Raw genomic sequence first — 43,351 nt, 5'->3', positions numbered from 1 at the left:
CGGACAGACGACGGTGCCATCGGGTCGGACTGTCTATTACACGGTGTATCAGCCGGACGGTTCGGCTTTTAATTCCGTCAGCGCGACATCGGCAGCAACACTGAATCTGTCTAGCCTGCCGGCAACGGGTACTTACACGATATATGTCGACCCGTACTACGGCGAGACGCTCAGCACGCAGCTGACGCTCACCTCATCGAAATGACTGTACTACGCGATTCCAAGGATGCCGAAATGGAAGCTGGCAACAAGACACTGAAGCATTGGCTCTGGAGCACCAGCCTGGGCATGCTTGCTGCTTTATCGAGCACTGGCTCGGCAAGCTGGGCTCAGTCACCGAACTTGGCGAGCACTCCCGCGACAAATGCGAATGCATCTGCGACAGGCTATGCATCAGTAGCTCAACGGATTTCGCTTAGCGGCGACCAGACGCTACGTCTAGAAGCGTCTGGTACCTCCATAGTCTTGACGACACAGGCCAAGCAACTGCGGGTTCGCTCCTGGACGCTTCCTGAGCAACGCATAGGCGCCAGTCTGACGCGGCTAGCCGATGGGCAGGTGCTGATCTGGGGCGGTGCAAGTGCACAAGGCGCACTGCGTGCTGGCGGATATTTGATCGATCCAGAGCAAGATCGGTTGCAGCCTATTGCACTGGCAGGTGTGAGTCCACGTGCGCATCATAGTGCGACGGTGTTGACAGATGGTCAGTTGCTGCTGGCGGGCGGTCTAGGGAATCCAGGTCAAGCTCAACTCTGGAATCCCCAGACCCAGCGTGTGGTGACCTTGGCCATGCCTGCCAGGACTGGTCAGGTCGCTACCCTGCAGGCCGATGGCCAGGTACGCCTGTCTGGAGGGACGGGAGCAAGTGCTGGTGCACGTACCGATCTATTGTTCGACCCGGTGACTCAGACGTTTGTTACAGCTCAACCACACTGGACAGCGTCGGCGGATACGTTACTGGCTGCATCGCTTCCAGCAAACAGGGACGCAAAGGCCGATCCTGGCACGCGTATCGCACTGCGTTTTACGCGACCGGTGCGAGGCGCTGATGTCAAAGACACCACAGTGTCGCTGATGGGACCGGGTGGGTTAGTGGACGCACGCTTGTCCACAGCAGAAGGCGGACGGCTTGTTTTCATCCAGCCCAAGACCACACTCTTTCCGGATACGAGTTACACGGTGCTGGCGCAGGGACTGCACGGTCTGGATGGGAAAGGTGTGCCGCTATCTGTCGTTGAGTTCAAGACCCGTGCGCTTGACAGTGCTGCCGATGCACCAATCGCGACCTCCAAGGACGCTGGCAACGGGACTGCAGATATCCCGAAAAACCCTGCTCTGTTGGGATGTGGCACTGACCATCCCTCACCTTGCAAGAAGTCGTCCTCGTTGATTGAAGGCGCCTGGCAGCCAGGCCAGGACAGCACCGATTCGCGTTGGCGTGTCCAGGGCGCGCAACCTGACGCTTTGCCGATCAGTGCGCTTGAAGTTGCCGCCATGGCCGGTGGGCTAACCAGCGTTAGCGGCCAAGTGCTGCTGGTCAATGGGCGGCCTCTTGCAGGCGTGGAGATCAGCGTCGGATTGAACAAGACACGCACGGATCCGACGGGACGGTTTGTGCTCACGGATATCGCCACTGGGCGGCAAGAGCTCTATGTCGACGGCACGTCCGCCAATATCGCTGGGCGGGAGTACGGCCAATTCGTCGTGGGTGTGGATCTCAAGGCCGGTCAGCTCACCCGGTTGCCCTACACCATGTACGTGCCGCAGATCAGTGCGCGGGATAAGACAAACATTGCCTCGCCATTGAAGCGAGACGTAGTGGTCACGCATCCGGACATCCCCGGTTTGCAGATCCATATCCCGGCCGGTACCGTGATTCGCGATCGCAAGGGTCATCTGGTTAATGAGTTGGCCATCGTACCCACGCCAGTCAATCGCGCTCCGTTCCCGGTGCCCGCCAATTACCCGATGTACTTCACGCTTGAGCCGGGTGGCGCGCTGATCCAGGGCTTGACGCCGCAAGCCGCGCAGGGCGTCAAGGTGCTGTACCCCAACTACGACAAATTACCCACAGGTACGCAAGCCAGCTTCTGGATCTATGAGCCAGCCGAGGGTTGGCGGGTGTATGGCAAGGGGCGTGTGACCTCCGATGGCACACGTATTGCGCCAGAAGCAGGCGTAGGCCTGTATCAGGCCATGGGGGCAAGTTATAGCGTCGACACGAATAACCCGCCTCCTGAGCCTGACAAGCCACCCGTCAGCGACGGTTGCAACTGTGATGCCGGTGGCGCGGGCGCTACTGCAGGTGACCCGATCGATCTTTACACGGGTGAGTTTTCCTATGAAGAAACCGATGCAGTGGTGGGTGGCCTCTCACCTATTGCGATCACCCGTTTCTACAGGCCGCGGGAAATTTTGAAGCGCGATTTTGGCATCGGCACCGCTGCGGGTTTTCGCTACACCTTGTATTCGCCCACCAATGACTACAACCAGTTTCAGTTGGTGTTGCCAAGCGGTGCGCCGATTATTTTCAGCCGGACATCGGGGAGTGGTCTCACCGGCCAATGGGCGCAGTCCGGCTCTCTTTCAGGGTATGCGGGTTCCACCATCACGCAAGGTACTCCGTCGGGGCACGGCTACCTGCTCGCGTTGCGCGACGGCAGCAAGATGTACTTCAATCAGTACTCTCCAAATCAGCTTGAGTGGACGACCGATCGGTTTGGTAACCGCGTCGATTATGTTTACGATGCCGGCCTGGTTTCGCGCATTGTGTCGGCGAACGGCCGTTATCTGGCGATCACCTACGACACCAGTAATCGCATCAGTACTGTTAAGGATCCCTTGGGTAGTAGTTGGTCCTACGCTTATAACTCCGACGGCTACCTCAGTAAAGTCACGCGGCCGGATGGTAGTGCGCGCAGTTTCAATTATAAAGTGCGCGATAAAACATTGATGATTCCGAGCCAGGTGCGCCTGCAAGCCATCTACGATGGTAAAAACAAGCGAGTGCTGTTCAATGAGTTTGAGCAGGCTAATTTTGAATGGACTGGTCGTGTCGTTAAACAGACACAGGCCGATGGCGGGATATTGACCATCGACTATGCACATGCCGATGGGAATACGTTTGGGAGGTTGATAACCAAGCCGGACGGTAGCAAGCGTCGCGTGACGTTCGATCCAGCCACCCTGTATCCCAAGACCGATACTGCCGCCTACGGCACGGACCTTGCCCAGACCATCACCTACGAACGCGGTGCCGGTGGGCAGATCGCTGCCCAAATCGATCCACTTGGGCGGCGTACCGAATATTCCTATGATGGAAGTGGTCGTAAGACGCAGATCAAGGTGATGGCAGGGACCACCGAAGCCCGCACCACCACATTGGGTTACAACGCCTATGGCGATCTGGCTTCGATCACTGACCCGCTCAACCACACGACCACCTTTGATTACACAGGCCGTTGTCTGACATCGGTTACCAATCCCCTTGGCAAAGTGACCAAGGCGACCTGCAATGCTGCGGGACAACGTCTCACGTTGACCGATGCCTTGAACCACACCACCAACTTCATCTGGACCGGCGAGGACCTGACTCAGATCAGCGATCCACTTGGTCGTAATGTGCATTTCCGCTATGACGTGCTGGGGCGGATGATTGCCGCCCAGGACGTGCAGGGGAACCTCTCGCGGATGGAGTACGACGGACTGGGTCGGGCCGTAAAGTCCATCGATCCGTTGGGGAATACCGTGCAGACGGGCTTCGACGCCAACGGTAACGTCGCCGCAATCTTGTTGCCGCATGGCAACGGCGTGACGTATACCTACGACGAACGCGATCGACGCGTGACACGTACCGACGCACTGGGTCAGGTGGAGCGCTGGACTTACGACAAGATGGACCGGGTAAAAACCTACACGGACCGGCGCAGCCGGGTGACTACCTACAGCTATGACACGCTGGGTCGGCCAGCCACGACCACCTACCCCAGCATGGGCGGCACGTTGACCGCCAGCTACGATGCCGGCAACCGGATGGTGGCGCTGACCGACAGCCTGTCTGGGACGTTGGGCTGGAGCTACGACAACTTCGATCAGGTTGCGACAGCCAATAGCCCGCAAGGGACGATCACCTATGGCTATGATGCAGCGGGCCGGCGCAAGAGCATGCAGGCGGCCACCCAGGCGGAAGTTGTCTATGGTTACGACAACGCCGACCGCTTGAAAGACATCGCCCAGGGCGCCGAGAAGGTGATCTTCGCCTATGACAACGCCAACCGCCTCACCACCCAGACCCTGCCCAACCAGGTACAGACGGTCTACACCTACAACAACGCCGATCAGGTCACGGGCATGGCCTGGGGCAAGGCTGGGCAACCTGCTTTGGGAAGCCTGGGCTACGGCTACAACACGGTGGGCCAATTGGTCGCGCAGACCGGCACGCATGCACCGCAGGCACTGCCGCAACCCAGTAGCGGCAACAGCTTCGACGATAACAACCGGCAGACTGCAGCCAATAACGTTGCGCTGAGCTACGATGAGAGCGGCAACCTGCTCTCGGACGGCAGCCTCACCTACGTGTGGGATGATCGCGACCGTCTTAGCCAGATCCAGCAAAGCGGCACGACGATTGCCAGCTTCAGCTATGACGCATTGGGACGGCGTACGGCCAAGACCGAGGGTGGCACGAGCACGCAGTACTTGTATGACGGTCTGGATACGGTGCAGGAGACGCAAGGCACCACCATCAATCCGATCCTGACCGGACTCGGCATCGACCAGCGCTATGCACGCAACGACACGGGCGGCAGGACGTACTTCCTGACCGACCAGCTGGGCAGCACGCGCTTGCTGACGAATGCGGCGGGTAACGCGGTGCAGCGGTATGAGTATGATCCGTACGGCACGACCACGCAGGGCAGTACGGCTTACACTAATCCGTATCAATACACAGGGCGGGAAAAAGACCTAAATGGGCTTTATTACTACCGAGCCAGGTACTACCGGCCGCAGTGGGGGCGGTTTGTTAGTGAAGATCCGATTGGGTTGGGTGGTGGTATGAATTCCTATGCTTATGTTGAAGGCAACCCCGTTTTGTACGTTGATCCGAGTGGGGAAATCGCATTTATTCCTATTTTGGCTGGTATTGGTTTAGGGTATGCCTTTGACTACTTGGTTGAGCAGTACAAGAAGGAGCACTGCACATGTAAAGGAACGCCGGCTGGTGCGGCAGGCAACGCTGCAGCAGGTGGCGCGATCGGAGGAACTGGCCCATTTGCGAATAAGCCAAGAGGCGGTATCGCGGGCGGAGGATCGGCAGGAACGGCTACATCGAGCTTCAGTCAGATGAATCATGCGGCAGCAAGTCGTGGTTGGTATTCAGTTGCAACGCGGAACGGGATTACCAAAGTTCTGCGTAGGGTGCCGTATGCAGGGGCTGCGTTAACTGCGTACGAGATCTACGATGCTGTCTCTTGCGATTGATGTCTATGGCGAGCGAACTTTCGATCGAGCTGCGCGAATACTTGAAGCGCTGTGGCCTCCCGGAAAGAGTAATTGCGCAATGCAATGGTGGTACGCGGATGTATCATGATCTTGGGCTTCACGGTGACATTGCGGAGGCCTACATGGAAGTGTTGGCCGAGCACTATTACGTTGATCTGGGTGGCTTCGAGTTCGAGAAGTTCTTTCCTCCCGAGTTTTCTGGTAGAAGCATATTCACTCGCACATTGCTTTGGATCGTTCCCTTCGCCGGCAAAGCAGCACGGCAAGGCGGCGAGTATTTGCCCTTGACCTTAGGAACGATCGAGAGGGTAATGCGGGCCAAGCAGTGGAGCGCTGGCGATATCCATATTTAGGGAAGTTCTGAAAAGTCCACCAAACATCTTACTTCCAGCCCATTGCGCGCCGATAACGCACAACATTGCAGTGTACGATGCGATCTTTTTGATTTCCTGGGGGTGTTGGCTGCCGCCAGGCAGCATTATCCCCTGGCCGGCAGTAGCTGCCGGCGCACCATCCACAGATTGGAGAGCGCAAACAAGATCGTCACCTGTGCTGTGTTTTTGGTCAGGCCGCGATAGCGGACCTTGGTGTAGCCAAACTGGCGCTTGATCACGCGAAACGGATGCTTCACCTTCGCGCGTACGCTGGCTTTGAAGTGTTCCCACAGTTCTTCCTGAGCACGTATGCGCTTGCTGCCAATGGCCTGAATCGCCGAACGCTTGGCGGCGATGAAAAATGTAGCATCGCAATCCTGTAGCTCTTCGCGTTTATCGGCCCCGGTATAGCCGCTGTCGCCGAACACGCTGTCTTCTTTGCCATGCAGCAAGGCGTGCGTCACCGTGACATCGGCGACATTGGCCGCTGTGCACTGGACGTGACGCACCAGCCCAGAAAAATTCATCCACGCCGATGTGCGCCTTCATCCCGAAGTACCACTGATTGCCTTTCTTGGTCTGATGCATTTCAGGGTCGCATCGACAATCGTGCCGGGCCGTAGGCTCTGGCTCTTGCGCGCCAGATGCGCGTTGACGACTTCCAACATCCGTGCGGCCAGGCGATGGGTCTCCAGCAGACGGCGAAAATTGAGAATCGTGGTCTCGTCGGTAATGTCGTCCAAGCCACCGAGCTGGGTAAAACGCCGCAGGGTCGGAATCTCGTGCAGCGCTTCTTCCATCGCCGGATCGCTCAACGCATACCACTGCTGTAGCAGATGAATCTGCAACATTGTCGCCAGTGCGTAAGAGCAGATCATCGGCTTCCTGCGCTAGGCTGAAGCGGGCGTGGCCATTCAAGGACCTTTGCCGGCGGCACGGCTTCAGCGAGGCCTCCTATTACCTGTGGCGCAGCAAGTTCGGCGGCATGAGCGTGCCCGATGCCAAGCGGCTCAAGGACCTTGAGGTCGAGAACACGCGACTGAAGAAGTTGATAGCCGAGCAGCTATTCGAGAACGACCTGATCAAGGATGCACTGCGAAAAAAGTGATGAGCGCACCGGCACGTCGTACGCTGGTGCGCGAGTGGATCGAGCGTGGTTCTAGCGAGCGTCATGCGTTGGCAGTGATCGGCATTAGCGCCAGTGCACTGCGTTATCGCCCGCGCGAAGATCACAACGTCGAACTGCGCGAACGCATCGGAGCGTTGGCGCATCACCATCGCCGTTATGGCGTGGAAATGATCTATCTCAAACTGCGACAGGAGGGACGCCTCGTGAACTACAAACGCGTGTTGCGGTTGTACCGCGAGCAGCAGCTGCTAGTCCGTCGCCGCAAGCGAAAAAAAGTACCGGTGGGCGAGCGCCAGCCGCTGCTTAGGCCGGCGCGGGCCAACCAGGTATGGTCGATGGACTTCGTCTTCGACCGCACAGCCGAAGGCCGGGTGATCAAGTGTCTGGTGATCGTGGACGACGCGACACACGAAGCAGTGACCATTGAGGTGGAGCGTGCAATCTCGGGCCATGGCGTGACGCGCGTGCTGGACCGGCTGGCCATCAGTCGCGGCTTGCCGCAGGTGATCCGTACCGACAACGGCAAAGAGTTTTGCGGCAAGGCCATGGTCGCCTGGGACATGCCCGTGGCGTGCAATTGCGGCTGATCCAACCAGGCAAACCAAACCAGAACGCCTACGTCGAATCCTTCAACGGCCGGCTACGCGAAAAATGCCTCAACGAACACTGGTTCCCAACACTGCTGCATGCGCGTACCGAGATCGAACGCTGGCGACGCGAATACAACGAGGAACGACCAAAGAAGGCAACCGGCGGCATGACGCCGGCTACTTATGCCCAACATTTAGCAAACACCGATATCATCAACCCGGACCCTAAACCCGACTGCTACTCAGAATGGGGGGGCATCGCTTCCAAACGGGCGAACTCTAGCTGGGACATTTTATAAGCTGTTTGCTTTTTGCTTATTTTGCAGGATAATTTAATTTATTGAGATTAGTGCATATATTAAATAATTGGCCTGCGAGCTATATAAATGTTGCTGGAGCTGAGTGGCATGGCGTGGCGGTTTATTATATAAGTGATTTTTATTTCAAATATATTGGCGAGTGGCTTCTGCATGCCTAGCATTTGAATCAGCATCTCACACCCCCAACGACTGCCCGCCATCCACCGCCAGCACCTGCCCGGTGATCCAACGCGCCTGCGGCGATGCGAGGAACAGCGCGGCATCGGCGATGTGCTGTACCTGCCCGAAGCCGCCAAACGGAATGCTGTCGCGGATGCGTGCGTAGAGTTCCGGTTCGTCGCGACTGCGCTTGTCCCAGAGTCCATCCGGGAACTCGATGGAGCCCGGTGCGATCGCATTGACGCGGATGCGGTCGCGCGCAAGTTCGGCGGCCAGTGTGGTGGTGTAGTAATTGAGCGCGGCCTTGGCGGTGGAATAGGCGATCGCACGCGGTGTGGGGCGCTGGGCGTTGATCGAGCTGATGTTGAGGATCACCGCTGCGTCGCTGGAGCGCAGATGCGGCAGCGCGGCGCGGTTGCAGCGCACTGCCGCCATCAGGTCGACATCCAGCCCCGCCTGCCAACTGGCGTCGTCGTTGCCATGACCGTAGCCGGAGGCATTGTTGATCACCACGTCCAGGCCGCCCAGCGCCTGCGCTGCGGCCTGCACATACGCTTCGATCTGCGCTGCATCGGCAAGATCGCAGGGCAGGGTATGTACCGGCGTGCCGTAGGCTGCCAGCGTCTGCGCCGCCTGGGTCAGGCCGTCTGCACTGCGCGCGCAGATCGATACGTGAGCGCCGCTGCGCACGAACGCCTCGGCGATTGCCAGGCCGATGCCGCGGCTACCACCGGCGATCAGCACGCGTTGCGCACGGTGTGCAGAAAGAGGCATGGCGTTACTCATTGCGGAAAACCCGCATTATCGAACAGCTTGGTGCTGACGTGGCCGCTGCGTGCGCTGGCTGTTGTGCTGTCCAGGCGTAGGCGTCATCGCATAAAGCGCTGCAACAGTCTGCATAGCGCTGCCCATGTCGATTGGAGAGTCGTGGGACAACACCTGATGCTGCGCTTAGAGCAGCTAACAGAAGGACTGCGCAGCCGTCAGGCGGGCGTAGCCGGTTCTCGGTGCCTGGTGCGGCATGTACCACTCGTCCACTCCGGTTCTTGTGCGCCTTCCGCACTCACCTGACGACTGCTCGCTACGTTTTGTCAGCCGCTCTTGGTTCGGATACAGACGCCCCGCCCTAAAACACGGTCGCCGGCGCGACATCAGCGCCGGCACAGAGTCTCCACCATCTCCAAAATCACACCAACACCAACACCAACACCAAGCTCCCAGCTCCCAGCTCCCAGCTCCCAACACCCAACACCCAACACCCAACACCAGCACCAGCACCAGCACCAGCACCAGCACCAAACCTCGAATCTTGACGCAGCTGCACCTCGACAAGGCACTTCGTCAGCCCGTAGGCGACCCGGCGTGCATTGCGCAGCGCAAGCCAAACCCACCACACGCATCCCTCATCGGCAGCACCAATTGCAGTGGCGGCCGCTGTCATCTCACTGCCATCTGCAACACGGGCAGCCTGCGCCATAAGCCTCATCACGGCTGGCGATCAGCTCATGCCTTTCAGGTTGCTCGCCGCTAACCATTTGTTTACACAACCACGCGGCGCTGCGGGCACAACGTGCGAGTCATTCAGTGGGAGTTGCACATGGAAACCCATATCACCGTCATCGGTGCCGGCTTTTGCGGCACCGCGCTGGTCCGTGCGCTGGCGCAGACGGCCGATGCGCAGGTGCGTATCACCCTGGTCGGCGTGGCCGAGACGTTCGGTAGCGGCATCGCGTATGGCGCGGCGCGACCGGAGCATCTGCTCAACGTGCGTGCCAAGGATTTGGGCATCGATGCGCAGGCGCCCGGCGCCTTCGCCGATACCTTGCATCTGGGCGATAGCGGGCGGCTGGAGTTCCTGCCGCGGTTGGCCTACGGCGATTACTTGCGCAGCGAGCTGGATGCGGCGGTGAGCGGTGCGCAGGCATCGGTGATGCGGCTGTCGCAGGAAGCGGTGGCGGTGGAGCGTGCGCGTCGCGGCTTTCGTGTTTTTCTTGCCAACGGCGATGCCTTCCATAGCGACCGTGTGGTGCTGGCGGTCGGTGCGCTGCAGCCGCAGGCGCTGGCCGGCATCGGCCCGCGGTTGAGCGTGCATGCGCGCTACATCGGCTGGCCGTGGCAGGGCGATGCATTGTCGCGGCTGGCACCCGACGATGACGTGCTGATCGTGGGCACCGGGCTGACCATGGTGGATGTGGCGTTGACCCTGCACGCGCGCGGACACCGCGGCCGCATGCTGGCGATCTCGCGGCGCGGATTGGCCCCGCAGGCGCATCTGCGTCAGCCCGGTGCGCCGTTGGACCTGCCGCCGCATCTGCAACGTGCGCTCAAGGATGTCGATCTGCGCGGCCTGCTGCGCGGTGTACGTCAGCTCAGCGCGGTGGTGGACGATTGGCGTCGCGTGGTGGACGCATTGCGCCCGCATCTGCAGCCGCTGTGGCAGCGGCTCACACTTGCGCAGCGTGCGCGTTTCCTGCGCCATCTGCGCCCCTACTGGGAAGTGGCGCGGCATCGCGTCGCGCCGGGCGCGGCGGAGCACTTGCAGCAGTTGCAGGCGTCCGGCCAGTTGCAGATCGTCGCAGCGCGGCTGCTGCGTGCGCGTTGGGTGCCCGATGGTGTGGAAGCGGTGATCCGCCCGCGTGCCGCTGCCGATGCGCAGACGCATCGCTTCGATGCGGTGATCCGCGCTACTGGCCTGGATACCGATATCGACCGCACCAGCGACCCGCTGATTGCCGGCATGCGCGAAGCCGGCCTGTTGCGCGCCGATCCGCTGGGCTTGGGTGTGGACACCGATGCGCAACTGCGCGTGCGCGACGGCGCCGGACAGATCGTGCAGGGGCTGTATTGCGTGGGGCCGCTGCTACGCGGGCGGTATTGGGAAATCACCGCAGTGCCCGAATTGCGCGTGGCGACGCGTGCGTTGGCAGAGCGCTTGCTGCTGGGCGCGACGCCGGCGTTACAGCCGGAGCGTGAGCCGGTATCGCGCGAGGTCAATGCGCGTTTGTAGAAGGGGATGCCTGATGGGCTGTTTGCATTAGGGAAGCTCTGAACAAGTCTTTCATAGGCTTTCGATCGATGCCTTGGACAGACTAAATCACGCGCAAGTGTTTGATTTTAAGCGCCGGCGATTGTCGTGATTAGGCTGGATTGCAACTCTCTCTCGCTGGGCCATGAGTTATTCAGAGGTTGCTTAGGCGCTTGATGTGTTTTTCTCGGGATCGCGGTGGTGTGGGGAGATAGTGTGCTTGCGGCGTTCGGTTTGAGTGGAGGCGTAGCTTTGCTTCGTACCCTCACCCCAATCCCTCTCGCGGCAGGAAACAGGCTCTGTCTTGATCGCAGGCTGGCTTCGTTGGAACTGTGAGAATCTGGTGTGTGCGTAGTGGGTGAGTTGTTGCGTCGTGCGCGCTGCTGCGCTGTTGGATCGTGATGTGACGCTCGTTCTATCGCGGTTCTACCGACGCGTTTCAGCCAATCTCCGCGCGTGCAGGCATCGCTCAAAACTGTGCACATGCGCACGTGCTGCGCCTAACAGCGCAAACATGCAGCGCGATGCGTAGCGCAGGATGCTCCCGCGGACAGGAGTGGGTCATGTTGTGCACCCTTGGCTCGTTATAGCCCAGGGCGCTGCATTCCCTTGTCTGCCTGGAGTTCGCCATGCCCCGTCTTGCTCCCATTGCTCTCGCCGCTGTGCTGTGTGCGTCCGCGCTACCCGCCTTCGCCAGCGAAACGCTCAATACGCGTGCCGATGTCATCGCTGCGCTGGATGCCGGTTACGACGTCAGTCTGTCCAGCGATCTCAGTCGTTGCACCCCCGAAGAGGGCACCCCGGTCAGTCGCACCCGCGGTGGCCGCCATATCGATGCCTACCGCATCACCGAAGATGGCACCGCAGCGTTTTCGGGTTCCCATTTCACCGTGGCCAACGATGGCAAGCCGATCCAGCAGTTCATGCGCTATCAGCTACGTCCGGATGGCAGTGTGCGCTTCACCACCTACATGTACGACCTGCCGGCGCTGCAACAGCGCGGGCCGATGCTGGCGTATCTGTGCACGATCAATCAGGGCATCCGCTTCCACGCCGATTGAGAGTCACTGACAAAAACGATTGCGCAGCTGCATGACGCGTGCGATGTGTCGCCTGGCCAGCTTGGGCCAGTGCAGCGCCAGCGTCATGCAGCTACACCTCTGCAACACGGTTGTGCCAGCCGCGCGGGGTTTGCAGCGCATGCGTTGAACACACCGTCAACCCATCATCCCGCGCGCACATGCCGATGATTGCAGGTATGTGGCGCTTGGCAAGGAGAACCATCATGTCGACGCGTCGTCTTGCAATTGTTGCCGTTGCCGCTATGTCTGCGACGATCTCACCGGCATTCGCCAAGCAGAGCATCACCTCGTCAGCCAATCTGATCGCCACGCTGGAGTCCGGCCATGACGTTGCAGTGTCGGTGGACCTGTCGCGCTGCACGCCGGAGGCCGGCACTGCGGCCAGCCGCAGCCGCGGCGGTGTGCGTCTCGGTGCCTACCGTCTGACCGACGATGGAACGCTGTCGTTTTCCGATACGCAGTTCATTGCCGCCAGCAGCGATGGCCGGCCGTTTCAGCAGTTTCAGCGCTACCAGGTGAGCCCGGACAATCGCGTGCGGCTGACCCCGTATATGTACGATTTGCCGAGCCTGCAGCAGCGCGGCCCACTGTTGGCGTATCAGTGCACGCTCGACCAGGGCATCCGTTTCCACGCCGATTAAGAGCAGCTTACAAACCGACTGTGCTCACCGCCAGGCGGGCGCGGCCGGTGCTCGATGGCATGGACCATTCGTAAACTCCTCCGCGCCGTCCACACCCAGATGGCGACTGCTCGCTGCGTTTTGTTAGTCGCTCTAAAGGCGTTGTTTGCAGGGCGCGATGTCACGCCGAAAGTGGCATTGCGCGGATCCTCGCATGGCATCGGATGCCGAATGGAACCGCGAAGCCAGGCCACTGCCTCATTGCGACACGCGCCGAGCGGAATCCAGCGCGACCGCCCGGTCAGGTGTGGAAGCAGCGTCTGATCCCGATCGCTGTAGGTCACCTGCAGCTGCAGCAGGCGTCAGCGTTGTTCCCCAGCAGCTATCGCTGCTGCACCGCCACCGCTGCGGTATCTCCGCTTTGCCAGCCGCCGCCCAGCGCCTTGAAGGTGGCCACCGCGCTGCGTGCGGCTTCGGTGCGCGCCTGTACCTGCGCATCGGAGGCACGCAGCAGGCTGTCGTCGGCATTGAGTACTTCGATCAGGCTGACGGTGCCTTTTTCATACGCCAGCGCCGATGCGCCGCGCGCCTTGCCCAACGCGTCCACGCCTTGCGTCAGCACGGCAGCTTGTTGTTCGCGTTTGACCAGCGCGGTGAATGCGTTTTCGACATCTTCGGTGGCGCGCAAGACCGCCAGGCGGTAGGCGGCCAACTGCTCTGCTTCCTGCCCCTTGGCCTGCGCGATCTGCGCATTGATGCGTCCGAAGTCGAATAGCCGCCAGCGCAGCCCCAGCACGCCGGACGCCTGCGCGGCATCGCCGGTAAACAGGTTGGCGCCGGAGAGGGCGGTGGCGCTGCCCAGCAGGCCGCTCAGCGAGAACTTGGGGTAGTACTCGGCCATCGCTACGCCGATGCGCGCATTGGAGGCAGCCAGCCGGCGCTCGGCGGCGATCAGGTCGGGCCGGCGCCGCAACAGGTCGGCCGGCGAGCCGCTGTCGGCGATCTGCGGCGCCAGCGGGATGGATTTGCTGGCGGCCAGTTCGGCCCGGTGGGCGCCGGGCGCTGCGCCCAGCATCACGTCCAGTGCGTTCATTGCCGCGAACAGGCCCGCTTCCAGGCCGGGCACGGTCGCCTGTGCCTGGGACAGCGCGCCCTGGGCTTGCTGCAGTTGCAGTTCGGCAGCCAGGCCCTTGTCGTGCAATAGCGTCACCATCGCCACCAGCCCTTGCTGGGCTGCGACCTGGCGCTGCGCCACGTCCAGCCGCGCCTGCAGGCCGCGGATGCTGATGTAGATGTCGGCGGTCTGCGCGGCCACCGCCAGCCGGGTGGCCGCGGCGCCGGCTTCGCTGGCCTGGTAGTCGGCCACTGCGGCCTGGCGCCCACGGCGCAGCCCGCCGAATAGATCCAGCTCCCAGCTGGCGCCCAGATTGGCCTCGTAGACGCTGGCGTAGCGGTCGAAGTCGGGGGTGCTGTTGAGGACCTGCCCCAGTGGGGTCTCCAGCGATTGATAGGCGCGGGTGGCGCTGCCGCTGAGGTTGCCGGACGGCAGCAGCGCAGCGGTGGCGGCGGTCAGCCCGGCGCGGGCCTGGGTGACCCGCGCGGTGGCCTGGGCCAGATCCAGGTTCTGTTCCAGCGCGGCGCCGACGTAGCGGCTCAGGTCCGGGTCGTTGAAGCCCGCCCACCAGGTGGCCAGCTCCGCCTGCGTGGTGGCCTGGCGATCAGCCAGCGCAGACTGACCCAGGTAGTGGTCGGGCAACGGTGCATCCGGACGGGCGTAGTTGGCGCCCACCGCGCAACCTGCGGCAAGGCTGGTGGCAATGAGCACGGCAAGGAGGCGGAGTGAGGGCATGACGGAACCAGAGTGGCGGGACGGTGAGTGACTATAATACGAAATAGTCACTTTTGTAAGTCGGAGGCGACAGCGTTAAGCTGTTGGAATGAACAAAGCATCCAGTTACCCCGTTTCGGGCCGCGGGCCGGCCGATCACGAGGTGCGCGACCAGATCGTGATCGCCGCCACCGAGCATTTCAGCCGCTATGGCTACGAGAAGACCGCCGTGTCCGACGTGGCCAAGGCGGTGGGTTTTTCCAAGGCGTATATCTACAAGTTCTTCGAGTCCAAGCAGGCCATCGGCGAGATGATCTGCACCCACTGCCTGCGCGAGATCGAGACCGAAGTGTTGGCGGCGGTGGCTGCCGCGGCGTCGCCGCCGGAGAAATTACGCAGTCTTTTCAAGGTGATTATCGAGGCCAGCCTGCGGCTGTACTCGCGCGATCGCAAGTTGTATGAGATTGCCACCTCCGCGGCGGCCGAGCGCTGGCCGCCGGTGATCGCCTATGAAACGCATGTCCAGGCGCTGCTGCAGGAGATCCTGCTGCAAGGGCGGCAAAACGGGGATTTCGAGCGCAAGACGCCGCTGGACGAGATGGTGCAGGCGGTCTTTCTGGTGATGCGGCCCTATATCAATCCGATGCTGCTGCAACACAGCCTGGAGCACGTCAGCGAGGTGCCGGCGCTGCTGTCTGGGCTGGTGCTCAGAAGTCTTGCGCCATAAATTTTGTAAGTGACTATTGACTGATATGGTCACAAGTCCCAAGATGTGAGCCTTCATCAGCTTGCTTCGGGATTCCCATGCTTCGGCACCGCCTTGTTACCTCTACCGTCCTGTGTGTCCTGCCGCTGGCACTGATTGCCTGCGGCGGCAAGGCCCAGCCCGATCCACGTACCGCCACGCCGCTGGTGCGGGCGGCCACGGTGGCCGACGCCAGCAGCGCGGCGCGCAGTTTTTCCGGCACCGTCGCGGCCCGGGTCCAGAGCGATCTGGGCTTCCGGGTCGCCGGCAAGGTGTCCGAGCGGCTGGTCGATGCCGGACAGAGCGTCAAGCGCGGGCAACCGCTGCTGCGGATCGACCCGATCGACCTGCAACTGGCTGCAAAGGCCCAGCAAGACGCGGTGGCCGCTGCCAGGGCCCGCGCCCAGCAGACCGCCGACGATGAAGCGCGTTACCGCGATCTGCGTGGCACCGGTGCCATCTCGGCTTCTGCATACGACCAGATCAAGGCCGCCGCCGACGCCGCCAAGGCGCAGCTGAGCGCTGCCCAGGCCCAGGCCGATGTGGCGCGCAACGCCAACCGCTACACCGATCTGCTGGCCGATGCCGACGGCGTGGTGATGGAGACGCTGGTCGAGCCCGGCCAGGTGGTCGCCGCCGGGCAGCCGGTGGTGCGCCTGGCGCATGCAGGCCCACGCGAAGCGGTGATCCAGTTGCCGGAAACGCTGCGCCCGCAGGTCGGTTCCGTCGCGCAGGCCACCTTGTTCGGAAATGCCGCCGTGAGCGTTCCCGCCACCTTGCGTCAGCTGTCCGAAAGCGCCGACCGGCTCACCCGCACCTTCGAGGCGCGTTACGTGCTCGACGGCGCGCTTGCGCAGGCGCCGCTGGGCACCACGGTCAGCATCCGCATTGCCGATGGCACGGCCACCGGCACACAAACCGGCCTGCAGGTGCCGCTGGCCGCCGTGTTCGATGCCGGCAAGGGGCCGGGCGTGTGGGTGATTGCCGGTCAACCGGCCAAGGTGAGTTGGCGGCCGGTGACGGTGCTGGGGTTGGACGACGACCACGCCAACGTCGCCGGCACGCTGGCACGTGGCGAGCGCATCGTGGCGCTGGGTGCGCACCTGTTGCGCGAAGGCGAGCAAGTGCGCATTGCCGACGCCAACGCTGCTGGCACCACCGCGACGACCGCGTCCAAGACCGCCACCGCGGCAGGAGCGCAGCCGTGAGCGAGGGCCGATTCAATCTCTCCGCGCTCGCCGTCCGCGAGCGCTCGATCACGCTGTTTCTGCTCGTGCTGATTTCGCTGGCCGGCTTGGTCGCGTTTCTCAAACTCGGCCGTGCGGAAGACCCGGCATTCACCGTCAAGGTGATGACGATCATCACCGCCTGGCCCGGCGCCACGCCGCAGGAAATGCAGGACCAGGTTGCCGAAAAACTCGAAAAGCGCATGCAGGAACTGCGCTGGTACGACCGCACCGAAACCTACACCCGCCCCGGTCTTGCATTCACCACCTTGACCTTGCTGGACAGCACGCCGCCCAACCAGGTGCAGGAGCAGTTCTATCAGGCACGCAAGAAAGCCGGCGATGAAGTGGGCAATCTGCCGGCCGGAGTGATCGGGCCGATGATCAACGACGAATATGCCGACGTCACCTTTGCGCTGTTCGCGCTCAAGGCAAAGGGCGAGCCGCAACGGTTGCTTGCACGCGATGCGGAAACGCTGCGCCAGCGCATCCTGCATGTGCCGGGCGTCAAGAAGGTCAACATCATCGGCGAGCAGCCCGAACGTATCTTTGTCGAGTTCTCGCACGAGCGTCTGGCCACCTTGGGCGTCAGCCCGCAGGACGTGTTTGCCGCGCTCAACACCCAGAACGCGTTGAATGCAGCCGGCTCTGTGGAAACGCGCGGCCCGCAGGTGTTCATACGCCTGGATGGCGCGCTGGATAACCTGCAGAAGATTCGCGAGACCCCGTTGGTGGTGCAGGGTCGCACGCTGAAGTTGTCGGATATCGCCACGGTCAAACGCGGTTACGAAGATCCGTCCACCTTCATCATCCGCAGCGGCGGCGAGCAGGCGTTGCTGCTCGGCATCATCATGCGCGACGGCTGGAACGGTCTGGATCTGGGTAAATCGCTGGACAGCGAAGTGAGCGCAATCAATACCGAATTGCCCCTGGGCATGCGCCTGAGCAAGGTCACCGACCAGGCGGTCAACATCGACGCGTCGGTGGGCGAATTCATGACCAAGTTCTTCGTCGCGCTGCTGGTGGTGATGCTGGTGTGCTTCGTCAGCATGGGCTGGCGCGTGGGCATCGTGGTGGCGGCAGCGGTGCCGCTAACGCTGGCTGCGGTGTTCGTGGTGATGCTGGCCACCGGCAAGAACTTCGACCGCATCACGCTGGGCTCGTTGATCCTGGCGCTGGGGTTGTTGGTGGACGACGCCATCATCGCGATCGAAATGATGGTGGTGAAAATGGAGGAAGGCTATAGCCGCGTCGCCGCCTCGGCGTATGCGTGGAGCCACACCGCCGCGCCAATGTTGTCAGGCACCCTGGTGACCGCGGTCGGCTTCATGCCCAACGGGTTTGCTGCCTCCACCGCCGGCGAATACACCAGCAACATGTTCTGGATTGTGGGCATCGCGTTGATCGTGTCGTGGGTGGTGGCGGTGGTGTTTACGCCTTACCTGGGCGTCAAGATGTTGCCGGACCTGAAGAAGGTCGAAGGCGGCCACGCCGCGATGTACGACACGCCACGCTACAACCGCTTCCGTGAGGCGCTGTCACGCGTGATTGCGCGCAAGTGGCTGGTGGCCGGCTCTGTGGTGGGGCTGTTCGTGGTGTCGATCCTGGGCATGGGCATCGTCAAGAAGCAGTTCTTCCCGATCTCCGATCGCCCAGAAGTGCTGGTCGAAGTGCAGCTGCCGTACGGCACCTCGATCAACCAGACCAGCGCCGCGGCGGCCAAAGTGGAAGCCTGGCTGGCCAAGCAGGACGAGGCGAAGATTGTCACCGCGTACATCGGCCAGGGCGCGCCGCGCTTCTACCTGGCGATGGGCCCTGAACTGCCGGACCCGTCCTTCGCCAAGATCGTGATCCGCACCGACGACCAGCAACAACGCGATGCATTGAAGCTGCGCTTGCGTCAGGCCGTCGCAGAAGGGCTGGCGCCGGAAGCGCGTGTGCGCGTGACCCAACTCACTTTCGGCCCGTACTCGCAATTTCCGGTGGCCTACCGGGTCAGCGGTGCCGACCCGCAGGTGCTGCGTGGCATCGCCGCGCAGGTCAAGCAGGTCATGCAGGACAGCCCGATGCTGCGGACCGTCAACAGCGACTGGGGCACGCGCACACCTACGCTGCATTTCAGTCTGGACCAGGACCGTCTGCAGGCAGTGGGGCTGACCTCCACCGCCGTCGCGCAACAGTTGCAGTTCCTGCTCAGTGGCGTGCCGATCACGCTGGTGCGCGAGGATATCCGCAGCGTGCAGGTGGTGGCCCGTTCGGCCGGCGACACGCGCTTTGATCCCGCACGCATTGCCGATTTCACCCTGGCAGGCGCCAACGGCCAGCGCGTGCCGCTGTCGCAGGTGGGCAAGGTGGATGTGCGCATGGAAGAGCCGATCATGCGCCGCCGCGATCGCGTGCCGACGATCACCGTCGGCGGCGATGTCGACGACAAACTGCAGCCGCCGGATGTCTCGGCCGCGATCACCAAACAGTTGCAGCCGATCATCGAAAAGCTACCGAGCGGCTATCGCATCATCGAAGCCGGTTCCATCGAAGAATCCGGCAAGGCCACCGCCGCGATGCTGCCGCTGTTCCCGATCATGCTGGCCGCCACCTTGCTGATCATCATCCTGCAGGTGCGTTCGATCTCGGCGATGGTGATGGTGTTTCTGACCAGCCCGCTCGGCTTGATCGGTGTGGTGCCGACGTTGATCGTGTTCCAGCAACCATTCGGCATCAATGCGTTGGTGGGGTTGATCGCGTTGTCGGGCATCCTGATGCGCAACACGCTGATCCTGATCGGGCAGATCCATCACAACGAAGCCGAAGGGCTGGACCCGTTCCACGCGCTGGTGGAAGCCACCGTGCAACGTGCGCGTCCGGTGATCCTGACCGCACTGGCCGCGATTTTGGCCTTCATTCCGCTGACCCATTCGGTGTTCTGGGGCACGCTGGCGTACACGCTGATCGGCGGCACCCTGGCCGGCACCATCCTGACCCTGGTGTTCCTGCCGGCGATGTATTCGATCTGGTTCAAGATCCGCCCGGAGAACAGCGGCGCACCGACGCCTACCAAGGACGCATGAGGTGGCTCTGCGACGGTGGCCAGAGCCCCGTCGCAGAGATCGCGTGGCAGTGTCGCTCGCTCGATTCCCACTCCACTTCCCTTGCAGCGTTGCAGCGGCGCGGTGTCTCAACGGATTGGGCGAGCTTCCGCCCGAAGGCCAGGACCGGCACGCGTTGGGAGGAGGTTCCCGGCTTCGGTCGCAGTGCAGGCCCGAATCCCGCCCGGACAGCCGCCGATTCACCCACAACGCCCGCATGGCCTCACAATAGGCGGCCAGTTCCGGAACGATGTCCCCATGCGCAAGACCTACCAGCTCAACCTCGAAGGCAAGAACCGCGACCGTCTGCTGGAAGCCAGCAAGAACGATATCCGCAAGTACATCCGCCGCGAGCGCCGCAAGGACCTGCCCGAAGGTGCGGACTATTGGGACTTCGACATGCGCTTTGGGGTGGACGAGGCCAGCGCCGCGCCGCTGCCGCCAGCCGAGTTGATCCGCGCGATCAATGCGCTGACCGGCGAAGGCGGCGACCAGTTCTTTGTGGAAATCCTGCGCAAGCCCGCCAAGCGTGTTCCGCGTGCCGATGGCGATGCGCTGGCCGGTGGCGAGCTGGATTTCGAGCAGGACTGAGGTCTTCGCTCTCCTCCCGTGGCGGCGCACCGCTGCGGGACGACCAATCCCTGTCGCGTTGTGACCGGCGCCGGATCGAATGCATTTCGCGTACCGTCTTGCGGATGCCAGTGGCACGGCTCACACGAAGGTTGTAGTGCTCCAGCGAGCGCTTTCAGGTGGCTGATGGACGATTGCCTGGCCTGCTGGTGATAAGCAGCGGCATCTGCCGCTCGCGCTAAGAGCGGCTAACAAAACAGCTGTGCAACCGCCAGGCGGGCGCGGCCGGTGTTAGGAATCGGACTCGTACACTAAGGTCCTGAGCGCGCCGTCCAGACCCAGCTGACGCCTGCTCGCTACGTTTGTTAGCCACTCTTAGCCATTCGAGTGGCTATGCACATCAGGTGACAACTGCTCGCTGCGCCGTGTCGGCCGCTCTCAGCCAGGCTTGTCGAGCTGCGCCTGTGCCACGGCGCGTAGTTTGTCTTTCTTGCTCGGCCGTTTGCCTTTGATGCCGCCGTTATCGTCCGCTGCGCGCGCGTCTGCGGCTGGCGTGTTTTGTGCGGCGGCCTCGGCGGGGGTCGGCTCGAAGCCTTCGACCACGCTGGTCGGTACGCGCAGGCCCTGACGTTTTTCGATCAGGCGCCATTGCTGCGCGTTGTCGGCAGTGATGAAGCTGATCGCCAGGCCACTGGCGCCGGCGCGCGCAGTGCGGCCGATGCGGTGGGTGTAGTCCACGGTGGAGCGGGGCAAGTCGTAGTTGAGCACTGCCGGCAAGGCGTCGATATCGATGCCGCGCCCGGCCAGATCGGTGGCCACCAGCACCTGTACCTCGTGCTGTTTGAATGCTTGCAAGGTGCGCTCGCGGCGGCCCTGACTCAATTCGCCGTGCAGCGGCTGGGCGTTGATGCCGGTCTTGGTGAGTTTTTCGGCGACCTTGTCGGCGGTGTGGCGGCTGGCCACGAACACCAGCACATGCGACCAGCCGTGCTCGGTCAGTAGGTGCCGCAGCAGTTGCGTGCGTTGGCCGGCATCCACCGCGATGGCGCGCTGTTCGATCGCCGGGGCCTGCTCGGGCGTGGCTTCGATGGTGATGCGCAGCGGGTCGCGCAGCCGGCGTTTGGCCAGCGCGGCGATGGCCGGCGGGTAGGTGGCAGAAAACAGCACGCTCTGCCGTTGCGCCGGCAGCAACGCCAGGATGCGATCAAGCTCGGCGCCGAAGCCCAGCTCCAGCAGGCGGTCGGCCTCGTCCAGCACCAGCGTGGCCACCTCGCCCAGGCGCAGCGCGTTGTGATCGACCAGATCCAGCAACCGGCCGGGCGTGGCCACCACGATGTCGGCACCGCCGCGCAGCGCCAATAGCTGCGGGTTGATCGAACTGCCGCCGGTGGCGACCACCGTCTTCAAGCGGCGCGGCAGATGCGCGGCCAGCTGACGTAGCGTGTCGTCCACCTGTGCGGCGAGTTCGCGCGTGGGCACCAGTACCAGCGCACCGAGCACGCGCGGCGCGGTGTCCGGGGCCAGGCAGCGCTGCTGCAGCAGCGGCAACGCATAGGCCAGCGTCTTGCCCGAGCCGGTCTGTGCCATCGCAATCAGGTCGCGCCCGGCCAGCATCGGCGGGATCGCCTGCTGCTGGATCGGCGTGGGCGTGCGATGACCGGCCTTGCTCAGCGCGGTATCGAAGAACGGCTGCAGCTGCGGCGACAGCGAGAGATGGGCAAATGACATGCCGCCGATTATCCAGGATTGGCGATGGCGCGTGCGCGCTGCGGGCTGCGCATTGGACTGGGCGCGCGATCGGCGTCGCGGCCGATCCGCGAACCAACCCGCGTGACCCGAAGACACTGCACGCGGTGCGCTCGGAAGCGCCGTGCACAAAATCGCGTTGCATACAGCTCACTGCAACGCTGTAAGCCCTCGTCACGTTGATGCGGACATTGCCCCAACATGATGGCGTCAGTCCACCTGCATGCTCACAAAAAAGCCGCCCATCTCGGGCGGCTTTGTGTGCTGTGCAGCCATCGCGTGCCCATTGCGGCTTTCGCTTCACCGGCAGCGTTGCAGGCGCAACGCCGCCGGTGGATGGGCCAGGGCGATTACTGCGCCAGTGCCAGATCGTCCAGCATGGCGCGCAGGAAGCGTGCGGCCTCACCGCCGGTGGCGGCGCGGTGATCGAAGGTCAGCGACAGCGGCATCACCTTGTGCGTTTCCACTCCGCCCATCACCGGGGTGAGCTGGTAGCGCGCGCGGCCGGCAGCGACGATGGCCACACACGGCGGCACCACCACCGGAGTGGCGTAGCGGCCGGCGAACATGCCGAAGTTGGACAGCGAGATGGTGTAACCGCTCAATTCGGAGGCGGCGATGCTGCGGGTTTCCACCTGCTGGCGCAGCCGGTTGACGCCTTCGCGGATGCCGTACGCATCCAGCATGTCGGCATTGCGCAGCGCCGGCACGAACAGGCCTTCTTCGGTATCCACCGCAATGCCGATATCGACTTGGTTGTGCAGGGTGCGGCTAAGCGCATCGCCGTCGAACCAGGCGTTGAGCGCGGGCACGGCCTGGCAGGCACGCACGATGGCGCGCACCAGACGCACGGTGACATCGTTGCCGGGCTGCCAGGCGTGCAGGTCGGCGTCGTCGTTGAGCGTGGTCGGCACCACCTTGCTGTGCGCATCGGCCATCACGCGCGCCATGTTGCGCCGGACGCCCTTGAGCTGTTCGGGCTGGCCCTTGGCGACCACGCCTGGCGGCTGGGTGCGCATGGGTTTGCCGCTGGTGGAGAGTGCGGAGCGGTGCTGGCCCTCATCCGCCCTGCGGGCACCTTCTCCCGCAGACGGGAGAAGGGTCGCCGTTGCCGGTCGATCGCTGCCTTGGTCAGCGATCCCATTGGCTCTGCCGCCTTCAGCGATCGAACCACCAGCGAACGAAGCCCCTCTCCCGCTGGCGGGAGAGGTCGGCGCGCCCTGCGCACCGGGTGAGGGCTGCGCGGTCCCGGCCGCGGCAGCCTGCTTCACGTCGGCCAGCGTCACCGTGCCGTCCGGGCCGGTGGCGCGCACCTGCGTCAGATCCACGCGCAGCTTGCGCGCGAGCGCGCGCACCACCGGCATGGCGCGGACGCCGCCGACTGCAATGGCCTGTTCGCTTTGCACGGTGTTGGAGCTCTGCATCGCACCGACCACGGTGCCGGCGTCATCGCGCTCGCCTGCCGCATCGGAAGCTGCATTTGCGTCGGCATCGGCAATTTCGCCACCGTTGTCGGAGGCCACCACGCGGTCGGTGGGGCCCGCCGCGCTCTGTCCGGTGCTCGGCGTGGCCGCCTGCGCGCTGCCGCCGTGACCATGCCCGTGACCGGTGTCCTGGCCATCGGCGCGTTGCGGTTGCGAGGCATCCAGTGCGAACTGCGCCAGCATGGAGCCGGTCACGATCACATCGCCGGCCGCACCGGCCAGCTTGACCACGGTGCCGGAAAACGGCGACGGCACCTCGACCACCGCCTTGGCGGTTTCCATCGACACCAGCGGGTCGTCCAGGCGCACCGTGTCGCCCTCCTTGACGAACCACTCGACGATGGTGGCATCGGGCAGGCCTTCGCCCAGATCGGGCAGATGAAAATTCTTGCTTTCGCTCATGGCAGATTCTCTTGCACCGCAGGCAGCTGCGGCGTGGTGTCGTCGAGGAGTTCCAGATCGGCTGCCGGCAGCCAGCCCTGCGCGCCATCGGCACGCTCGGACCACCACCAACCACCGTGTTCGTAGTGCAGCAACACGTCCTCGCCCTGGCGGGCATCGAGTTCGCGTGCGTCGTAATCGCGCAGGGCTTCGGCCCGGCCATCGCCCAGCGGGCGCAGCCACGCCACCGGCGCCCAGCCGGCATGGCCTTCGCCAGTGTTGACCCAGGCAAACGCCGGCCATTCTTCATCGCGTACGCCGATGCCGACCTGCTGGCCGGCACGGAAGCGGATCGGATTGGCGACTCTGGCGCGGTGATCGCAGAGCAGACGGGCGCGCATGTCAGCCGGCAGCCACCGCACGGCGCGCTGCCGTGACGATGCGCTCCACGCTCGGCAGATACTTCATTTCCAGCCGGAACAGCGGGATATGCGTGTCGTAACCGGTGACGCGTTCGACCGGCGCGAGCAGGTCGTACATCGATTTTTCGGCGAGCTGTGCGGCGATCTCGGCACCGAAGCCGGCGGTGCGCGGCGCCTCCTGCACGATCACGCAGCGGCCGGTCTTGGCCACCGATTCGGCAATGGTGTCGAAGTCCAGCGGACGTAGCGTGGCCACATCGATGACTTCGGCGCTGATGCCTTCGCCAGCGAGTTTGTCGGCCGCTTCCAGCGCCTCTTTGACCTGCGCGCCCCAGGTGACCAGGGTGACGTCGGTGCCGTCGCGCAGCACGAAGCACACATCCAGCGGCAAGGCTTCGCCATCGTTGGCGACCACTTCCTTGTACTGCCGATAGATGCGCTTGGGCTCCATGTAGATCACCGGATCCGGGTCGCGGATCGCCGCCAGCAACAGGCCGTACGCGCGCTGCGGCGAGGACGGCAGCACCACGCGCAAACCAGGCACGTTGGTGAAGATGGCTTCGTTGGCTTCGCTGTGATGTTCCGGCGCGCGGATGCCGCCGCCCCACGGCACGCGCAGCACCATCGGGCAATGCAGGCGGCCACGGGTGCGGTTGCGCAGGCGTGCGGCGTGGCAGATCAGGTGATCGACCATGGGATATACGAAGCCGTCGAACTGCGCTTCGGCCACTGGCTTCATGCCTTGTGCGGCCAGGCCGACGCTGAGGCCGGCGATGGTGGTTTCATCCAGCGGGGTATCGAGCACGCGCTCGCTGCCGAAGCGCTGCTGCAGGCCGGCGGTGGCGCGGAACACGCCGCCGTTGACGCCGACGTCCTCGCCCAGCACCAGCACTGCGGGGTCGTGCTCCAACTCCCAGGCCAGCGCCTGGGTGATGGCTTCGATCAAGGTGATGGGCGAACTCATGGCACTGTCTCCGCGCGTGGCTGCGGCGTTGTAGGGGGCACTGGCGTGGTGCGAGGTTTCCGCATGCACCTGCTTGAGCTCATCCATGACGCGCCTCCAGGGCCATCACTTCGGCGCGCTGCGCCAGCAACTGCGCCGGCGGGTCGCCATAGAGGTAATCGAACATGGCCTCCACCGGCTGCACCGGGGTATTGAGATAGGCGTTGACCTCTTCGTCGATACGCGCGCCGCATTCGGTCTTCCAGGCGTCTTCCTGCGCCTGGTCCCACAGACCTTGTGCGGTGAGATAGGTCCGCAGACGCAGCAGCGGTTCGCGCGTCCAGGCCTGTTTGACCTCGTCTTCGCCGCGATAGCGGCGCGCATCGTCGGCGGTGGTGTGGTCGGTGAGGCGATAGGTCATGAACTCGATGACCGTGCCGCCTTCGCCGGCCAGCGCACGCACGCGCGCCTGACGCATCGCTTCGAGCACCGCGATCAGATCGTTGCCGTCCACCTGCAGGCAATGCAGGCCGCCGGCCAGCCCCTTTTGCGCCAGCGTCTGCGCACCGGTCTGCGCCGAACGCGGCACCGAGATCGCCCAGCCGTTGTTGATCACGCACAGGATCAGCGGCAGCTTGTAGGCGCCGGCCGAATTGAGTGCGGCATAGAAGTCGGTCTTGGAGCTGCCGCCATCGCCGCAGCAGGCTACCGCCACCTGCGGCTTGTTCTGCAGTTTGAACGACAGCGCCGAGCCGGCCGCATGCAGGCACTGGGTGGAAATCGGCACGCAGATCGGGAAGTCGATGGCCGCATCGGCATCGCGCGGATAATCGCTGCCGCGCTCGTCGCCGCCCCAGTACAGCAGCACATCGCGCGGGCGTACGCCGCGCTCGAACATGGTGCCGTACTCGCGGTAGCTGGGCGCAAACACGTCGCCGCTGCGCATCGAGGCACCGATGCCCACATGCGTGGCCTCGTGGCCCAGGCTGGCGGCGTAGGTGCCGAGCTTGCCGGTGCGCTGCAGGGCCACCGACTTGCTGTCGAAGGTGCGCACGAACAGCATGCGCTTGAACAGGGCGAGCAGGGTTTGCGGATTGGCGGCGTCGGCCGGCAGGTCGTCGCGGACGAAGTTGCCGTCCGCGTCCATGTATTGCAGATAGTCGATCTGGAACTGCGCGGCTACGCTCATTGCGGCGACACCTTCATCAAGAAGTTTCAAATGATATGAGTTGCCATGTTAAGGACGGCGAAGCAAAACGCTGTCCTGCACCGCAACACATAATGATGCTGGCATGCACAAAAAAAAGGGCGCGGACCAGGCCGCGCCCTTTGTCGCAGTAAGAAACTGCGACGTGGTGCACTGCGATCAGCGGCGGCCGGCGCCTCCTCCGATCGGGGTGACGATCAGCGCCGAATCGTTGGCCGGGTCGGCATCCGGGGATGCCGATGTGGCACTTGCCTGCACGCGGATGGCACCGTCGGCCGGGATCGGCTTGGCCGCCACGGTCAGCTGGAAGGCCAGCTGCGCGCCCGGCAGCACGACTGCCGCACTGCTGCACACGAAGCGGGCACTGCGCAGCGATTGCACCTGCTTGTCGCAGCGCCAGCCCTGCGGCGGCACCAGCTGCGACAACGCAGACACCGTATTGCCTTCGATCACCAGGCCGGGACGCTGCGCCGGCGCGGCACCGACGTTGTCCAGCAGCACGCGGTAGCTGGCGTTGAACGCGGTGGTCGGCAGACTGGCCGGGCCATCGAACCGCACCGCCAGGTCGCTACGCGGCTGCGGCCGTGCCTGCACCACGACGGCCGCGGTGTCGGTGTTGTTGTCCGGCTGCGGGTCGGGCGATTGCGAGGCCACCGAGGCGGCCAGGGTGAGGGTGCGTCCGGCCAGTTGCGAGCTAGCTTCGATCTGCGCGGCGAAGCTTTGTGCGTTGCCGGATGCCAGCGAGGCGATGGTGCATGTGACCACAGTCTGGGTGCCGGTTTCCGGCGGTAGGCAGCTCCAACCCGGTGCCGCAGTTAGCCGTGGGCTGACCGCTGCATCGAAGGCAAATGCCACAGCTGCAAACGCTGCACTGTCGGGTCCACGGTTTTCCACATCCACACGGAAGTCGATGCGCTCGCCTTCGGTGACCTGCGCCTGTGCGGCACTGACTGCCACGCCCAGGTCCGCGTTGACTTGCGGAGTCATGCGCAACAGCACCACGGTGGGATCGTGATCGGAAAGACGCGTGGGCGTGTTGGCATCGTTGCGCGCGGTGCCGGGGAAATCGGCATTGATGCGGGCATGGCCCACCGACAGCGAGACGATGTTGGGTGCGCGCATCAGCGCCGCGTTGGCCAGGATGTGATCCAGTGACTGCACGTTGCCATCGAAGGCGTACGAGTAGCTCTGGTCGGGCGTGTTGAACCAGGTCAGATCGGTGTAGTCCGGGTCGACCAGATCCACGCCATCGCCGCCTACCACGGTCTGCTCATCCGGCGCCGGTTTGCCGGTGACGGTGCCCATCGCATCCACATAGCCGTCGTTGAACTCGAAGGCGTTGAAGTCGCCCATCACCAGCACGTTTTCCGCCGGATTGAGTTGCTGACGCGTCTGCAGCAGGCGCGCCAGATAGTCGGCCTGGGCCTGGCGCTTGGCGCGGATGCGGGTGCCGGCTGCGTCGTCGGTCTCGGCGCCGTTGAGCGAGCGCTGATGCACCACGATGGCGGACAGCGGCAGCGTGCGGCCGTCGGCCTGATGCACGTTGGCCGTGAGCACCAGCGGCGGGCGGTCGTTGAGCAGGCTGACAGCGCCGGCCGGCTCCGTCCACGTGGTGGTCTTGCCTTCCTGCGCGATGGAAAGCACTTCCACGCGTGGCACGCCGGCGGCAACGTCGGCGGTCTTGACCAGGAAGCCGACGTCGATACCGCCCACGTCGTTGCCTTCCTGCAGGTAGGCCACGTATTGCGGATTCGGTTGGCCGGAGCCTGCCGTATCGGCATTGATGCGTGCCGCCAATGCCTGCAACACGCTGAGGTTTTCCACTTCCACCGTACCCAGGATGTCGGGCAGATGCAGATAACGGCGGATCGCCAGCGAAGCCTTGTTGAGGCGCGCCTGGAACGCGGCCGGGGTGAGCACCGGTTCGCCGATGGCCGGGTCGTTCTGGTCGTCGAAGAAACGTTCCATGTTGTAAGTGGCCACGGACACATCGTCGGCCTGCGGCATCGGTGCCGGACGCGGTCTATCCGCATCGTTGCAACTCACCTGCGGGGTGCGCTCGGGATACAGCGTGTAGCGGCGGAAGCTGTAATCCAGCGGGCCGACCACATTGAGCAGCTGGCAGCCAGCGGCCAGATCCAGCCGCTCGGCGCCGACGCCGGCACTGCCGACGGCGATCACTTCCGGATTGGTGTTCCAGCGCGGCACGCCGACAGGCGCGGCGGCCGGCAGCGGGTCGGGCATTTGCACGCCGGGTTCGCGGAAGGCGCGCGGCACGCCGGTGACCACGGCATGGAACACGCCATTGCTGGTGGCCGTGGCGTTGGTCTCGTTGACGCTGCCGCCGGTGGGCGCATTGACGGTGAGGCTGGGCGCGATCACGCGCATGCCTTCCAGCGCTTCGAGCTGATCGAAGGCGCCTTTGGGGTTGGGGAAGTCCGGGCGCAACAGCACCGGCGACGGCAGCGGGTTGCCGGTGGAATCGGCCAGCACGGTGACGCTGCCGCCGATTTCGGTCAGTGGCGGCTGGGTCGGGTCGGCGGTGGGCACGTATTCGATCACCGTGCCCTGCACGCGCACCCGGTTGCCGATGGCGGCCGCTTCCGGCGGGGCGCTGCCGGTATAGACGTAGACGCCTTCGGAGGTGGCCGGGTCGGCGTCGGCCTCGATATCCGGGGCCTGCAGGAAGAAGCCGGCGCTGCGGCGTGCGGTCACGATGCCGGAGGTGGCCACCACCTGGCCGTCCAGCGGCGAGCGTGTGCCCTTGCCCTGGATACTGTGGATTGGCAGCAGATTGAAGTCGTCGTTGACGATGGTGCCGGTGGCACTGAGCGTGGCCGGCAGCGCGCCGGTGAGGCCGCTGATCTGCAGGCTGAAACGCTCGTCCGGCTCAGAGAGGGTGTCGCCGAGCACATCCACCGAAATGGTAGCCGTGCGGTCGCCTGCGGCAATGCGCACGGTGGTCGCGGGCAGGGCGATGTAGTCGCTGCCAGCGGTGGCCGTGCCATCGCGCGTGGCGGCGGTGAAGCTCACCCCGCCCGCACCGGCCGGCTGGCTCAGGCTCAGCGTGAATACGACGCTGCGGCTGCCGCTATTGCCTTCGGCCTGGCTGACATCGGCCAGCGTGGCGATCGGCTGGCCGCCGCCGCTGCACAGACGCGCAGCGCTGGCGCTATTGCGCGGCGTTGGTGCGCCGGTGGCGAAATCGGCCGCGTTGTTGTCCGTATCGGTGCAGCCATCGCCACCGCGCAGCACCGCCAGCGTGTTGCTGGGGGCCGGCGTGGGCGCATTGCCTTCGGCGCAGCTGGCATTGCTGCCATAGCCGACCAGATCGGCGTTGCCGGTGGGGCAGGCGCCGCTCAGTGCCGACGCGGTGGTGCTCAGCGCTACCTTGCCGGCGGTACCGCTCAGGGCCAGGGTGCCGGTGGCGTCGGGCGTGGGCAGCGCAACGCTGCCGCCGCTGCCATCGGCCTGCTTGACCAGGTAATACCCGCCGGCCGGCACGCTGCCTGCCAAAGGGGTGGCCTGCCAGCTGCTGCCGGCGGCCGAGGCGTACTGCACCGACCAGCCGTCGAGGCTGACCGTGGTACTGCCGATGTTGTGCAGCTCGATGAAATCGCTGCGGAGGGTGGCGCCGCTATTGCCGCCACCGCCATAGACCTGGCTGATGACGACCTGGGCATTGGCGTGGCCGGCAACTGCCAGCGCACAGAGAAATACGGCTGCACGACGCTGCAACACATGCATGAGATGAGAGTCCCCTGATCCTTGAGACGTGAAACGCTCCCCTGGTCCGGCCACGTCCCTGGCCGGCAGCGCCGTTCGATTCTGCATGAATTTGCAGACCTTGGTTGACGATACTGTGACAGCGGTGCACTGGCTGAGACTGCACTGGCGGCTGGCCGGGTGGTTCAGAAGCGAAATAAGTGCCGGCGTCGAACACGCCTGGACGTGTGGCGTTTGATGTGTCGCCGGGTCGCGCGGCATCCGGTGCAGGCACCGGCTGGCCCTTGCACGGTTCTCCAGCGCTGCAAGCAGCCTGGTAACCAAGCAACCAAGCAACCAGGCAACCAAGCAACCAGGCAACCAAGCAACCAGGCAACCAGGCAACCAGGCAACTCGGAATGTGCCCGCCCATCCCCGAACCGGGCGCAACAAAAGGCCGCAGCCATCTGCGCCGAGTCGCACCGAGATGCTTGCAAGCAACGGACGCCCGTTTCATCTACCCCGGTCGCCAGGGACGCGGCCTCACTGGCCCGACGCCTCGAATCGCCTTCGACCTCGACTGCACGCGCGGCTTTTCGGTTCCACCTCGGCGGCGACGTGCATTCCACGATCAACTTTCATCCATCCCGGTCGCCAGGGACGCGGCCTCACTGGCCCGACGCCTCGAATCGCCGTCGACCTCGGCTGCCTGCGCGGCTTTCCGGTTCCACCTCGGCGGCGACGCGCATTCCACGATCAACTTTCATCCATCCCGGTCGCCAGGGACGCGGCCTCACTGGCCCGACGCTTCGAATCGCCTTCGACCTCGACAGCACGCGCGGTTGTCCGGTTCCACCTCGGCGGCGACGCGCATTCCACTCTCAACCCGCAACAGCAAAGCCAACCGCTGACCCTGACCCGATTCCCGATTCCCGATTCCCACTCCCCACTCCCCACTCCCCACCGCTGAGCTACCCTGACCGGCCCGATCCATCAGCACTGCCATGCCCGTCGACAAGAACCTGCGTGACCTGGAACCCGGCATCCACACCGATCTGGAGGGGCGGCTGACCTACGGCGGCTATCTGCGGCTGGATCAGCTGTTGTCCGCGCAGCAGCCGCTGTCCGAGCCGGCGCACCACGACGAGATGCTGTTCATCATCCAGCACCAGACCTCCGAGCTCTGGTTGAAGCTGTTGGCGCACGAGTTGCGCGCGGCCATCGTGCATCTGCAGCGCGACGAGGTCTGGCAGTGCCGCAAGGTGCTGGCGCGCAGCAAGCAGGTGCTGCGCCAGCTCACCGAGCAATGGTCGGTGCTTGAGACGCTGACGCCCAGCGAATACATGGGCTTTCGCGATGTGCTCGGCCCCTCGTCAGGGTTCCAGTCGCTGCAATACCGCTATATCGAGTTTCTGCTGGGCAACAAAAACCCGCAGATGCTGCAGGTGTTCGCGTACGACCGGCAGGGCCAGGAGCGCCTGCGCGAAGTGCTCGAAGCGCCAAGTCTGTACGAAGAATTCCTGCGTTATCTGGCCCGCTTCGGCCATGCGATTCCACAGCAGTACCAAACCCGCGACTGGACCGCTGCGCATGTGGCAGACGACGCCTTGCGCCCGGTGTTCGAGCGCATCTACGAAAACACCGACCGCTACTGGCGCGAATATGCGCTGTGCGAGGACCTGGTGGATGTGGAAACCCAGTTCCAGCTCTGGCGCTTCCGCCACATGCGCACGGTGATGCGGGTGATCGGCTTCAAGCGCGGCACTGGCGGCTCCAGCGGCGTGGGATTTTTACAGCAGGCGCTGGCGCTGACGTTCTTCCCGGAACTGTTCGACGTCCGCACCTCGGTGGGTGTGGAAAGCCGGGCGCCGGTGGGTGATGCGGACGCTGGGAAGCGCTGAGCGAGGCAAAAAGCTTAGCAACGCAGGGGCGCGCGCGCTGAAACTCGGGAGAGCACTTACTCGGGAAAGCAGTCGCTTGAAGCCCCTCTCCCGTCGGGAGAGGGGTTGGGGTGAGGGTACGGGCCTCATCCCCGGGATCAGCCGCTTGCTGATGCTCTTAGCTCGGCGATCGGCACCCACCCAGCGACATCGCACCCTCATCCGCCCTACGGGCACCTTCTCCCGGCGGGAGAAGGGGAAGCGGGCATGCGGCGGTGGGAGATGCGGGCGTTGGTTACCGCTGACCGGCAGCGCCTTGGTCGCCTTACCGATCAACCCACTGATCACCCAAAGGGCCGCCAAAAGGACATCACAGATGTGGAAATGGTGTCGCGCACGCTGGTGGAGGATACGCAGCAAACCCAACGACACCCGGCCACTCCACCCATCCCCATCACGCTGCCGACTCCGGCGAATTTGACGCGTACATGACGTCTAAGTGATCCTCGCGCGTCGCCCAGGGTTCCGCCCTGGGGCACCCAGCCATTACTGAATACGCAAGGGACACCACATGAGCGTTGACGCAACTGCGCCGACATCCGCTTCCACCCCGCCGCAGCCGCCTGCGCCTCCCGAGTTCCCCACACTGCTTGGCCACCCCCGGCCGCTGTGGATGCTGTTCATGACCGAGTTCTGGGAACGCTTTGCGTTCTACGGCATTCGCTGGGCGCTGGTGCTGTACATCGTGGCGCAGTTCTTTGGCGGCGATGCCACCGGCCAGGCGCCGGCGGGACGTACCTACGGCGCGTATCTGGCGCTGGTGTATGCAGCGGCGATCTTCGGCGGTTATGTGGCCGACCGTGTGCTCGGTTACCAGCGCTCGATCCTGGTCGGCGCTGCGGTGATGGCGACCGGCCTGTTCCTGATCGCCATCCCCGACCACACCATGTTCGAGATCGGCCTGGCGACCGTGGTGGTCGGCAACGGGCTGTTCAAGCCGAATATCTCCACCATGGTCGGCAAGCTGTATTCGGTGGCCGATCCGCGCCGCGACAGCGGCTTCACCATTTTTTACATGGGCATCAACCTGGGCGCGATGATCTCGCCGGTGTTGACCCAGCTGCTGGCCGAAAAGGTGTTCGGTACCGAGGCCATGCCGGCTTACAAAATGGTGTTCATGGCGTCCGGCGTGGGCATGTTGATCAGCCTGGTGTGGTTCTGGATCGGCCGCGCGCAGCTCAAGGGCATTGGCGCACCCGCACCGGACGCGCAGGGCATCGGCCGTGTGCTGATGGTGCTGGCCGGCTGCGTGCTGGCGATTCCGGTGGTGTACTTCTTGCTGGCCGTCGGCGCCGATGTGCTGCAGATCGTGCTGACAGTGCTGTTTATCGGCCTGTCGGTGATGCTGCTGGTCGAAGGCATCCGCGAGGGCAAGGTGCAGCGCGACAAGGTGATTGCGATGCTGATCGTCTTCGCCTTCAACGTGCTGTTCTGGATGTTCTTCGAACAGGCCGGCAGCTCGTTCACCTTCCTGGCCGACAACATCGTCAACCGCAACTTCGGCGCGTGGACCTTCCCGACGGCGTGGTTCCAGTCGGTCAACTCGATCGCCATCATTGCGCTGGCGCCGGTCATCGCGTGGATCTGGGTCAAGTCCGGCCGCTTCAATCCGTCGATTCCGCGCAAGTTCGGCCTGGGCCTGCTGTTCAACGGCCTGGCCTTCCTGCTGCTGATGTTTGCGTTGTCCAGCCTGGTCAACGATGCCGGCAAGATCCCGTTCTGGACCCTGTTCATGGTCTACGTCATCCAGTCGGTGGGCGAGCTGTGCCTGTCGCCGATCGGCTTGTCGATGGTGACCAAACTGGCACCGGTGCGCCTGGTCGGTTTCGGCATGGGTGGCTGGTTTTTGTCCACCGGCATCGGTAACAACCTCTCGGGTATCTTTGCCGGCCATGTCAGCGGAAGCGAAGGCATGAGCGTGTCGTCGGCGCTGGGCGGGTATACCTTCGGGTTCTGGGCGCTGGTGGGCGCCGGCGCGCTGCTGTTCCTGATCGCGCCGCTGATCAACAAACTGATGCATGGTGTGAAGTGAGGAGAAAAGCGATGCCGATCAAACCCATTGTCTGTGGCCTGCTGCTGGCCGGTCTGTTGAGTGCCTGCGGGCAGCATGCCGAGCAACAGGAAGCGCCACGGCCGCTGGATACGTCGATGCAGAAGCCACCCAGTGCCGACCCCAGCCAGCCGGTGTCCTCGGGCAACACGCCCACCGCGGCAGACATCGCGGCGGCTGCTGCGCTCAATGCGCAGTACGACCCATCGCGCGATCCGGCCGCCGATCTGGAAACGGCCAAGGTCGAGGCCAAGCGCGGCGGCAAGCGCATCGTGCTCAACGTGGGCAACGCCGCCTGCGAGCCGTGCAAGACGCTGGACGAGCTGATGGGCGGCGATGCCGAGCTGCGCAGCTTCCGCGATGCGCACTTTGTGGTGGTCAAGGTCAATCGCGATGTGGCCAACGAAAACGCCGCGTTCCTGTCGCAGTTCGCCCAACTCAACGACTATCCGTCGCTGCTGGTGCTGGACAACGACGGCAAGCTATTGACCACCCAGACCAGCCCGGAGCTGCGCAAGGGCGAGGGTTTCGATCGCAAGAAGCTGTTCGATTTCCTCAAGCAGTGGGCACCGCCGGAAGCCTGATTCCCTGCGAATGCGTCACACAAAAAACCCCGCACTGCTGCGGGGTTTTTTGTTGGGATCTGTCGAGGTGCAATGTCCGAAGACCACGCAGATGTGCATGGACCGTTGCATGCGATGCCCGCTGACGCGAGCAGGTTGAGCATCGCTGCCTGCAATAACGCAGTGCCCGCAGCGATCGCGCAACACACTCGGCGACATCGGCGACATCGGCGTCAGCCGCGTGCCCGGCAGCGCGGCGTATCCGAGCCCAACCCGATCAACGCAGCGCTGCACGAATGCCATCTGCCGTACTGCAAAGCGAAGCTCAGTCCTTGCCCGCCATGCGCGGTAGCCCATCCTTGGCCAGACGGTCGATCAGGCGTTCCAGCAACTGCTGTTCTTCGTCGCTGAACACCGACATCAGCCGTTGTTCCATTTCGTTGACCAGCGGTGCGACGGTTTCGTACACCTGGCGCCCGGCCGGAGACAGTGCCAGCATCGAGCGGCGGCGGTCGTCGCCGTGGGTCTCGCGGCGGATGAAGCCCCGTTCCAGCAGCCGCGCCACCGCGCGACTCACGGCAACCTTGTCCATCGCGGTGCGGTCGGAGACCTCGCTGGCCGACGAGCCCGGATACAGCGCCAGGATGGTGATCACCCGCCACTCGGGGATGGCCATGCCGTAGCGGTCGCCGTAGACCTTGGCGATGTTGGCGCTGATGCGGTTGGACAGCACGCTGAGGCGATACGGCAGGAACTGCTCAAGGTTGAGCAGCACGGGATGTTGCGGCGGGTTGGAGGTGTCGTGATCGCTCATGTTGCACTGTGTCTTGATTTTGGTTTCATTTGCAACTACAAACGAGGGGTGGCCTGCGCATTCTCGCGGGTCTTCTGCCACCCCGCATAGCCCTGCGGGCCGCCTAGCGTGGAGAAACGACGATGAGCGCACAACCGAACACCACTGTAGCCCGCCCCGATCCGGGGATGCAGGTCACCACCTTCGACAATCCGATGGGAATCGACGGGTTCGAATTCGTCGAATTCGCGGCACCGGCCGGCCAGGCCGCGCAACTGCATGACTATTTTCGCAAGATGGGCTTCAGTGCGGTGCTGCGCCACCGTAGCCGCGCCATTACCGTCTATCGCCAGGGCGGGGTCAATTTCCTGCTCAACGAAGACCCCGACTCTTTTGCCGCCGATTTTGCGGCCGCGCACGGCCCCTGCGCCTGCGGCTTTGCCATCCGCTTCCGCACCCCGGCCGACACCGTGCTGCAGACGGTGCTGGGCAACGGCGGCGAAGCGGTGCAGAACAAGCCAGAGACGCGCGCGGTGCCGGCACCGGTGGTCAAGGGTATCGGCGATTGCATGCTGTATCTGGTGGACCGCTATGGCGATGCCGGCAGCATCTACGACGCCGACTACGAGCCGATCGAAGGCGCCGACCAACACCCGGTCGGCTTCGGCCTGACCTTCATCGACCACCTCACCCACAACCTGTATTTCGGCAACATGCAGCGTTGGTCGGACTACTACGAACGCTTGTTCAACTTCCGCGAGATCCGCTACTTCGACATCAAGGGCGCCAAGACCGGCCTGGTGTCCAAGGCGATGACCGCACCCGATGGCATCGTGCGCATTCCGCTCAACGAATCGTCCGACCCCAAGAGCCAGATCAACGAATATCTGGACGCTTATCAGGGCGAAGGCATCCAGCACATCGCCTGCTTCACCGACGACATCTACGCCAGCGTGGAAAAGATGCACGAGGCCGGCGTAAGTTTTCTGGATACGCCCGACACCTATTTCGACGTGGTGGACCTGCGCATCCCCGATCACGGCGAAGACGTTGCGCGCCTGCGCCGCAACAAGATCCTGATCGATGCGGACGTGGACACCAAGCAGCGCAAGTTGCTGCAGATCTTCACCACCAACAGCATCGGCCCGATCTTCTTCGAGATCATCCAGCGCAAGGGCAATGAAGGCTTCGGCGAAGGTAATTTTCAGGCGCTGTTCGAGAGCATCGAGCGCGACCAGATCAAGCGCGGGGTGCTTTGAGGGCGGGGATGGGTGACTTGCCGTTCGGGATTTGTGGTTGGTGCCATTAGCTGCGTCGGCGCGGGTTTGGAGTGGTGCAGATCGTTGCGGTATCGCGCCTGTCTGTTCGTCACGTCGAATGTGGTTCCGGTACGGATGAGACGAAGCGTTAGGCAGGTGGCCGCAATCGAGTACGCCCAGGCAAGGTTTTTTTGACAACACAGGGCAACGAAGACGCACGTGGTTAAAGCCCCTCTCCCTGCGGGAGAGGGGTTGGGGTGAGGGTACGGTGGAGCGATGAAAATCAAACCGCCATTGCCCACTGTCACACGCACCCATGCGCGCGCATTACGCAAAGAGTTGACGGACGCAGAACGTGAGCTTTGGCGCTGTCTCCGCAGCAATCAGCTGCAAGGCCTCAAGTTCAGACGTCAGCATCCACTTCCGCCGTACATCGCAGATTTCTGTTGCGTCGAAGTCAGGTTGATTGTTGAGTTGGATGGATCGCAGCATCAGGCATTCAGCGATCAGGCAAGGACGCGGTGGTTGCAGTCCAAGGGATGGACAGTGCTGCGCTTCTGGAACAACGATGTGTTGCTTTCGCTGGATGCGGTGGTGGAGACGATCCTCAAGATGGCCGCTACACCGTACCCTCACCCCAACCCCTCTCCCGATGGGAGAGGGGCTTGATTCACCCCAAGCCCAGCCTTCTGCGGTCGAGGAGGAGGGTCAACATCCGGACGCGCCACCATGCACAACCAGCAGCATTACATGACCGGCTTCGGCAACGAGTTCGCTACCGAAGCGGTGCCGGGCAGCCTGCCGGTCGGGCAGAACTCGCCGCAGCGCGTGGCGCACGGGCTGTATGCCGAGCAGTTGTCGGGCACCGCGTTCACCGCACCGCGCGGCGAGAACCGGCGCTCTTGGCTGTACCGCATTCGCCCGGCGGCCGTGCATGGCAGCTTCTCCTTGATCGAGCAGTCGCAGCTCCACAACGCGTTCGGCAGCGGGCCGGTGCCGCCGGATCAACTGCGTTGGAGTCCGTTGCCGCTGCCATCCACGCCGACCGATTTCATCGATGGCCTCTACACCATGGCCGGCAATGGCGGCCCCGAGGCGATGACCGGGGTGGCCGTGCACCTGTATGCGGCCAACGCTTCCATGCACGATCGCTTTTTCTATGACGCCGATGGCGAGTTGTTGCTCGTGCCGCAGCTGGGCCGCCTACGGGTGCACACCGAGCTTGGCGTGCTGGAACTGGAGCCGCAGCAGATTGGCGTGATTCCGCGCGGCGTGCGCTTCCGTGTCGAGCTGCGCGATGACATCGCGCGCGGCTATGTCTGCGAAAACTTCGGTGGCTTGTTGCGCCTGCCTGACCTGGGCCCGATCGGCAGCAATGGCCTGGCCAACCCGCGCGACTTCGAGACCCCGCACGCCGCCTTCGAGCAGCGCGAAGGTGCGTTCGAACTGGTCGCCAAATTCCAGGGCCATCTGTGGCGTGCGGACATCGGCCATTCGCCGCTCGACGTGGTGGCCTGGCACGGCAATTACGCGCCGTATCGCTACGATCTGCGCCGCTTCAACGCTATCGGTTCGATCAGTTTCGATCACCCCGATCCCAGCATCTTCACCGTGCTGACCTCGCCCAGCGACACGCACGGCACGGCCAACATGGATTTTGCGATCTTCCCGCCGCGCTGGCTGGTGGCGCAGCACACCTTTCGCCCACCGTGGTTCCACCGCAATGTGGCCAGCGAGTTCATGGGATTGGTGCATGGCGTCTACGACGCCAAGGCCGAAGGCTTCGCGCCGGGCGGTGCGTCGCTGCACAACTGCATGAGCGGGCACGGCCCGGATGCGGCAACCTTCGACAAGGCCTCGCAGGCGGATCTATCGCGTCCGGACGTTATCGCTGAGACCATGGCCTTCATGTTCGAAACCCGCGCGGTATTGCGCCCCACCCAGCAGGCGCTACAGGCCACCCATCGACAAGGCGATTACCAGCAATGCTGGTCCGGCTTGCGTGCAGGGTTCAAAGCGCCGACGCCTGGCCCGGCAGACTAAGCGCAGCTAACAAAATGACTGTGCTCACCACTAGGCGGGCGCGGCCGTCGCTTGGTGCGGCATGGACCACGCGTGCACTCCGGTTCTGAGTGCGCCGTCAACAGCCGCCCGACGACTGCACGCTACGTTTTCTTGGCCGTTCCACGCGTGCCGATCAAACCGGTTTGCGCCGCCGGCAGTGGCGTGCAATCGGGGCCAACGTTTCCAACGCGGACACTGCCGGCCGTCGCGTCACCGGCATCCATGGCACGCCCACGTGCATTCAGCGCAACGCAGGTGCTGGCGTACTCTTCGCATCGCCGTTGCGACTGGCTGCGACAACAGCAGGCAGCGTCGGTCTCGGCGATCGCCAGGAAATGACCGAGCGCGTGTGGTTCATCACCCACATCCGCGTGCTGCGCTCCAGAATCGAATCCGCGTGCCGGCCGGCATTACGCGGCCTGCAACGCATCCGGCAGTAGCTCTTCGATCCGGGTGCGCACGCGCTGCGAATACGAGGCGGACGTGAACTGCGGAAGCTCACGCAGCGCCGTATTGATGGCGATGCCGATCTCCTCTTCCGCGCGTGCGGCCTGCAACTGCCGGTGCAACACCACCGCCACCGGGTTGCGCTGCAACTGCAGGATGTCGAGCAGATACAGGCGCGCGTTGGTGGCAGCGCGACGGCGCAGGCGTTGCAGGTCCTCCTCGGTGGGCGCAGTAACTGGCGGCGCTTGGGCCGCCGTAGGCACCGCGGCAATCGGCATCACCGCAACCATCGGAGCGGTCGAGCGCGATGCACTGGTTGGCGCATCTTCAACGTGGGTCAGATATCCCATCGCGCACAGTGTCTGCACCAATGCGGCTCCGTTGTCGCCCAGCAACAGCGCCAGTGTCGCCAGATTGCGCTGCCCATCGGCCAGGATCAACGCACGGCGCTGCAGTAACGTCAGTGGGCTGCGGTGCGATTGCAGTGCCGTCAGGGCGAGTTCGGTCTTGCGTGGGGTCATGGCGGCAGTCCTGCGAAGCCGACAGCGTGACCGCTGCCAATGAAGCGCCGATGACATCACCGCGACGGCAGGTTGCCGCGCCCTGCACATCGCCGCGATGTCGGCTGTGTAGGCTGGGCCAACGCATAACGGAGCGCATCGATGACACGCAGACTGCTTGGTTGGATAGGTATGGTGCTGATGGTGGCTGGCTGTCATCGCGGCGACGATGCGCCGGCTGCGCAAGCGCCGGCCGATACCGCGCATGCAGCGGTCGCGTCTGCCAACGATCAGCCCGCAGACGCGGTGCCGCCGGCAACCGCTCCGCCCGGCACGTTTCCGCCGCATCTACGCCAGGAACCCACCACGCTTGCACGGCTGGATGGCTATGGCGACCTGCGGTTAGGCATGGACGCTGCGCAGGCGCGCGCGGCCTGGGGCGGCGAATTGCGCGGCGATGCCGCCAGCGATGGCGGGTGTTACTTGCTGCGCCCGCAGTGGGCCGATGACGCGCGTCGATTCGGTTTCATGTTTGAAGGCGATCACCTGGTGCGTTACCAGACCAACGAGCCGAAGGAAATCGCGCCCGGCGGCGGCAAGGTCGGCATGACGGTGGCGCAGCTGCGCGCGCTGTATCCCGATGGCTTGGACGCACAGCCGCACAAATACCTGCCCGGTGCGCAGACGCTGCGCCATGCCGATGCCGCAACGCAGTCTGCGCTGGTCTTCGAGACCGATGCCGGCGGCACGGTCAGCAGCTGGCGAGTAGGGCAGGCGCCGCAAGTCGATTATGTGGAAGGCTGCGGCTGAGCTCCGCGTCACGTCGAATGTCGGTGCGGGCCTATCGCCGCATACGCATACGCATACGCATACGCAGCAGCGCACGGTGGATGGATCACGCTGGCGCTGCCGGCGTCGGCGTCGCTGCAGCGATACGGCGAATGGATCAGCCGTGCTTTGCGGCTCAGCCGCCGACGGGCGTGGCGGATGCACGATGCAAAGGGCAGTGGTCGAGGTCTACCGGAGTGCTAGCAACACAGACGTCGGCATACGGTTTTTTGCAATCCTCACAGAAGCCGCATCGCGACCCCTGAAGTCACGTGGCATCCATCGCGCCCGCAGCAGCGTCACTGTGGCAATGCGCGGCGTGTAACCAAGCCACGTCGCGCACCCGCGTTACCGGTGCCGCGCGAGATCAGCGCTCCGACGCTGGCCGCTCATGCTGCTTGGCGGTCTCTGCGTTCTCGCCGACATCGCCTTCGGTGGCCGGCGTTGGCAGGCCTTCTTTTTCCATCTCGCCGTGATTGGGTACTTCCGGGCGGTCTTCCATCATCAACGACAACGCGGCCTTGGCCATCATGTGCGCGCTGATCGGCGCGGTAATGAACAAAAACACGGTGATCAGCAGCTCGCGCGGTTGCGGGTCCACGCCCAGGAACAGGTGGTAGCCCACCGAGCCAAGCAGCACGCAGCCCACGCCCAGCGTGCTGGCCTTGGTCGGCGCATGCAGACGCTTGAAGAAATCCGACAGTTTGACCAGCCCGAATGCGCCGATCAGGATAAAGAAGGTGCCGACCAGCAGCAGCGCGCTCAGCAGATACTCGGTGAGTGCGATCATTCGACGATATCCCGGCGCAGCACGTACTTGCTCAGCACCACGGTGCTGCCGAAGCCCAGCATCGCAATCACCAGCGCGGCCTCGAAATAGATCGGCGAATCCAGATACATGCCCAGCAGCATCAGTTCGGCGATGGCGGTAATGGACAGCGTGTCCAGCGCCAGGATGCGGTCCGGCACCGTCGGCCCGCGTAGCAGCCGCCATAGCGCCATCAGGATGGCCAGGCCCACCGTGTGCATGCAGATGACGATGGTCGATTCGATGAACATGTGACCGGTCATGGAAAGATCTCCATCAGAGGCTTTTCGTAGCGGGTCTTGATCTCGGCGATCAACGCGTCCGGATCGTCCAGATGCAGCACGTGCACCAGCAGATATTTGCGGTCGTCCGACAACGCCGCCGACACCGTGCCCGGCGTGAGCGTGATCATGCTGGTCAACGCGGCAATGCCATGGATATTGGCGATATCCAGCGGCACCCAGATAAACCCGGGATGGATGCGCGATTCCGGGCCCAGCACCTGGATGGCCACCTTGATGTTGGAACGCACGATGTCGACGGCGACCACCAGCAACATGCGCGGCACCGAGCGCAACGAGCCGATGCGGGCGAATTCGCGGTCCAGCCTTGCGGCGAAGATCGGCACCACCACGCCCAGCAGCGCGCCCAGCACCCACTGCTGCGGCCCGAAGCTGTCGCTGAGCAACAGCCAGAACACGAAGACCGTCACGCTCAATGGCGCCGATGGAAAGACGCGGTGTCGCCAGGAGACGCGCGCGTTCATGGCTGCCTCCGTTGCGGCGTGGTGGCGCGCACCTGATCGACATAGGCGCCGGGGTGGTGCAGCTGCGCGGCGGCGGCATCGGTGTAGCGCATCAGCGGCGCGGCGCCCACCGTCATCGCCACCAGCCCGGTCAGCAGCAAGACCGTGGCGGCGGTCTCCACCGGCCGCATGCGGCCGCGGCGCTGCGGTTGCAGCGCGGGCGTGTCCTCCACTGCCTCCGGCACGCGCCAGAACAGCCGCACGCCAGCCCGGGTCAAACCAATCACCACCAGCAGGCTGCTGCCGAGAATCGCGCCCCAGACCGGCCCGACCAGGCCTTCGGGCACATGCTGCAACAAGGCGGCCTTGGCGAGAAATCCGGACAACGGCGGCAGGCCGGCCACCGCAATCGCGGCGATCAGGAACATCGTGCCGGGAATCGCCCGCCCCGGCAGCGGCGCCACCACTTCCTTGCGGTCGCTGGCAGTGCCGCGGCGGCGCCGGATCAGGTCCGACACCATGAACAAGGCCGCGGCCACAAAGCTGCTGTGCGGCAGGTAATACAGGCCCGCGCCCAGTGCGCCCGCATCGTCGAGCGAGAAGGCGATGAACAAGGTCGCTGCCGAAAACACCACCAGATACGACACCATCACCCGCAGTCGCGATGCGGCCATTACCCCAAAGGCGGCCATCAGCAACGTGGCAATGCCAAGCCACAGCAGCGCATGCCGGCCAAAGCCATGCAGCGCGCCGGCCCCGGCGCCGAACCACAGCGACGACACGCGCAGCGTTGCGTACAGCCCGACCTTGGTCATGATTGCGAACAGCGCGGCTACCGCGGCCGGCGCGCGTGAGTAGGTTTCCGGCAGCCACAGGTACAGCGGCAACAAGGCGGCCTTGCTGCAGAACACCAGCAGCAACAATCCCAGTGCGGCCTTGGCCAGCGGCACATCCTGCGCCGGCAGGTCGGCAATGCGCTGCGACAGTTCGGCCATGTTGAGCGTGCCGAACACCCCAAACACCAAGCCCAGCGCAATCAGAAACAGCGTCGACGCGCTCACGTTGAACACCACGTAATGCAGGCCGACGCGCATCTGCAGGCCGCGCCCGCCACTGAGCAGCAGCCCATAGGACGCGATCAGCATCACTTCGAAGAACACGAACAGATTGAAGATGTCGCCGGTCAGAAACGCGCCGTTCAAGCCCATCA

Annotated in this window: 32 protein-coding genes, 3 other RNA genes and 2 pseudogenes (1 of these 37 only partly in view); 21 read left to right on the top strand and 16 right to left on the bottom strand. The window is 63.9% G+C overall.

Translation table 11 applies throughout. The features are described 5' to 3' along the window. From RQH86_RS20900 to RQH86_RS20890, 3 genes are all read left to right on the top strand, one after another. A partial coding sequence (locus RQH86_RS20900; RefSeq protein ID WP_311239036.1) for a hypothetical protein occupies positions 1-205 on the top strand: 205 nt, incomplete at its 5' end. A gap of 29 nt (positions 206-234) precedes the next feature. Continuing rightward, on the top strand, positions 235-5,481 hold the full coding sequence (locus RQH86_RS20895) for an RHS repeat-associated core domain-containing protein (RefSeq protein WP_311239035.1): 5,247 nt from the start codon (positions 235-237) through the stop codon (positions 5,479-5,481). A 5-nt stretch (positions 5,482-5,486) separates the two neighbouring features. Beyond that, entirely contained in the window at positions 5,487-5,855 is a 369-nt protein-coding gene (locus RQH86_RS20890) for a hypothetical protein (protein ID WP_311239034.1), read from the top strand. 125 nt (positions 5,856-5,980) lie between these two features. Here the strand turns inward: RQH86_RS20890 and RQH86_RS20885 are convergent. Next, positions 5,981-6,742 (bottom strand): annotated as a pseudogene (locus RQH86_RS20885) (IS5 family transposase); the annotation flags it as partial. 40 nt (positions 6,743-6,782) lie between these two features. On the opposite strand from RQH86_RS20885, the pseudogene RQH86_RS20880 reads away from it, so the two are divergent. Next, positions 6,783-7,816, top strand: a pseudogene (locus RQH86_RS20880) (IS3 family transposase); the annotation flags it as partial. 273 nt (positions 7,817-8,089) lie between these two features. Here the strand turns inward: RQH86_RS20880 and RQH86_RS20875 are convergent. Next, the gene (locus tag RQH86_RS20875; protein ID WP_311239033.1) at positions 8,090-8,848 is read right to left on the bottom strand and encodes an SDR family NAD(P)-dependent oxidoreductase; all 759 of its coding nucleotides are present in this window, start codon (positions 8,846-8,848) and stop codon (positions 8,090-8,092) included. A gap of 247 nt (positions 8,849-9,095) precedes the next feature. Here RQH86_RS20875 and RQH86_RS20870 point away from each other — a divergent pair. From RQH86_RS20870 to RQH86_RS20855, 4 genes are all read left to right on the top strand, one after another. Next, positions 9,096-9,171, top strand: a non-coding RNA gene (locus tag RQH86_RS20870) — sX9 sRNA. A 500-nt stretch (positions 9,172-9,671) separates the two neighbouring features. Continuing rightward, entirely contained in the window at positions 9,672-11,081 is a 1,410-nt protein-coding gene (locus RQH86_RS20865) for an FAD/NAD(P)-binding protein (protein ID WP_311239032.1), read from the top strand. A gap of 647 nt (positions 11,082-11,728) precedes the next feature. After that, entirely contained in the window at positions 11,729-12,160 is a 432-nt protein-coding gene (locus RQH86_RS20860; protein WP_311239031.1) for a VirK family protein, read from the top strand. Positions 12,161-12,384: 224 nt separating this feature from the next. Continuing rightward, a complete protein-coding gene (locus RQH86_RS20855; RefSeq protein ID WP_311239030.1) occupies positions 12,385-12,822 on the top strand; it encodes a VirK family protein in 438 nt (145 codons plus the stop codon). 361 nt (positions 12,823-13,183) lie between these two features. Here RQH86_RS20855 and RQH86_RS20850 read toward each other — a convergent pair whose 3' ends face one another. Then, positions 13,184-14,650 carry an efflux transporter outer membrane subunit gene (locus tag RQH86_RS20850; protein WP_311239029.1) on the bottom strand — a complete coding sequence of 489 codons (1,467 nt, stop codon included), beginning with the start codon at positions 14,648-14,650 and terminating at the stop codon, positions 13,184-13,186. An 88-nt stretch (positions 14,651-14,738) separates the two neighbouring features. Here RQH86_RS20850 and RQH86_RS20845 point away from each other — a divergent pair, with 88 nt between their 5' ends. From RQH86_RS20845 to RQH86_RS20825, 5 genes are all read left to right on the top strand, one after another. Beyond that, positions 14,739-15,356 carry a TetR/AcrR family transcriptional regulator gene (locus tag RQH86_RS20845; protein WP_311239028.1) on the top strand — a complete coding sequence of 206 codons (618 nt, stop codon included), beginning with the start codon at positions 14,739-14,741 and terminating at the stop codon, positions 15,354-15,356. 77 nt (positions 15,357-15,433) lie between these two features. Beyond that, on the top strand, positions 15,434-16,582 hold the full coding sequence (locus tag RQH86_RS20840) for an efflux RND transporter periplasmic adaptor subunit (RefSeq protein WP_311239027.1): 1,149 nt from the start codon (positions 15,434-15,436) through the stop codon (positions 16,580-16,582). Next, positions 16,579-19,668 (top strand): efflux RND transporter permease subunit, encoded by a 3,090-nt coding sequence (locus tag RQH86_RS20835; protein ID WP_311239026.1) that lies wholly within the window; start codon positions 16,579-16,581, stop codon positions 19,666-19,668. Before RQH86_RS20840 ends, RQH86_RS20835 begins: the two co-directional genes overlap by 4 nt. Before the next feature lie 276 nt (positions 19,669-19,944). Beyond that, positions 19,945-20,277: a DUF6172 family protein gene (locus RQH86_RS20830; RefSeq protein ID WP_115512771.1), complete on the top strand. Its 333-nt coding sequence runs from the start codon at positions 19,945-19,947 to the stop codon at positions 20,275-20,277. Between the two features lie 272 nt (positions 20,278-20,549). Continuing rightward, a non-coding RNA gene (locus RQH86_RS20825) (sX9 sRNA) lies at positions 20,550-20,627 on the top strand. Positions 20,628-20,694: 67 nt separating this feature from the next. Here the strand turns inward: RQH86_RS20825 and RQH86_RS20820 are convergent. From RQH86_RS20820 to RQH86_RS20795, 6 genes are all read right to left on the bottom strand, one after another. After that, on the bottom strand, positions 20,695-21,984 hold the full coding sequence (locus RQH86_RS20820) for a DEAD/DEAH box helicase (protein WP_311239025.1): 1,290 nt from the start codon (positions 21,982-21,984) through the stop codon (positions 20,695-20,697). 368 nt (positions 21,985-22,352) lie between these two features. Further along, the gene (locus tag RQH86_RS20815) at positions 22,353-23,888 is read right to left on the bottom strand and encodes a dihydrolipoamide acetyltransferase family protein (protein WP_311239024.1); all 1,536 of its coding nucleotides are present in this window, start codon (positions 23,886-23,888) and stop codon (positions 22,353-22,355) included. Next, positions 23,885-24,268 (bottom strand): SH3 domain-containing protein, encoded by a 384-nt coding sequence (locus RQH86_RS20810; protein WP_115512768.1) that lies wholly within the window; start codon positions 24,266-24,268, stop codon positions 23,885-23,887. The genes RQH86_RS20815 and RQH86_RS20810 overlap by 4 nt, the downstream gene beginning before the upstream one ends. Position 24,269: 1 nt before the next feature. Next, positions 24,270-25,340: an alpha-ketoacid dehydrogenase subunit beta gene (locus RQH86_RS20805; protein ID WP_055853297.1), complete on the bottom strand. Its 1,071-nt coding sequence runs from the start codon at positions 25,338-25,340 to the stop codon at positions 24,270-24,272. Continuing rightward, positions 25,333-26,421, bottom strand: coding sequence for a pyruvate dehydrogenase (acetyl-transferring) E1 component subunit alpha (gene pdhA, locus RQH86_RS20800; protein WP_104614330.1), 1,089 nt, complete (start codon positions 26,419-26,421; stop codon positions 25,333-25,335). The genes RQH86_RS20805 and pdhA overlap by 8 nt, the downstream gene beginning before the upstream one ends. Before the next feature lie 177 nt (positions 26,422-26,598). Beyond that, positions 26,599-30,186 carry a lamin tail domain-containing protein gene (locus tag RQH86_RS20795; protein WP_311239023.1) on the bottom strand — a complete coding sequence of 1,196 codons (3,588 nt, stop codon included), beginning with the start codon at positions 30,184-30,186 and terminating at the stop codon, positions 26,599-26,601. A gap of 962 nt (positions 30,187-31,148) precedes the next feature. Here RQH86_RS20795 and RQH86_RS20790 point away from each other — a divergent pair. From RQH86_RS20790 to RQH86_RS20780, 3 genes are all read left to right on the top strand, one after another. Then, positions 31,149-32,045: a tryptophan 2,3-dioxygenase family protein gene (locus RQH86_RS20790; protein WP_055853292.1), complete on the top strand. Its 897-nt coding sequence runs from the start codon at positions 31,149-31,151 to the stop codon at positions 32,043-32,045. Positions 32,046-32,595: 550 nt separating this feature from the next. After that, positions 32,596-34,116, top strand: a complete 1,521-nt coding sequence (locus tag RQH86_RS20785) for an oligopeptide:H+ symporter (protein WP_055853290.1) — start codon at positions 32,596-32,598, stop codon at positions 34,114-34,116. An 11-nt stretch (positions 34,117-34,127) separates the two neighbouring features. Next, on the top strand, positions 34,128-34,718 hold the full coding sequence (locus RQH86_RS20780; protein ID WP_115552752.1) for a thioredoxin family protein: 591 nt from the start codon (positions 34,128-34,130) through the stop codon (positions 34,716-34,718). Positions 34,719-34,733: 15 nt separating this feature from the next. On the opposite strand, the gene RQH86_RS20775 is transcribed toward RQH86_RS20780, so the two are convergent. Next, positions 34,734-35,000 carry a hypothetical protein gene (locus RQH86_RS20775; RefSeq protein WP_311239022.1) on the bottom strand — a complete coding sequence of 89 codons (267 nt, stop codon included), beginning with the start codon at positions 34,998-35,000 and terminating at the stop codon, positions 34,734-34,736. 22 nt (positions 35,001-35,022) lie between these two features. Further along, positions 35,023-35,511, bottom strand: a complete 489-nt coding sequence (locus RQH86_RS20770) for a MarR family winged helix-turn-helix transcriptional regulator (protein WP_055853286.1) — start codon at positions 35,509-35,511, stop codon at positions 35,023-35,025. A 122-nt stretch (positions 35,512-35,633) separates the two neighbouring features. Here RQH86_RS20770 and hppD point away from each other — a divergent pair, with 122 nt between their 5' ends. The 4 genes from hppD (at position 35,634) to RQH86_RS20750 (ending at position 38,930) form a co-directional block, all read left to right on the top strand. Then, the gene (gene hppD, locus RQH86_RS20765; RefSeq protein ID WP_193553173.1) at positions 35,634-36,749 is read left to right on the top strand and encodes a 4-hydroxyphenylpyruvate dioxygenase; all 1,116 of its coding nucleotides are present in this window, start codon (positions 35,634-35,636) and stop codon (positions 36,747-36,749) included. Positions 36,750-37,025: 276 nt separating this feature from the next. Continuing rightward, positions 37,026-37,418: a DUF559 domain-containing protein gene (locus RQH86_RS20760; RefSeq protein WP_115526876.1), complete on the top strand. Its 393-nt coding sequence runs from the start codon at positions 37,026-37,028 to the stop codon at positions 37,416-37,418. A gap of 60 nt (positions 37,419-37,478) precedes the next feature. Further along, the gene (gene hmgA, locus RQH86_RS20755; RefSeq protein ID WP_311239020.1) at positions 37,479-38,792 is read left to right on the top strand and encodes a homogentisate 1,2-dioxygenase; all 1,314 of its coding nucleotides are present in this window, start codon (positions 37,479-37,481) and stop codon (positions 38,790-38,792) included. 61 nt (positions 38,793-38,853) lie between these two features. Continuing rightward, a non-coding RNA gene (locus tag RQH86_RS20750) (sX9 sRNA) lies at positions 38,854-38,930 on the top strand. 293 nt (positions 38,931-39,223) lie between these two features. Here RQH86_RS20750 and RQH86_RS20745 read toward each other — a convergent pair. After that, positions 39,224-39,781, bottom strand: a complete 558-nt coding sequence (locus RQH86_RS20745; protein WP_115526879.1) for a hypothetical protein — start codon at positions 39,779-39,781, stop codon at positions 39,224-39,226. 165 nt (positions 39,782-39,946) lie between these two features. On the opposite strand from RQH86_RS20745, the gene RQH86_RS20740 reads away from it, so the two are divergent. After that, complete coding sequence (locus RQH86_RS20740; protein ID WP_162847463.1) at positions 39,947-40,570, top strand: lectin; 624 nt, start codon at positions 39,947-39,949, stop codon at positions 40,568-40,570. A gap of 385 nt (positions 40,571-40,955) precedes the next feature. On the opposite strand, the gene RQH86_RS20735 is transcribed toward RQH86_RS20740, so the two are convergent. The 4 genes in view from RQH86_RS20735 to RQH86_RS20720 are tightly spaced (each overlapping or abutting the next) and all read right to left on the bottom strand, a layout consistent with a single transcriptional unit that may run on beyond the window. Continuing rightward, positions 40,956-41,378: a Na+/H+ antiporter subunit G gene (locus RQH86_RS20735; protein ID WP_115512759.1), complete on the bottom strand. Its 423-nt coding sequence runs from the start codon at positions 41,376-41,378 to the stop codon at positions 40,956-40,958. Then, on the bottom strand, positions 41,375-41,659 hold the full coding sequence (locus tag RQH86_RS20730; RefSeq protein ID WP_055853273.1) for a K+/H+ antiporter subunit F: 285 nt from the start codon (positions 41,657-41,659) through the stop codon (positions 41,375-41,377). Before RQH86_RS20730 ends, RQH86_RS20735 begins: the two co-directional genes overlap by 4 nt. Beyond that, a complete protein-coding gene (locus RQH86_RS20725; protein ID WP_311239019.1) occupies positions 41,656-42,162 on the bottom strand; it encodes a Na+/H+ antiporter subunit E in 507 nt (168 codons plus the stop codon). The genes RQH86_RS20730 and RQH86_RS20725 overlap by 4 nt, the downstream gene beginning before the upstream one ends. Then, positions 42,159-43,351 carry the 3' portion of a monovalent cation/H+ antiporter subunit D gene (locus RQH86_RS20720; RefSeq protein WP_311239018.1) on the bottom strand. It continues 352 nt past the right edge of the window, so 1,193 of the gene's 1,545 nt are visible here — the last part of the coding sequence; the start codon falls outside the window, past its right edge; it ends in the stop codon at positions 42,159-42,161. Before RQH86_RS20720 ends, RQH86_RS20725 begins: the two co-directional genes overlap by 4 nt.

The sequence above is a fragment of the Xanthomonas sp. WCS2018Noco2-27 genome, assembly GCF_031843525.1.
GTDB lineage: Bacteria > Pseudomonadota > Gammaproteobacteria > Xanthomonadales > Xanthomonadaceae > Xanthomonas.
The sequence above is the reverse complement of the archived record's forward strand: the minus strand, read 5'-3'. Positions and strand labels throughout refer to the sequence as shown.

Bases quoted from the DNA above. Each gene is read 5' to 3' on its own strand.
- RQH86_RS20895 (WP_311239035.1), top strand. From the start codon at position 235: ATGGAAGCTGGCAACAAGACACTGAAGCATTGGCTCTGGAGCACCAGC.
- RQH86_RS20890 (WP_311239034.1), top strand. From the start codon at position 5,487: ATGGCGAGCGAACTTTCGATCGAGCTGCGCGAATACTTGAAGCGCTGT.
- RQH86_RS20875 (WP_311239033.1), bottom strand. From the start codon at position 8,848: ATGCCTCTTTCTGCACACCGTGCGCAACGCGTGCTGATCGCCGGTGGT.
- RQH86_RS20865 (WP_311239032.1), top strand. From the start codon at position 9,672: ATGGAAACCCATATCACCGTCATCGGTGCCGGCTTTTGCGGCACCGCG.
- RQH86_RS20860 (WP_311239031.1), top strand. From the start codon at position 11,729: ATGCCCCGTCTTGCTCCCATTGCTCTCGCCGCTGTGCTGTGTGCGTCC.
- RQH86_RS20855 (WP_311239030.1), top strand. From the start codon at position 12,385: ATGTCGACGCGTCGTCTTGCAATTGTTGCCGTTGCCGCTATGTCTGCG.
- RQH86_RS20850 (WP_311239029.1), bottom strand. From the start codon at position 14,650: ATGCCCTCACTCCGCCTCCTTGCCGTGCTCATTGCCACCAGCCTTGCC.
- RQH86_RS20845 (WP_311239028.1), top strand. From the start codon at position 14,739: ATGAACAAAGCATCCAGTTACCCCGTTTCGGGCCGCGGGCCGGCCGAT.
- RQH86_RS20840 (WP_311239027.1), top strand. From the start codon at position 15,434: ATGCTTCGGCACCGCCTTGTTACCTCTACCGTCCTGTGTGTCCTGCCG.
- RQH86_RS20830 (WP_115512771.1), top strand. From the start codon at position 19,945: ATGCGCAAGACCTACCAGCTCAACCTCGAAGGCAAGAACCGCGACCGT.
- RQH86_RS20820 (WP_311239025.1), bottom strand. From the start codon at position 21,984: ATGTCATTTGCCCATCTCTCGCTGTCGCCGCAGCTGCAGCCGTTCTTC.
- RQH86_RS20815 (WP_311239024.1), bottom strand. From the start codon at position 23,888: ATGAGCGAAAGCAAGAATTTTCATCTGCCCGATCTGGGCGAAGGCCTG.
- RQH86_RS20810 (WP_115512768.1), bottom strand. From the start codon at position 24,268: ATGCGCGCCCGTCTGCTCTGCGATCACCGCGCCAGAGTCGCCAATCCG.
- RQH86_RS20805 (WP_055853297.1), bottom strand. From the start codon at position 25,340: ATGGATGAGCTCAAGCAGGTGCATGCGGAAACCTCGCACCACGCCAGT.
- pdhA (WP_104614330.1), bottom strand. From the start codon at position 26,421: ATGAGCGTAGCCGCGCAGTTCCAGATCGACTATCTGCAATACATGGAC.
- RQH86_RS20795 (WP_311239023.1), bottom strand. From the start codon at position 30,186: ATGCATGTGTTGCAGCGTCGTGCAGCCGTATTTCTCTGTGCGCTGGCA.
- RQH86_RS20790 (WP_055853292.1), top strand. From the start codon at position 31,149: ATGCCCGTCGACAAGAACCTGCGTGACCTGGAACCCGGCATCCACACC.
- RQH86_RS20785 (WP_055853290.1), top strand. From the start codon at position 32,596: ATGAGCGTTGACGCAACTGCGCCGACATCCGCTTCCACCCCGCCGCAG.
- RQH86_RS20780 (WP_115552752.1), top strand. From the start codon at position 34,128: ATGCCGATCAAACCCATTGTCTGTGGCCTGCTGCTGGCCGGTCTGTTG.
- RQH86_RS20775 (WP_311239022.1), bottom strand. From the start codon at position 35,000: ATGGCATTCGTGCAGCGCTGCGTTGATCGGGTTGGGCTCGGATACGCC.
- RQH86_RS20770 (WP_055853286.1), bottom strand. From the start codon at position 35,511: ATGAGCGATCACGACACCTCCAACCCGCCGCAACATCCCGTGCTGCTC.
- hppD (WP_193553173.1), top strand. From the start codon at position 35,634: ATGAGCGCACAACCGAACACCACTGTAGCCCGCCCCGATCCGGGGATG.
- RQH86_RS20760 (WP_115526876.1), top strand. From the start codon at position 37,026: ATGAAAATCAAACCGCCATTGCCCACTGTCACACGCACCCATGCGCGC.
- hmgA (WP_311239020.1), top strand. From the start codon at position 37,479: ATGCACAACCAGCAGCATTACATGACCGGCTTCGGCAACGAGTTCGCT.
- RQH86_RS20745 (WP_115526879.1), bottom strand. From the start codon at position 39,781: ATGACCCCACGCAAGACCGAACTCGCCCTGACGGCACTGCAATCGCAC.
- RQH86_RS20735 (WP_115512759.1), bottom strand. From the start codon at position 41,378: ATGATCGCACTCACCGAGTATCTGCTGAGCGCGCTGCTGCTGGTCGGC.
- RQH86_RS20730 (WP_055853273.1), bottom strand. From the start codon at position 41,659: ATGACCGGTCACATGTTCATCGAATCGACCATCGTCATCTGCATGCAC.
- RQH86_RS20725 (WP_311239019.1), bottom strand. From the start codon at position 42,162: ATGAACGCGCGCGTCTCCTGGCGACACCGCGTCTTTCCATCGGCGCCA.